We start from the raw sequence: 48,875 nt of genomic DNA, 5'->3' as shown, positions 1-48,875 counted from the left end.
CGGCGCGGGCACGGGCACGGGCTGGGGCGCCGCCGACCAGCAGCCCGCCCCCAAGCCGGGCCGCAAGCGCGGAGGTCTCCTCGCCGCGGTGCTCGTGGCCGCCCTCGTCGCGGGCGGTGTCGGCGGCGGCATCGGCTACACCCTGGCCGAACGCAACGACGGTGCCGGCGGCTCCACCACCGTCTCCGCCTCCGAGAGCGGCGGCGACCTCGAGCGCGACTCCGGCACGGTCGCGGCCGTGGCCGCCAAGGCGTTGCCCAGCACGGTCACCATCGAGGCCGCGAGCAGCAGCGGCGAGGGCGGCACCGGCACCGGCTTCGTCTTCGACAAGCAGGGCCACATCGTCACCAACAACCACGTGGTGGCGGGCGCCGTCGACGGCGGCAAGGTCACGGCCACCTTCCCCGACGGTGAGAAGTACGACGCCGAGGTCGTCGGCAACGCCCAGGGTTACGACGTGGCGGTCATCAAGCTGGAGAAGGCCACGTCGGACCTGCAGCCGCTGACCCTCGGCAACTCCGACGAGGTGGCCGTCGGCGACTCGACCATCGCGATCGGAGCCCCCTTCGGTCTGTCGAACACGGTGACCACGGGCATCATCAGCGCCAAGAACCGCCCCGTGGCCTCCAGCGACGGCAGTTCCAGCAGCAAGGCCTCGTACATGAGCGCCCTGCAGACGGACGCCTCGATCAACCCGGGCAACTCCGGCGGGCCGCTCCTGGACGCGCAGGGCAACGTGATCGGCATCAACTCCGCGATCCAGTCCGCGAGCAACGGCCTCGGCGGCGCCGGTCAGGCCGGCTCGATCGGCCTGGGCTTCGCGATCCCGATCAACCAGGCGAAGAACGTCGCCCAGCAGCTGATCAGGACGGGCCAGCCGGTCTACCCCGTGATCGGTGCCTCGGTCTCCCTGGAGGAAGGCACAGGCGGCGCCAAGCTCGTCGAAGGCGGCGCGGACTCGATCACCCCGGGCGGCCCCGCCGACAAGGCGGGCCTGCGGCCGGGCGACGTCATCACCAAGCTCGACGACACCCCGATCGACAGCGGCCCCACCCTCATCGGCGCGATCTGGACCCACGAGCCCGGCGACAAGGTGACCCTCACCTACACCCGTGACGGCAACACCCGAACGGCCGAGGTGACCCTGGGCCAGCGCGAGGGCGACAGCTAACGGTTAGTCTTGTCCCGCGCGCCCCACGATCGCGGGGCGCGCGGGGTGGGTTGCCCGAGCGGCCTAAGGGAACGGTCTTGAAAACCGTCGTGGCGCGAGTCACCGTGGGTTCAAATCCCACACCCACCGCGCAGGTTGACGGCCCCTGACCAGGTACGACGGTCAGGGGCCGTCGTGCTGCGTGCTGTCCGTGAGCGCCCGTCGTTCCCCGGTGTTCCCCGCCCGATCGGGCACGGTTGGGGCACGGCTGTTCCTACGACAGGTCGGAAGCCATCGGCCTTCGGAGAGTGTCAGTGGCTGGTGGCAGACTCCGGTGGCATGAGTGATCAGGTGCGTTTAAGGGACGTTGTACCGGCTGATCTGGAGGAGTTCTTCGCACAGGAGCATGATCCTGAGGCCGTGCAGCGGTCGAAGTTCCCGCCGCGGGAACGGGAAGCCTTCATGACTCACTGGGCGACGAAGGTTCTTGGAGACCCTACTGTCTTCGTGCAGGCCATTACTGTCGATGGGGAGCTGGCGGGTAATGCGGTGGCCTGGTGGGACGAGGGGCGGCGCTTCATCGGGTACTGGCTCGGCAGGCAGCACTGGGGGCGGGGAATCGGTACTCGGGCGCTGGCGCTGTTCCTGGAGCGGGAGCAGGCCCGTCCCCTGCATGCCGATCCCTTTGTCGGGAACACCGGTTCGGTCCGCCTGCTAGAGAAGCACGGCTTCCGGCGTACCGAGACGGTCCGGCATGGAGAGCATGAGCACATCATGTTGGTGCTCGACAAGGACCCCACCTAGCCTCGGGCTGGTGCGGCTGCTCAGGGCTGCTGTCGCGTCATCCGCGCGGCCGAGGCGATCGTCGCGCGGGCCTCGCGTTCCGTCAGGCCGGTGCGGACGGCGGCGTCGACGAGGGCGGGGGTGAGTTCGGGGCCGATGCCGTTCTCGTGGGCGCGGCAGGCGGCCCAGAACAGGCGGGTGTTGCGCTGGCCCTCGTGCGCGGCGAGGACGAACTGGACGAGGCCCTGGCCGTGGTGGCCCCCGGGCGGTGCGTGGGCGGGGCGCGTACGCGGGGGAGGCAGCAGCAGGCGCAGGAGCGCGGGCGGGCAGGCAGCGGGCGCGAGGTGGGACGTGCCCGGCGCGGTGCTGTAGATGCCGTGGTCGGTGCGTGAGCCGGGGCCGACCAGGTAGCCGCCGGCGCCCCTGATGTCGATGCCCGGGGCCAGGCGGCCCGCCGAGTTGGGGACGGCCACGTCCGGTGGTCCGGTCAGCCAGAGGTGACGGCCGCCGCTGGGCGTCAGGACGACGACGGTGTCGGGGATCGTGAAGAGGTGGCGCAGCGCCAGTTCGCGCAGGGCCGCCGACGCGTCCGTACCGGACTTGGTGTCGAGGTCGACGCCGATCAGGTGGTGCGGAGGCAGACCGCAGGCGATGCCGTAACCGGTCGCGCGGCGAGCGGCGGCGAACAGTGCCCTGATGCGCTGCGGGTCGGTGGAAGCGTCGTACACGCCGTGTCCGAAGCGCCCGCACTCGCCGTGGCACGGGGCGGGTGCCGGATCGTCGCGGTGCGGGGAGCGCAGGGCCGGGAGCTTCGTCGGGGACAGCGGAAGCACCGCCAGTCCGCGTTCTGCCGCGGACAGGGCGTGGGCCAGCGCCAGGGTCGTGGCCTGCCGATCGGAGGTGGCCATGGCCTCATTTTCGTACGCGTGTTCGAGTATGGGAAGGGGTGTGTCGGGGGTGGTTCGGCCGTCCGGGTGGCGCGGCGCTCGGGGCGTGCGCCGGGCCGGAACGATTCGCCTGGTGTGGCGCCCGGGTGTGAGTCCGGCGGCAGGTGTTGACGAGTGCTGAGAGCTGGGGTTGGCGGGGCGGGAGGGGTTTATCGACATGGATGTCACACTTCAGTGCGAATGCGCCATCGAAGGGTGGTTCGGTGTAAATCGGTAGGTGATTCTGAAGGCGCGACGTCGAGCTGGTCTCCGCGGTGGTGGGCCAACCGCCGTGACAGTACGTGCACTTCACGCAGGCGCCGTCCCTCGGGTCGGCGCGTACGCAAGCTGGAGGATCACCATGGCAAGCATCCGTACGGCCCGTGCCCTCGCCGCGGTAGCGGCTCTGCCCCTCGCCGCCGCCCTCTTCTCGGGAGTCGCCGTGGCGGGAGACGGTGCCCCCGCGCACGACGGGAAGAACGGGGCGAACGTGGGCGTGGCCGACGCCGTCGGCGCGGTCGGCATGCACAACGACGGCAACTTCTCCACGGTGCTGCAGCAGGCGGTGGGATGCGGTGCCTCGAACCAGAACTTCACCACCCAGTTCAAGGAGTCGAAGCTCACGTTCATCGACCAGTCGAAGGGCAATGTCGTCGTCAACCTCGCCCCGAGTGGGGAACCGCAGCACCATCACCACCATCGACCTTGAGTTCCGGCGGCGGTGGCCCGGTGGCCGGGGAGCCCCATGAGGCCCGGTGAGAGCCCGTAAGGGGTGAGTCGTGGGTTCCATGGGGTGGGCACGGGTGTGCGGCGGCGGGTCCGGCGCCGTCGCGCAACCGTCGGTGGACCGAGGGTGCCCCTGAGGGTCTCACCCTCAGCGTCTGGGGGGCGCTCGTCCACCTTCAGGAGGTGGCATCGAAACCCCGCCTACAACCTGAGGGGGACTCGCCTTCGCGACCTGCGGCCGATCCGCCGGACAGGCGTCGCTCATAGCGTGGAGCCATGACCACACCCGTCTGCACCAGCGCTTCGAACGCCGCGACGGCAGGGCGGCAGACCCTTGCGTACCCGTCGTTCTCGTCGTACGTGAAGGCCCGCCAGCCGGTGCTGCTGCGTACCGCCCGGTCGCTGACCGCGAACCCGAGCGACGCGGAGGACCTGCTGCAGACGGCCCTCACCAAGACGTACGTCGCCTGGGAGCGGATCGAGGACCACCGGGCCCTCGACGGTTATGTGCGCCGCGCCCTGCTGAACACGCGGACCTCCCAGTGGCGCAAGCGCCGGGTGGACGAGTTCGCCTGCGACGAACTGCCCGAGCCGGAGACCGTGCCGGCCGGGGACCCCGCCGAGCAACAGGCGCTGCACGACGCGATGTGGCGGGCGATCATGCGGCTGCCGGTCCGGCAGCGGGCGATGGTCGTCCTCAGGTACTACGAGGACCTGAGCGAGGTGCAGACGGCCGAGGTGCTCGGAGTGTCGGTCGGCACGGTGAAATCGGCGGTGTCCCGTGCGCTGGGCAAGCTGAGGGAGGACCCCGAGCTCGGGCCCGTGCGCTAGGAGCCCCGTGCTGACGCGCACGCGGGGCGAGGCTTCTCCGACATGGACCTCGGCGTGGACTCCCGCTGATCGATCATCTCGGTAACTAGTGACATACCAAGCGGTATGTGCGCAGAATCAGCGCACCCCTTACCACCGCGTAGGCAGAGTCGCCCCGGGAGGACGCCGTGCTGAGCACCATGCAGGACGTACCGCTGCTGATCTCCAAGATCCTGACCCACGGGTCGTCCATCCACGGCACGTCACAGGTGACCACATGGACCGGTGACGGCGAGCCGGCCCGCCGCTCCTACGCCGAGATCGGCGCCCGGGCCGCACAACTGGCGCACGCCCTGCGGGAGGACCTGGGGGTCGAGGGGGACGACCGGGTCGCCACCCTCATGTGGAACAACGCCGAGCACGTCGAGGCGTACTTCGCCATCCCCTCCATGGGCGCCGTGCTGCACACACTGAACCTGCGCCTGCCCGCCGAGCAGCTCGTGTGGATCACCCACCACGCCGCCGACCGGGTCGTCCTCGTCGACGGCTCGCTGCTCCCCCTCCTCGCGCCCCTGCTCCCCCACCTGGGAACGGTCGAGCACGTCGTCGTCTCGGGACCGGGCGACCGGGCGCTGCTCGACGGGGCGAGAGCGCGGGTGCACGAGTACGAGGAGCTCCTCGACGGCAAGCCGACCACGTACGAGTGGCCGGAGCTGGACGAGCGGTCGGCCGCGGCCATGTGCTACACGTCCGGCACCACCGGCGACCCCAAGGGCGTCGTCTACTCCCACCGCTCGATCTACCTGCACTCCATGCAGGTCAACATGACCGAGTCCATGGGCCTCACCGACCAGGACACCACCCTCGTCGTGGTGCCCCAGTTCCACGTCAACGCCTGGGGCCTGCCGCACGCCACCTTCATGACCGGCGTGAACATGCTGATGCCGGACCGGTTCCTGCAGCCCGCGCCGCTCGCCCAGATGATCGAGCAGGAGCGGCCCACGCACGCGGCAGCCGTCCCGACCATCTGGCAGGGGCTGCTCGCCGAGCTGGGCGCCCACTCCCGGGACGTCAGCTCGCTCACCCAGGTCACCATCGGCGGCTCGGCCTGTCCGCCCTCGCTGATGGAGGCGTTCGACAAGCTCGGCATGCGGGTGTGCCACGCCTGGGGCATGACCGAGACCTCCCCGCTCGGCACGGTCGCCCGGCCGCCCGCCCACGCCGTGGGCAGCGAGGAGGAGTTCGCGTACCGGCTCACACAGGGCCGCTTCCCCGCCGGTGTGGAGGCGCGACTCACCGGCCCCGGCGGCGAACGGCTGCCCTGGGACGGCGAGTCGGCGGGCGAGCTGGAAGTACGTGGCTCATGGATCGCGGGCGCGTACTACGGCGGAGAAGGCGCCGAGGCGCTGCGCCCGGCCGACAAGTTCAGCGAGGACGGCTGGCTCAAGACCGGTGACGTGGGCACCATCAGTGCCGACGGCTATCTGACCCTCACCGACCGGGCCAAGGACGTCATCAAGTCGGGCGGCGAATGGATCTCGTCCGTCGAGCTGGAGAACGCCCTGATGGCCCACCCGGACGTCGCCGAGGCCGCCGTCGTCGCCGTACCGGACGACAAGTGGGGCGAGCGGCCGCTCGCCACGGTCGTGCTGAAGGAGGGCTCCACCGCCGACTTCGCCACCCTCCGGACCTACTTGGCCGAGGAGGGCGGGGTGGCCAAGTGGCAGCTTCCCGAGCGATGGACGGTGATCGAGTCGGTGCCCAAGACGAGTGTGGGCAAGTTCGACAAGAAGGTGCTGCGCAGGCAGTACGCCGAGGGCGGGCTGGACGTCACGCGGCTCTGACGCTTCAGGGCAGCCGCACGACGGACAGCATGCGGGGCACTGTTTCACGTGAAACAGTGCCCCGCATCGCATGTCTACCGCCGTTGTGCCGCTACCGCGATCAGTTCGTGCCGATGCGTGCCAGCAGGTCCACGATCCGGGCCTGGACCTCCGCGCTCGTCGAGCGCTCCGCGAGGAACAGGACCGTCTCCCCGGAGGCCAGTCGCGGGAGTTCGGTCTGGTCGACGGCGGCTGTGTAGACGACCAGAGGGGTGCGGTTCAGCTGGCCGTTGGCACGCAGCCAGTCGACGATCCCGGCCCGGCGGCGGCGCACCTGGAGCAGGTCCATCACCACCAGGTTGGGCCGCATCTGCGCGGCGAGCGTGACCGCGTCCGCGTCGGAGGCCGCCCGCGCCACCTGCATGCCCCGCCGCTCCAGCGTCGCGGTCAGGGCCAGCGCGATCTCCGCGTGCTCCTCGATGAGCAGGACGCGCGGCGGATGCTGCTCGGAGTCACGCGGTGCCAGCGCCTTCAGCAGCACGGCGGGATCGGCCCCGTAGGCCGCGTCCCGAGAGGCCTGGCCGAGGCCGGCCGTGACGAGCACCGGAACCTCCGCGGCGACGGCCGCCTGGCGCAGGGACTGCAGGGCCGTGCGCGTGATCGGGCCGGTCAGCGGGTCGACGAACAGCGCGGCCGGGAAGGCGGCGATCTGCGCGTCGACCTCCTCGCGCGAGTTGACGATGACGGGACGGTAGCCCCGGTCGCTCAGCGCCTGCTGGGTGGTGACGTCGGGCGCGGGCCAGACGAGCAGGCGCCGTGGATTGTCCAGGGGCTCGGGGGGCAGCTCGTCGTCCAGCGGCTGGGGCTGCGGCTGGTCGGAGACCTCCACCGCGCCACCGGGGCCGTCGAGCGGCTCGGGGCCTTCGTCGGCGTTCTCGTCGGGGGCCCCTATGGCGTACGAGCGTCCGACCCCCTCGGAGGCCCCGCCCGGGTGCGCCTGCCCCGGTACGGGCGTGGCGCTGGGTGTCTGCGGGACAGGCTGGGCCTGACCGGGCTGGGGGTGCGGACGCGCTGCCGTCTCCGGGCGCGCTGCCGTCTCCGGACGCTCTGCGGGCTCGGGCGGCGTACCCAGCTTGCGGCGCCGGCCGGAGCCGCCGGACTGCTGCGGGGGCGGCGTGGCCCCCGGCTGTGGCTGGCGCGCGAACGGCACTCCCTGGCCGAGCGTCCGCACGCTGATCGCACGACCCTGGGTCGAGTTGGGGTCGACGGGAGCGGTGGCCTCGGCGGGCAGCGGCTGCGCTACCCGCGCCTGTGCGGCCTGCTGGAGCTGCTGGGGTTGCTGGAGTTGTTGTGGTTGCTCGGGCGGGAGCGGGGTGCCGGAGCCCGACGTGTCGTGCGCACCCGGCCACGGCTGCGGTGCGGGCGGGGTGACGGTCTGTTGCCGGCCGGCCGGATCCGGGGCGACGGCCCCGGGGGCGGGCGGCTGGGCCGCCACGACCTCGTCCGAGGTCTGGGCGTCACCCGCGGGAGCGACCGGTGCGGGCGGGGGCTGCTGCCCCGGGACCGCCACCTGCCCCTGGCCGGCCACATGGGGCACACCCTCGGCGGCCACGGGCACGGCTGCGGGCACCGGCTGGGCGAGCGAGGCGGGAGCGGGCACTCCCCGGTCGGGGACCTGTGGGGCAGCCGGAGCACCGGCGACACCCTGAGCGGGTACGGGCTGGGGAGCGACCGGGTTGCCCTGGGCGGGCCCGGTCTGCTGCGCCGGGACGGGTTGTGCGGTACCCGGGACGCCCTGGCCCTGGGGCGGCACGGCGTGGGGTGCGCCAGGGAGTCCCTGAGCGGGACCCGGCTGCTGCGCCGGCACGGGCTGCTGACCAGGGCCCGGCGTCCCCTGAGGGGCGCCTGCCTGTGCTGCCGTGGCGACGACCGCCTGCGGGGACATGACCGGTGCGGGTGCGGGTTGTCCGGGTGCGGGCTGTGCGGGTGGTACGGCCCGCACGGGGACTGGCTGCTCGGAGACGGGCTGCTCGGACGTGGGCTGCCCGGGAGCCGCCTGCGCCGGAACCGGGTGTCCGGTGCCGACCTGATGCGGAACTGCCTGGCCCGGCGCCGCCTGGGCGGGTGCCACCGGCGCATCGCCCTGCTCCGGCACCGGGCGGGCCCGACGGCGACCTGTGGGAGCGGTCACGGGATGGGGCTGCGGCGGCGTGTGGCTGTCCGCCGGGTCCTGCAGCGCCGGATCATGACGCCCGTCGTCGGTTGCCTGGCCCGGAGTCACAGGCACCGGACCGGGCCCGGGGGCCGTGGCGGCACCCGGGGTCATGGCCGCCGCGTTCACCGGAACCGTTCCCGGAGGCATGCCGGAGCCGCCGGCCGCCGGAACCGCGACCGCACCAGGGGCTGCATGCCCGGCGACCACTCCGACGGCCTGCTCCACGACCTGCCCTGAGGTCTGCTGCGCGGCCTGCCCCGCTGTCGGTCCGGCCGTCGGAGCCGCCGGTGTACCGGCGTCTACGTCGGGACCCGTACCCGTACCAGCACTCGCACCCGGACCTGCGCCCGGGGCTTCGTACCCGGCGGACTGGGCCGTTCGATCGGCCGCCGCGGGCGGCAGCGCGAAGACGGCGCGTCCGGATCCGCCCGTCTGCTGTGCGGCGGCACGCTCCTCGGCGTTGGCCAGGGCGCGACGACGCCGTCCGGTCGGCTGGGACTGTGCCGTGCCGTCCGCTGTGGGGGCGTCCGGCCCGTTCTGGGGCGCGGGCAGGGCCGGCGGCAGCGCGTGCTGTTCGGTACCGTGCAGCGCTTGCCGTCCACCGGGCGTGGGCACACCCTGCGGCGGCACCGTCTCTCCCAGCCCCATGGCCGGGGCCCCCGCCGCGTGCTCGGCGGCGGTGACGACCGCGCCCTCGGAGACACCCTGCGCGCCGCTCTCCACCGGGCTGGGCCGCCCCCGGCGTCGGCCCGGGCCACCCGGACCCCCGGCGGCGGCACCGTCGCCCCCCTCACCGTCCTCGGCGCGGAAGGGACCCGCACCGGCCGCACCGGTCTCACCGAGCTCACTGAGCGCACCAGCATCAGTTCCGCTCCCCCCGGGGACCGTGCCGCTCCCGCCCTGCGCCGGAGCCGGCAGGGACTCGCCGTCCGCGGCCTCCGCACGTCGCCTGCGCCGCCCGGTGGGCGCGACAGCCGTCGCGGCCTCCGGCGGGGCGCCCTCGGCGCTCTCCAGGAACGCGTCCACCGACGACCGCCGGGCCCGCCGCCGTCCGCCGGGGGCCTGCGCGGATGTCTGCGCGGGCGCCTGCTCGGTGGCCTGCCCGGGGGCCTGTCCGGACAACGCGACCTCAGCGCCGATGCCCGCACCGACCCCGATGCCCGCACCGACCCCGACCTCGGCCGCCCCGGTCCCGGCACCGGCGCCCGCGTCGGCCTCCGTGCCGCCGGGAGCCGCACCGCCCGCCTCGGCGCCCGCGACGGCACCTGCCGCGACCTGCTGCTCCGTGACCGCACCGGCACCGCCCCCGATCGGCACCTCCAGCACGTACGCGCTGCCGCTCATCCCCGGCACCTCGTGTGTCTGCAGCACACCGCCGTGCGCCCGCACGATCCCGCGCACGATCGGCTGGTGCACCAGGTCTCCACCGGTGTACGGGCCGCGTACCTCGATGCGGACGACCTCGCCGCGCTGTGCGGCCGCCACGACGACCGTGTTGTCCATGTAGCCGCCGGCCGAGACGGGCGAGTTGCCCGTGGCATCGACCCCGGCCACGTCCGCGATGAGGTGGGCGAGCGCGGCCGAGAGGCGCGGCTGGTCCACCTCCGCCTCGATGGGCGGCGCGTGCACGGCGAACTGCACCCGCCCCGGCCCGATCAGCTCGACGGCCCCGTCGACACCGGCCGTCACGACCGCGTCGAGCATGACCGCCGTCCGTACGAGGGTGTCGTCACCGGCGTCGAGGCGCTGGTAGCCGAGGACGTTGTCGACGAGTGTGGTGATGCGCGAGTAGCCGGCGGCCAGATGGTGCAGGACCTGGTTGGCCTCGGGCCACAGCTGGCCGGCGTCGTCGGCGGCGAGCTTGCCGAGCTCGCCGCGGAGCTGGTCGAGCGGGCCGCGCAGGGAGTGCCCGAGCACGGCGAAGAGCTGCTCGTGCCGTGCGGCGAGGGCCTCGTAGCGGTCCTTCTCCCGCTCGCCGAGCGCCGCGTACCGCTCGTCGCCCGCCGCGAGCTCCTCCGCGTGCCGCTCGCGCAGGTCGTCGAGGTCCGCGGCGTGCCGCTCGTGCAGCTTCTCGAGCTCCTCGGCGTGCTCCCGCCGGGCCCGCTCGAGTTCCTCGGCGTGCTGGGTGGCCTCGGCCTGCTTCTCCTCGATGAGCGTGTCGAACGGCCGCCGGTCGGTGAAGGTCATCACGGCGCCGACGAGCTGGTCGCCGTCGCGCACGGGCGCGGTGGTCAGGTCGACCGGCACCTTGTCGCCGGCCTTTGACCACAGCACCTGCCCGCGCACCCGGTGCTTGCGTCCGGAGCGCAGGGTGTCCGCCAGGGGCGACTCCGCGTAGGGGAACGGCGCGCCGTCGTCCCGGGAGTGCAGGACGAGGGTGTGCAGTTCCCGTCCGCCGAGGTCGCTGGCGCGGTAGCCCAGTATCTGGGCGGCCGCCGGGTTGACGAGGACGATGCGTCCGTCGGTGTCCGTGCCCACCACCCCCTCGGAGGCGGCGCGCAGGATCATCTCCGTCTGCCGCTGCGAACGCGCCAGCTCGGCCTCGGTGTCGACGGTGCCCGACAGGTCGCGTACGACCAGCATGAGCAGCTCGTCACCGGTGTAGCCGTAACTGTCGTAGGCCTGCTGGCTGTTCTCCAGGTTCGCGCTGGTGACCTCGACCGGGAACTCACTGCCGTCGGTGCGCCGGGCCGTCATGCGGGTCGGCTTGGTCCGTCCGCGGGGGTCGATGGAGTCCGGTCGCCGCATGGAACCGGGGATGAGCCGCGAGTCGAACTCGGGCAGCAGATCGAGCAGCCCGCGCCCCACCAAGGCGGTCCCCGGGGCCTCGAAGGCCTCCAGCGCGATGGTGTTCGCGTTGACGACGGTCCCGTTGGCGTTGACCAGGACCAACGCGTCGGGGAGCGCGTCGAGTATGGCTGCGAGGCGAGCAGCGCCTCGGGATGGCCTGCTGCTCACGAGACGCTTCCCTCCTGTTACCGCACCTTGCCTACCGCGGGGCCATCTTGCCAACCGGTCCGCAGCGTGTCACGCGAGGGAGTCTACGGGCAGTGGTTGTGCTCGCGGTGCCGGATGAGAGGCAGGTCGCACGTGGATCTCGCCATGCGTGTGACCGGTGTGCGACGGCCCTGTGACGGTGAATCGACGGTTCCGCCCACGTCGGCGGTCTTCACGCGGACACCGTCCCCCGCTCCCCGCCCCCCTCGGCCGGCCGTCTCACCGCCATCGCCTCGCTCCTCACCCGTGGAAAGGGGGCAGCACCGGCACGAGCGCGTCCCAACGGGCGATCTCGCAACCGTCCCTCCGGTCGAAGCGGGCGTCCACGGCGCGGCCGGCCCAGGTGCCGGTGATGCGCGCGGTGGCCGGCCCGCCGTACTGCATCGTGCACATCGTGCCGGGGGCCACGGGGCTGAAGGGGCTGCTGCCCCAGGTGGTGCTCCGGCCGAGCCGGTCGCACGCGCCTTGCACGTCCGGGTGGTTGCCGCCGTCGGGGTGGCACTCCAGCTCGTACGTACCGTCGGCGCCACCGGCCTTCTCGACGGTGATCGTCAGCCGGTCCTCGGTGACGGGCGTGGGCAGGGGCATCGCCCCGCGGTCCGCGGCGTACGCCGCCCGGGGGTCCGAGGCGAGCGCGGTCACCGCGGTGAGCGCGGCGACGGCACCGATGAGGAGCTGCCGGAGCGCGGCGAGGGGACGATGCCCGCGAGGCCGGTGCTGCGAGGCGACGGTGGCCGGAACGACCTGTGCGGCGGACGAGGGAGGGACCGGCGGCGGGGAAAGGGCCTTCAACATGACCTGACTAACGTGGGGGCGTCCCAGCGGTTGCGCCTCCGCGCCGCACGGGTCCCGCCGCACGGGTTCCGCCGCATGGGTCCTGCCGCACGGGTGCCGCCGCACGGTGATCCACGTGATCCAGGTGTGATCCAAAAGCCCGGTCCGGGTGGCTCCGCCCCGGGACGCTTTCCCCGGCAATACGGCTTTGCCCTGCGGGCTCTCCGCCTAGTACCGTGGGAGGCGATTGGTGACACCGCGCTCGACTGTGTCATCATCTGCACGCACCATTCGCGCTTGCGCGGGCGGTTGTGCTGGAGGCGTCGCCTAGTCCGGTCTATGGCGCCGCACTGCTAATGCGGTTTGGGTCTTAAAGCCCATCGAGGGTTCAAATCCCTCCGCCTCCGCATCGAGTCCGAAGCCCCGGTCGTCCAGACCGGGGCTTCGGTCATTCCTGGCCATGACCAGGGCTGCACGGGTTGCGATCGCTCGTGGTCCGAACCGAGGCCGTTCCGGCCGTTCCCGATCCCGCCATCACGCCGACGACTGCCACCCGCTCCGGCCGGGGCTTCCCCGCTCACATCTGCCGGTCAGCGTGTTTTCGCAGGTCAGAGCGGGTGTGGGAATCGGATTTCGCCTCACGGCGACAGTCATGTAATGTTGTTCCCGCAACGCCGACCGGGCCGAAAAGACCGGAAGGAAGAGCAACTACAACAGAACACACGAGCACTCGTAGCTTAACGGATAGAGCATCTGACTACGGATCAGAAGGTTGCAGGTTCGAATCCTGCCGAGTGCACACAGGTGAGAGGCCCCGGAGTGATCCGGGGCCTCTCGCGTTTCAGGGGCGTACAGCAGCGAAGTACAGCAACCGCATCAGCCGGTACCGCCCATCGCGCCCGACAGCTTGCCGATCGCGGACCGCACCTCTTCCTCGCTCGCCTCGGCGTAGACCTCCATCGTCATGGCGATCTGCGAGTGCCGCAGAATGCGCTGTGCCACCTTCGGATGCACCTTCAAGGCCACCAGGAGCGAGCTGCACGTGTGCCGGGTGTTCCGGAGCGGGATCACCCGGAGACCGGCGCGACGAGCGCGCAGGGCGAACATGCGGGTCATGTTGCCCGGCTCGATCGGCGTGCCGTACTTCGTGGTGAACACCAGGTCGTGAGTGTTCTGCCAGAGCTCCCCGGCGGCCTTCCGGTCCCCGATCTGCTGAGCACGGCGCATCCGCAGCGCCTTGAGGCAGAGTGCCGGCAGGGGGAGGAAGTCGTCGGACTCCTCGGTCTTGGTCTCCCGGTGCAGGATCTGACGCCCGGCGCGCTGGATCTGGTGATCCACGTACAGCTCGCCCCGCTCGAAGTCGACCGACTTCCACGTCAGACCCAGGACCTCACCGCGACGCAGGCCGAGGGTGAGCACCAGGACCCAGGCGGCGAACAGGTGGTCATCCCGCGCGGCGGCATCGGTGAGGAACTGGCCCGCCTCCGCCACCGACCACGGCTTGATCCGACGACGCCGAGGCTTGGGCACCTTCACCAGTGAGGCGACGTTCTTACTGACCAGCTCCTCGGAGACCGCGTGCGTCAGGGCAGCCCGCAGGGAATCGCGCGCGGCCTGGATCACGCGGCGGGACGGATAGGACTCGCAGCACTCACCGATCGCGCAGCACTTCCGGCGGGATGACTCCCGCTTCGCATCCTTGCCCTGGGCACAGCACTGGCAGACAGCAGCCAGCTTGGTCAGCCACTCGCGGACGTCCCGGACCGTCAGCCGGTCGAGCCGCTTCAAGCCCAGGTGCGGAACGATGTAGAGCCGGACCGAACCCTCGTACGAGACGTACGACAGGGGAGCCAGGTTCGGCTTCACCACCGAGCCGAGCCAGTAGGCGAGGAACGCGCCCACGGTTGGATGCCGGGTAGCCACAGGACCCTTCTTCGCCTCCGCATGGAGGTTGAGCCACTTCTCGTGGACCTCCTCCCGGGTCTTGCCGTAGGCGTACTTCCGAGCCCGCTTGCCGTCCGGCTTGGTCACCCAAACGTAGGCCGCGTAACCGTTCTTGTACGGGTAGATCGAGCCCTCACCGTTGCCACGCTTGCCGCTCACGCCGCCTCCCCAGCCTCAGAGACGACGCGCTCCACGTACTCGTCCACCCATTGCGAAAGGATGCGCCGGTTGCGGCCGACCTTGACCGAGCGGATCTCTCCGGTCAGCACAAGCATCTTGGTCTTGGACAAGCCGAACTCGAGCATCTCGGCAACCTCCGCCGTGGTGTACCACTTGCGCTCGATGACAGCCGTGGTCATGCGGTGGCTCCTTCCTGGGCCAGCAGGCCGGGTAGTTCCTCGCGGGCGATCTCGCGGTTGTGCTGGATGTCGCGGCGGATGTTGGCTGCGAGCCAGCTTTCGCCAGGGGTGTGGCCGTGGCCGGCATAGGCCCAGTGGGCGAGGGTGAGCGTGGTGGCCTCCGGGGAGTCGTCGAGGTCGGGCAGGCCGAGGGCTTCGCGTTGCTGGGCGGCGCGGTAATCGGCGCGGACCTGGCGCAGGGCGCCGAGGGTGGTGGAGTAGCGGCGGGACTTGGTGGAGAAGTGGCCGCGGAAGCCGAGCATGTGGGCCCAGTCGCGGAGCTTGCGGTCCGGGTAGAGCGCGTGGAGGTCGAGGCAGGCGGCGATGAGCCGGGCGGGATGATCCGGGACGCCGAGCAGGACCAGGGCTTCCTTGTTGCCGATGCGGCGGTCGACGGTGCCGGTGGTCTCGGCGGCCTTGGTGGCGTACTTGGCGACGTAGGCGGCCACGGCCTGTTCGGTGATGTCCTCGCCGTTGCCGAAGGCGCCGATGGGCTGCACGTCGAGCTGGGTGCCCCAGCGCAGCGTGCGGGCGGGCTGGTCCCCGGCGGGTGGGACGTCGACCGCGACTCGGGCGGCTGCGGCGTGGATGGCGTCGGTGAGCAGGTCGAGGGTGGCCCAGGCCGGGGGCGGGGAGTCGGGGCCTTCGGGGCCGTCGAAGCGGATCACGGCGTGGAAGTGGACGGCGCCGCGTTTCTGGTACTCGGCGACCTTGCCGAAGGCGACCCGGGACTGTTCGTGAGCTGCCTTCTGCGTGAGTCCGGCGCGGCGGGCGATCTCGCGGCGGAGGTAGATCGTGAAGTAGCGCCACAGGTCGGAGGCGTGGTTGTTCCACAGCACCGCGCCCGCGTAGTCGTACGTGGCCGGGTCCAGGGCGGTGCCGAGTTCGGGCGCGTCCTCCTGGTGGCGGGTGCCGCAGGCGCATGGCCGGTTGCCGGGCCGGTTGTGCACGCGGCCGAACGACGGCGCGGTCAGGGTGGCGAAGACGCGCGGGTGGTCGCGGATAGTGTCCGGGGTGCCCTTGGCCGGGTCGCCGACCAGCCCGGCGCGGATGAGGTGGTAGGTGTCGCCCGCGTAGGTCCAGGCGCAGGAGGGGCAGCGGGAGGCCCGACGGTTGCCGCAAGCCACGCGGAGCCGTCCGCCGGGCTCGGTGTCGGTGGCGTAGGAGTGCAGGACCTGCCCGGTGGCCTTGTCGCGGGTGACGGTCGAGCCTTGCAGGTGGATGGGGTCGGTGCAGCCGCCGGTGCGGCGGATCTGGTCCTGGATGCGGTCGAAGCCGGTGGACCCGGCCAGCCTCAGCACGTCGGCGAGGGTGGCCGGGTCCAGGCCCGCCATGGTGGCGGTATCGCTCATGTGTGGGTCACCGTCCGGCGCGCTGGAGCGCGGGGGTGGTGCGGCGGGTACGGCCGGTGCCCTTGCAGGCCGGGCAGACGATCTGCAGGGTGGCCCGGGTGCCGTCGGGGCGGCGGGTGCCGGTGGTGATCGTGGCGGTGGCGAAGCCGTCGCATTCGCGGCAGACGCGCGTGTTCGGGGCGGGCTGGGGCATCATGGGGCTTCCCTTTCGGGTCCGTTGGATCGGAATGGGTCCAGGCGCCCGGAGCGGCGGATACTTGGCGGTAGAGGCCGCTCCGGGGGCCGTCAGCGTCGGCGGTTGCGCCCCCGGCTCGGGCGCGGGACGGGCGGGATGTCCTCGTAGGCCCGCTGGCCCTGCTGGAAGGCCGCGGTGTCGGCGTCCGTGGTGGCGGTGGCGCCCAGTTCTCGGGTGATGCGGCGCATGGCCTTGCGGTCGCCGTGGCGTTTGGCGATGCCGTACTCGCGGCCCAGTTCGACCATGGCCGGGTCGGCCGGGACCTCGTCGTTGCTCCTGCGGCTGAAGAAGCCCATGTCAGTGCTTCCTTTCCTGGTTGATCAGGGAGCGGAGGACGACGGCGCAGACGGCGACCGAGGCGGCGGTGATGGCGACCGCCAAGAGCATGGAGACCAGGACCGCGCCGACGACCAGGACCACGGCGCCACCGCCCGCGGCGAGGGCGAGCGCGCTGCCCGGGGTGAGCTGCACGGTCGGTCGGCTCGACACCGGAGCAACCGGAGCCGGGACCGGGGCGGGGGTGGCGGGTGCCGGCACATCGGCGACGGCCGGGGCCGGGATGGCGGAGACCGGGGCGGTGGCCGGGGGCGGGTACTTCGGGGTGAGCACGGGCGGTGTCCCTTCGGTGGTTACTTGACGACCGCGCCGACGGCGGGGCCGAGGAAGCTGTCTGCGACGAGGTAGCCGCCCAGGAGGAGCACGGCGACCAGCCACCAGGGCGGGCGGATGAGCTTGATGCCGAGGAAGCCGACGACGAGGAGAGCCAGCCAGAGCGGAACGTCCACGGAAATCTCCTCAGGCCTTGCAGCGGTGCGTGCGGGCGGCCAGCTCGGCGGCAGCGCGGTCGCGGTAGTCGGTGGAGAAGCCGCAGCCGGGGGCGGTACAGGCGGCGGTGTGCATCTCGCGGCCCCGGCCGTCGTAGTAGGTGGCGACCTGGACGGGGCCGACGCGGATGCGGTTGCGGAAGCGGCGGTAGACGGTCATGAGGTCAGCCCTCCTGGCGGAGGCTGCGGCCGGGGAACTCGGCGAGGATGCGGGCCTTGTCGTCCGGGTTCGCGGTGCGGTCGGCGGCCTCCTCGGCGAGCAGGCGGGCCAGGGTCGGGTGGCCGGTAGCGGCCATCTCGCGGGCCGCGTCCACGTAGTCGGACGGGCGGTTGAAGGTCTGCACGGTCGTTCCTCCCGTGGTCTCAGGTGAGCTGGAGTTCGGTGGCGATTGCGTTGGTCACCGGGGCGGGCAGGCCGAGCCGGGCGGACAGGTCAGCCGCAGGCATCGGCGTACCGGTGGAGGCGTGGTGAGCGTCGGCGAGCTTGCGGGCGTGATCGAGCAGCGCGGCAGGCACGGCCGGGGCCTTGGCCGCAGGCTCGGACACGGCCGGAGGTTCCGGCGCGGCCGGGGCCAGTTCCGGCACGGCCGAGGGCGGCTCGGGTGCGGGCATGGGGTCGTCGGTGCGGTGCATCTCGACTTCCGGCGCGGCCGGTTCCTCCTCGGGGACGTCGACCGGCGGTGCGGGCGGCGTGGCCGACTCGGTGGGCGAGTGGACCAGGAGGGTGCCGCCGAGGAAGGCCAGAGCAGGCCATCCGGCGACGAGGATGCACAGCCAGTCGGGCACCGCGTTGAGGTCGAGGAGCCCGGCGGTGGCGACGTTCGCGCCGAGCGAGGCGAACAGCGCAATGATGAACCAGGTCCAGGCGGAGCGGTCCCGGCGGGCCGTACGTAGCCGACGCCAGGCGGCAACCAGCAGCAGATCCACGGAGACCGGATAGGCCCAGGCCTTCCAACCGGTCTGCCCAGCCGCTTCGGCCAGGTCGTGCAGGTGGGCGAAGGACAGCGCGCCCGCGATGACGGCCTGGACCAAGACGGCGTCCGGGCGGATGGAGCGAAGCATGGGAGACACCTCCCTTCGGGGGTTCAGTCGGTGACGGGCTGGGGCTTGACCAGCGAGGGCCCAGCGGCCAGCACGTCCTTGGCGGCGGGCACGAAGGGGCGGAAGGGGTCGAGGGTCGGGAGCTCCGGCACGAGGTGGGCGTGGGCCCGGCAGACGGCCGCCACCTCGTCCCGCGAGGTCTGCGGGGTGCGGATTTTTGACCAGCCGCCGGAGGAGTCCGCCGCCACCGCAGTGCCGGGGCGTTCCATCGGGATGAGGGAGGCGACCTGGACGGCGTCGGGGGCGATGTCGGCCAGGCCCATTTCGGCGGTCTGTTTGTCGTTGACTCGGTGCACCACCCGGCCGGTGAGCTGGGCGCGGAGCATGGTGGCGCCCTTGCCCAGGTCGGAGCCGAAGCGCTGCCCGCAGATCTCCAAGTAGATGCCGACCGCGCGGGCCATCTGTGCCAGCCGGATCAGCCCGGTCACGATCCGTTCCCGGCGTTCCTCGTCCTTCTTGGAGGAGATCAGGAACAGTTCGGCGACCTCGTCCACCAGGACCACGACCGGCACCGGCCGCTCAGCCACCGGCAGCTCCCACACATCGGAGACGCCGTGCCGCTTCAGCAGGTCGAACCGGTCCTCCATCTCCGCGACCAGGACCGCGAGGAGGGAGGCGGAGTCGTCCGGGGTGGTGGCCAGCGCCGACAGCCGCGAGGCGTAGGCGGCCTGTTCCACCCCGCGTTTGCAGTCGATGCCGACCAGCGCCACCGGCAGTTGCGCGAGCCCCTTGATCAGGTTCCGCTGATACATGGACTTGCCCGAGTGGTTCGCCCCGAGGGTGAGCGCCATCGGGGCCTTGCGGTAGTCCCGCTCCCAGGCGGTGCCGTCCTCCCGCAGCGCCACCGGGACGATCAGGTCGTGCGGGTGGGCCTTGCGCGGCATCCGCACCCGGCGCAGCACGTCATAGCCGGTCATCCGCAGTTCCACGTAGCCGGGCTTGGTCTCCGCGACGGTGACCGAGTGCACGCCCCAGGCGTGGCGCAGCCGTTCCGAGGTGGCGATCACGTCGTGGGGTTCGAGTCCGGCCGGGAGCCGCAGGGTGACCCGCAGGCCGGTCGAGGTGCCCCGCACCCGGCGGATCTTCGGCGGCACCGGCTGCACCTCCCGCCGGGCCACGTTGCGGGTCATGAACGCCCGCAGTCCGGACGGCTGCACGGTCAGCCCGCACACGTCCATCGTGGAGCGGTAGGACAGGGCAAACCGGCCCCAGGTGACCGGCATCCCCACCAGCGACCAGTACACCCGCGGGGCCCGCACCTTGGCGTAGCCGAGGCCACCGGCCCCCGCGAGCGCTCCCGTGGCCTCAAGCCACAGCGACCAGTCCGTCACGGTCAGACCGCCGAAGTGATGGCGACCGCGCGGAACGAGATGCCGTGCCGCTTCTGGCCGTTGAACTCGTTCTCCCAGTCCCGCGCCTTCAGGCCGATCACCTTCACCGGCGTGCCCGGCTGGAGCCCTTCGTCGTAGCCGGTCTCCGGGATGGTGACCTGGTAGAGGTTGCCCTCTCCCTCGTCCGACACCAGCAGGCCCACGGTGGACAGGCCCGCACCGGTCTCCCGGTCCACGGCCCGCTCCCCGGTCTTCTGGTTGACGAGCTTCGGCGTCGGCGCGGTCGCCACGAACACCACAGCAGTCGACGTGTCGATCTTGAAAGACGGCATTTGCACTCCTTGTGTAGATGTCGGAGCAGCCCAAAGAGGAGCCTTGACTCCCGCTGTCCTAGGACTGTGGGCCGCTGAAGAGACAGTGCCACGCTGTCCTAGGACTGTCAACTAGTCCTAGGACTGTGTTTGACTTGCCTTGACGAGAGGAGTGCGACATGGCACCCAAATGGCGCGAGCTGGCGGACAGGCTGGCCGAGGAGATCAAGAGGGGTGAGTACGCACCTGGCGATCGACTGCCGCACATCCGTGAGCTCGTCGAAAACGGCGAGGGATCCAAGGCCACGGTCCACGCCGCCTACAAGGCGCTGGAAGCGGAAGGTCTGGTCACCTCGACGCGAGGTCACGGCACCGTCGTGCGTCAGCAAGTGCCGCTCAAGCGACTTGGCATCGCCCGGTACGACAAGGCCAAGTGGCGAGATGGCGACGAGGTGGCCTTCATCGCGGACCGCGTGGCCTCCGGCCGTTCCTACCGCCGGAATGACCAGACCCAGACGGTCAGCCTCGTGGAGGCGCCACCCGAGGTAGCCGCCGCACACGGCCTGCCGGCAGGCGCGGAGGTGTACGCGCGGGCGCGACTCGTCAAGGAAGGCGAACAGCCCACGCACACACTGACCAGCTACTACCGACCCGAGCACGTTGAGGGCACGCGCATAGTGGACCCGACGCCGGGACCGGCCGGACGCGGTGGCGGCTTCCGGGTGCTGTACGACGCGGGTTACGAGATCGACCACATGAAGGAAGCACTTTTCGCCCGTGCCGCCACGCCAGATGAGGTGAAGCTCCTCCAGCTGCCGCCCGGTGAGCCTGTCGTCGAGCTACACCGAACGACCTACACGGCCTCGGGCACAGTGGTCGAGTTCGCCATCGGCGTGCACGCGGCCTCACGCTTTGCCTGGGAGTACGACTTCAAGGTGCCGGACTCGGCGGCGGCAGAGGGCGGGGAGGAGCAGGAGTGATTTCAGCTCAGGACTGGGAGGACACAGAGCGCCTGTGGCAGTACCACCAGTTGCACCACTCGCCTCGGCCTTGCTCGGTCGCGGTCGGGCTCGGCAGTCACGACCTGGGAGTGGCTGACACGGCGGTTGACCTGTACAAGCGCGGCATGGCCCCCCTGCTGGTGTTCACCGGGGCGACGAGCCCGACTACGCGGGACCGCATGCCCCGCGGTGAAGCCGTCCACTACCGGGAACGAGCACTGGAGCTGGGCGTACCCGACTCCGCCGTACTCGTTGAGCCGCAGGCCCGGAACACCGGCGAGAACATCCGCTTCACCAGGGAGCTGCTGGAGGAGGCCGGGGTCGAGGTGTCCTCCGTTCTCCTGATCAGCAAGCCGTACGAGGAGAGGCGGGCGTACGCCACAGCACGCAAGCTCTGGCCCGAGGTGCAGGTCGTCAGCGCTTCCACCCCGATGACGCTCGGCGAGTACGTCGAATCCATCCAGGACGCGCGCTTGGTAATCGACATGCTCGTGGGCGCGCTACAGCGCCTGCTGGTCTACCCGGAGCAAGGCTTCATGATCAGCCAGCAGGTACCGGACGGTGTGCTCAGCGCGTACGAGCGACTGTGCCGCAATGGCTTCACCAGCCGACTCCTCACCACCGAGCAGCCTTCGGCCTGACCCGCATCGGAGCAGCAGCACCGACCCACGAGAAGCGATCTGTTACAGGTTTCTCTACCTCATCAAGCCCGGCTGCGCTCCGCTCCGCCGGGCGCGCTCCCGGCTCCGCTGCGGGCGCCGCTCCTGCCTTCGGCCCGCTCCGCCCGCGCTGCGCCGACGCGCGCCCACGAGTGGGAAGAGGCCGGGCTGTGAGTGGCGAGCACTGCACGATCGCGGCCTCGGTCAAGGACGGTGCCTCCGGCGGGGGATCGGCCGGCACCGGGATGGAGGGGGCGCCGTTGCCGAGTGCGGGCACGTTGGGGCGTGCGCGGGGAGCTCCCATCCCGTCCACCGTCGACCCAGGCAGAGCCGAGCAGACGCGGCCCATGGCGTCCAGGTCGTTCGTACAGTGGCGCGCTCCACCTGGACGCCATGGACCACGCCCGCTCCACGGTGTGTGGGTCGACGGCGGACGGGATGGGAGCTGGGGTGAGTGGTGGGCTGAGGTTGCGCGGTCACCGAGCCAGCAACCTTGCCATTCGGAGGAGATCGGCACCTTGCAGTAAAGAGCGCGCGAATAACCCTTCAGGATAAGGGGTGCTACTGACAGTCGGGGGCGTTCGTTGTTTCCGCTCTGAGTCGCCAGGGAGGAAACCCTCTAGGATAAGGGGTCGCACCGACAATGCAAGGTGTTCATCAAACCCAGGGAGAAACACTCCCAGCGATGTGAGATGGGTCACCTGATCGATAATGAGAAACAGCAGGTCAACGCTTTGTGGCGTGATCGACCTGGGTGTTTAGGCGTTCAAATTCGCCCGGTCGGCACTTGGGAATCGTGTGCCGCTGTGGATAGTGGTGGGGCGACGCCGGTGACGGTCTGTCATGCTGCTGGGGCAACTCCCGCCCAGCGCTTGGTTGTCAGTGCCGACTGCTAGCGTTGCTGCCACGCAAAAAGGACTGGGGTGCCCGCCTCTGCCAAGAAGTTCGGGCACCCCATTAATGAACAAGGAGAACTATGGCGTCACCCCAGGTTCGTAATGCGCTCCGCCTAAGCGGAGGCATGCTGTCTCGTACTGTCGCACACGGCACCGACAGTCGCAACCGATATTTGATCTTGCTCGGGGTAATTCTGAGCTGTGTGATCAATGGAGATACCGTGTCTGCGATCTTGCGGCAAGCGACATGGCTGGTGGTAGCCGTGATCGTCCTCGTCGTTATCCGAAGGCTGGATGAGTGGCTGAGGATTCGCTTCAGTGGCGCGCGTCATCAGCTGTGGCTGTGCAGCAGTCCAACGTTGCCGCGACTGCTTTGACGCTGGCCAACCGGGCAGGACCCGTGAGGGCGTGCAGGCGCCTTCACGGCCGGTGCGGTACAGCAGCGAAGTACAGCAACCACAGCAACCGTTCACGTCCGGTGGCGTCTCTGCGGGGCCGTAGATCGGCCGGTACGACCGTTCGCGACCGATCCACATAGAGCTACGGATCAGAAGGTTGCAGGTTCGAATCCTGCCGAGTGCACAACAGGCCAGAGGCCCTGCGGAGCGATCCGCAGGGCCTCTGGCTTTTGGTCCGATGTGTCGGCCGGTGCCTCAGTAGGGTTCCGGATCATGGACAGCGGGGGCGGGAAACCCCCACACCAGGACATGGAGCGCGGCTCGGTCGTCGAGGGTACGGCCGTCGAGTTCGTCTACCGGCCGACGGTCGCGGACTTCGAGGAGGCGCTCCGGGGGCGGGCCAGACGGTCCCCGGCGGGTCTGGTCCAGGTTTTCTTGGCACCGCTGGTGGCGGCAACGGCCGTGCTCGTCTTCTCCGTCCTCCGCGATGACGCGCTGCCCGTGTTCCGGGACTACCTGGAGACGCCCGGACTCTTCGTGCTGCTGGGCGGCGACCGCGCGGCCGGAGTCGCGGTCCTGCCCAAGCGGGGCGCCCGGGACACCGCGGACGTGGATCGGCTCCGGGCGATCCTGAACCGGAACCTGAAGCGGCTCCAGACGACTCCTGAGCCCGGGCACCGGCCGGGTTCCGAAGCGTGATCGGACGCGCGTTGTCAGTGGTGGGGCCTAATCTCGTGGTGATGGGACGGACGGCGTGGAGATGTACGGGGCTGCGGTGGGGTGACGCGGGGCCCTCGCTGGTCTGGGAGGGAGGACGGGGGAGCGCTCTGCCACGGGGGAAGAGGGTCGCCTTCGGGGTGGTGCCGGAGGGGGTGCGGACGTGTGTCGGTGCGCGGGGGAACGCCTGCCCGATGCGGGTCGGGGTCTCGGGGCGGAGCACCGGCGCGCGATGTGAAGCGTGCGCGCGGCTGGAGCGGGCGCACTCCGTTGCGGCCGACACCATCGCGGACGATCCGCGGCCGTACCACGTGTACCTGGCGTGGTTCGGGCCCGGGATGGTGAAGGTGGGGATCACCGTGGTCGAGCGCGGGTCGGCCCGGTTGCTGGAGCAGGGAGCCGTCTGTTTCAGCTGGCTGGGGCGTGGGCCGCTGATGGCCGCGCGGCGGACCGAGGAGGTCCTGCGGGCCGCGCTGGGGGTGCCGGACCGGATCCCGTACGCCGACAAGCGGGCCGTACGGGCGGCCCTGCCGGGGGCCGGCGAGCGGGGGGCCGAGCTGGTGGAACTGCATGGGCGGGCGGTGGCGCTCGACGGCTGGCCGGAGTCGTTGGAGCGGTTGCCGTGCCGTCCGGTGGATCACACCGAGGTGTTCGGGCTGGACGCCCTGCCGGGCGTCGACGGGGTGGTGAACGAGCTGGTCGCGGGCGGGGTCGTGGGCGGTGAGGTGGTCGCGGTCGCCGGGCCCGACCTCCACCTGGCCACCGGGCGCGGCACGGTCGTCCTCGACACACGGCTGATGACCGGGTGGGAGCTGACCGCGGCCGTCGAGGGTGGTGGGGACGTACTCACGGTTCCCGTACGCGAGTTGAGGTCGAGAGGGAGCGGGGATGTTCAGGAAGGGCTCTTCTGAGTGAGTCGAGCTGAGCTGAGTTGAGCTGTGGGAGCGGGCATGGACATGAACGCGGGCACAGGCACAGGCACAGGCACGGGCACGGAGGGCGTGGGGCGGTTTCGGCGGGATGCCGAGGACGTGCGGAAGTTCTGGCGGCGGCTCGGGCTGCCCGGACTCGTCGACGCGCACACGCACTTCATGCCCGAGCGGGTGCTGCGCAAGGTGTGGGGCTACTTCGACGGGCTGGGGCCGCTGACCGGTGGGGTCGAGTGGCCGATCACCTACCGGGTGGAGGAGCGGGAACGGCTGGCGGTCGTCCGGGAGTTCGGGGTGCGGGCCTTCACCACGATGCTCTATCCGCACAAGGCGGGCATGGCGCGCTGGCTGAACGGGTGGGCCGTGGAGTTCGCGCGGCGGACGCCGGACTGCCTGCACACCGCGACGTTCTTCCCCGAGCCGGGGGCCGTGGAGTATGTGCGGGAGGCCGTCGAGCAGGGGGCACGGGTCTTCAAGGCGCATGTGCAGGTCGGGGCGTACGACCCGGGCGACGAGCTGCTCGACCCCGTGTGGGGGCTGCTCGCCGAGGCCGGGGTTCCGGTCGTCGTGCACTGTGGATCCGGGCCGGCGCCGGGGAAGCACACCGGGCCCGGGCCGATACGGCGGGTGCTCGGCCGGCACCCGCGGCTGCGGCTGGTCGTGGCGCACATGGGGATGCCCGAGTACGAGGACTTCCTGACACTCGCCGAGCGGTACGCGGAGGTGCGGCTGGACACGACGATGGCGTTCACCGACTTCGGTGAGCGGTTCGGACCGTACCCCGAGCGGCTCCTGCCCCGGCTCGCCGGCCTGGAGGACCGGGTGCTGCTCGGCAGCGACTTCCCGAACATCCCCTATCCGTACGTTCACCAGCTCCATTCCCTGGAGCGGCTGGGGCTGGGGGACGCATGGCTGCGGGCGGTCTGCCACGACAACGGAGCACGGCTCTGGATCGAAGGCCCTGGAGGCATCTGAGGGCCCAGGAGGCGCCTGAGGGCCCAGGAGGCGCCTGAGAGCTTCCTGTGCGTTTCTCAGGGAAATCACAGGTCGCCGAAAGGACGCTCTCAGAGGTGGGCGCCAGGGTGTGGAGCATGACCACGACCTCGCCCCAGGGGCGCACCGAACTGCTGAGGCCGGACGGGAGCCCCGTCCGCGTGCTGGTGGTGGACGACGAGCTGTCGATCACCGAGCTGCTGTCCATGGCCCTGCGTTACGAGGGCTGGCAGATCCGCACCGCCGGGGACGGGCAGGGTGCGCTCCGGACGGCGCGTGAGCTGCGGCCCGATGCCATCGTGCTCGACATGATGCTGCCGGACATGGACGGGCTGACGGTGCTCGGCCGGCTGCGGCGCGAGCTGCCCGACGTGCCGGTGCTGTTCCTGACCGCCAAGGACGCGGTCGAGGACCGTATCGCGGGCCTGACGGCCGGCGGCGACGACTACGTCACCAAGCCGTTCAGCCTGGAGGAGGTCGTCGCGCGGCTGCGCGGGCTGATCCGGCGGTCCGGTGCCGCGGACCGGCGCTCGGACTCCGTGCTGGTCGTCGGGGACCTGATGCTCGACGAGGACAGTCACGAGGTGTCGCGGGGCGGGGACAACATCCACCTCACCGCGACCGAGTTCGAACTGCTGCGCTTCCTGATGCGCAATCCGCGGCGCGTGCTCAGCAAGGCGCAGATCCTCGACCGCGTGTGGTCGTACGACTTCGGCGGGCAGGCGAACGTGGTCGAGCTCTACATCTCGTACCTGCGGCGGAAGATCGACGCGGGGCGGGAGCCGATGATCCACACCCGGCGCGGCGCCGGTTACCTGATCAAGCCCGCGGTGGCCACCGTCTCATGAGCGGACGGCGACGGCCGCGGACGCGCGGGCGGGCGCGGGCAGGACGGCGACCGCGCACGCTGCGGACCCGGCTCGTCGTTGCCTCCGTGGCGCTGATCGCCGTGGTGTGCGCGGTGATCGGCACGGTGACCACCCTCGCGCTGCGGTCGCACCTGTACGAGGAGCTGGACGGGAAGCTCAAGGAGATCGCGGTGCGTGCTTCGGGCCCGCCGGGCCAGCTCCGGGACGGGCGTCCGGGCCCCGGCACGCAGCCGCTCCAGCTCGGCACGTTCGTCACCGAGGGCCCGGTGCCCGGCTACACCATTGCTGCGCGGGTGGAGGACGGCACCATCACCGACGCCCAGTACGGCGACAAGTCCGACGCCTACGAGATGAACCCCGAGGAGCTCGACGACGCCCAGGTCTCCCTGCTCGGCGCCGTCGCCCGGGACGAGGACGCGCACACCGTCGACCTGCCCGGTCTCGGCACGTACCGCGCCATGTACACGAGCAGCCCCACCGGCTCCTACTACGTCGCCGTTCCGACCACGGACGTCGACAACACCGTCAACACCCTGATCCTCGTCGAGGCCAGCGTCACCGCGGCCGGCCTCATCGCCGCCGGCCTCGCGAGCTCCGTCCTCGTCGGCGTCGCCACGCGTCCCCTGCGCAGGGTCGCCGCCACCGCCACCCGCGTCTCCGAGCTGCCGCTGCACTGCGGCGAGGTCACCCTCAACGAGCGCGTCCCCGAGTCCCAGACCGATCCGCACACCGAGGTCGGGCAGGTCGGTGCGGCGCTCAACCGCCTGCTCGACCATGTGCACGGCGCCCTGCACGCGCGGCAGGCAAGCGAGACGCGGGTACGGCAGTTCGTCGCGGACGCGAGCCATGAGCTGCGTACCCCGCTGGCCTCGATCCGCGGGTACGCCGAGCTCACCCGGCGCGGCCGGGAGCAGATCGGGCCCGACACGCGGCACGCGCTCACCCGCATCGAGTCCGAGTCCGGACGGATGACGTTGCTGGTGGAGGACCTGCTGCTGCTCGCACGGCTCGACGCGGGACGGCCCCTGCAGTTCGAGCACACGGACCTCGTGCCGCTCGTCGTGGACACCGTCAGCGACGCCCGGGCGGCCGGCCGCGACCACAACTGGCGGCTGGACCTGCCCGACGAGCCGGCCCTGGTCGCGGCGGACGCGGCCCGTCTGCAACAGGTCCTCGTCAACCTGCTCGCCAACGCCCGTACGCACACCCCGCCCGGTACGACGGTCACCGCGCGCGTGCGGCGCGGCGGGCCGTGGCTGTGCGTGGACGTCGAGGACGACGGGCAGGGCATCCCGCCCGAGCTGCTCCCGCACGTCTTCGAACGGTTCGCGCGCGGGGACTCCGCGCGCACCCGTGCCACCGGCTCGACCGGCCTCGGACTCGCCATCGTGCAGGCCGTCGCCGCCGCGCACGGCGGGGCCGTGACCGTCGACAGCGTGCCCGGGCGGACCGTGTTCACCGTGCACCTGCCGGCCGTCGCCCCAACGTCCTCCGCGCGTCTCGCGTCCGACCTCGAAATGAAGCGGCAACCGGACTCACAGGCACAGCACAGCGCCACCACATGGGCACAACAGGGGTCCTGACGACTGTCGTTCCCATGCGAACCGACTCTTCTCCCGGCTCCCTGCCGGCGCGGGAGCACCTCCCGGCCGGACTCGCCGCGACGCCTGTCCTGGACGTAGTGATCCCCGTCTACAACGAGGAGAAGGACCTCCGGCCGTGCGTCCTGCGACTGCACGAACACCTGGCGCGCACCTTCCCGTACGCGTTCCGCATCACGGTCGCGGACAACGCGTCCACGGACGCCACCCCGCAGGTGGCGGCGCGGCTGGAGGCGGAGCTCGCGGAGGTCACCTCCTTCCGGCTGGACCAGAAGGGGCGCGGGCGGGCGCTCAGGGCGGTGTGGTCCGCCTCCGACGCGCCCGTCCTCGCCTACATGGACGTGGACCTGTCCACCGACCTCAACGCGCTGCTGCCGCTGGTGGCCCCCCTCATCTCCGCCCACTCCGACCTGGCGATCGGCTCCCGGCTCACCCGGGCCTCCCGTGTGGTGCGCGGCCCCAAGCGGGAGTTCATCAGCCGCGCGTACAACCTGATCCTGCGGGGCTCGCTGCAAGCCCGTTTCTCCGATGCGCAGTGCGGCTTCAAGGCGATCCGCCGTGACGTGGCCCAGGTGCTGCTGCCGCTGGTGGAGGACACCGGCTGGTTCTTCGACACGGAGCTGCTGGTGCTCGCCGAACGTGCGGGCCTGCGCATCCACGAGGTGCCGGTGGACTGGGTCGACGACCCCGACTCGACGGTGCACATCGTGAAGACGGCGACCGACGACCTCAAGGGCGTGTGGCGGGTCGGCAGGGCGCTGGCCACCGGTTCGCTGCCGCTGGACCGGCTCGCCCGGCCGTTCGGGGACGACCCGCGCGACCGCGAGATCAAGGACGTACCGCGCGGCCTCGCCCGGCAGCTCGTCGGGTTCGGTGTCGTGGGCGTCCTGTCGACACTGTTCTACCTGCTGCTCTACAGCGGCTTCCGGACGTTCACGGGCTCACAGGTGGCCAACGCGCTCGCCCTGCTCGTCTCGGCGGTCGCCAACACGGCGGCCAACCGGCGCCTCACCTTCGGGGTCCGCGGCCGGCAGGGTGCCGTCCGGCACCAGGCGCAGGGGCTGGTGGTGTTCGGCATCGGGCTCGTCCTGACCAGCGGTTCGCTCGCCGCGCTGAACGCGGCGACGAGCGAGCCCGCGCACTCCACGGAGCTGGCGGTGCTCATCGCCGCCAACCTCGCGGCGACGGTGCTGCGGTTCCTGCTCTTCCGCGCCTGGGTGTTCCCGGACCGGCGCGAGGACGCGCCGGCCGCGCCTGCCGCCCCCGCCGCGCCGTACGGCACGTATCCGCACACCGCACATCCGTACAGCACGAACCCGTACAGCACGAACCCGTACAGCACGGACCCGTACAGCACGGACCCGTACACCACGAACCCGTACAGCACGAGCCAGTACGGCACGACCGAGTTCCGCGTCGGCGACGCCGCGGACGGCACCAGGGGGGACGCGACCGAACGGCTGCAGCCGGTGCGTCCGCACGACGATCACGATGCGAGGAACACCCGATGACGACCCACCACGATGCGACACACCAGGAGGGGACGGGCCCGGCCTGGGGCCCACCGCCGGCTCCGACCGCTCCACCCGCTCCCTCCACCCCACCCGCCCCCTCTACCCCACCCGTACCGCGCGCCGGTGAGCCGAAGCAGCCCTTCACGCGCCGGCTGTGGAGCGGCCGACCCGAGGACCCGCGCTGGGTGCGCCCCGCGTTCCTCCTCGCCCTGCTGGTGATCGGCGGCCTCTACAGCTGGAACCTGTCGGCCTCCGGGTACGCCAACTCCTTCTACTCCGCGGCCGTGCAGGCCGGCAGCCAGTCCTGGAAGGCGTTCTTCTTCGGCTCGCTGGACTCGGCCAACGCCATCACCGTCGACAAGCCGCCGGCCTCGCTGTGGCCGATGGCGCTGTCGGTGAGGCTCCTCGGCCTGAACTCCTTCGCGATCCTGTTCCCGCAGGTCCTGATGGCCGTCGCCACGGCCGGCGTGCTGTACGCCTCCGTACGCCGCCGGTTCAGCGCCACGGCCGGGTTCCTCACCCTGGCGGCCTTCGCGCTGACCCCGGTCGCCGCGCTGATGTTCCGCTTCAACAACCCGGACGCGGCCCTCGCGCTCCTGATGGCCACCGCGGTGTACTGCACGCTGCGGGCGCTGGAGAAGGCGCAGACGAAGTGGCTGGTGTGGGCGGGCGCCGCGATCGGCCTCGCCTTCCTGGTGAAGACGCTCCAGGCCTTCCTGATCCTGCCGGTGCTCGCGCTGGTGTACGTCCTGCTCGCGCCGACGGGTCTGAGGAAGCGGATCGGCCAGGTGCTGCTCGCCGGGCTGGCGATGGTCGTCGCGGGCGGCTGGTGGGTCGCGCTCGTGGAACTGTGGCCGGCGTCCTCCCGCCCGTACATCGGCGGCTCGCAGAACAACTCCTTCCTCGAGCTGACCTTCGGCTACAACGGTCTCGGCCGCATCAACGGCGAGGAGACCGGCAGCGTCGGCGGCGGCGGTGGCGGCAACGGCGGTGGCGGCTGGGGCGAGACCGGCTGGGACCGTATGTTCGGCTCCAGCATCGGCGGCCAGATCTCCTGGCTGATCCCGGCGGCGCTGATCCTGCTCGTGGCGGCGCTGGTGCTGCTGCGGAGGTCCGGGCGGACCGACACCGCCCGCGCCGCGTTCCTGGCCTGGGGAGGCTCGCTGCTGATCACCATGGTGATCTTCAGCTTCATGCAGGGCATCTTCCACGAGTACTACACCGTGGCCCTCGCCCCCTACATCGCGCCGTTGATCGGCATGGGCACCGCCCTGCTGTGGCGGGAGCGCGGCAGGACCTGGGTGGCGCTGACGCTGGCGGGTGCCATGACGGCGACCGCGGCCTGGGGGTACGTCCTGCTCAACCGGTCCTCCGACTACCTGCCCTGGGTGAAGTGGCTGGTGCTGGTCGGCGGTCTCGTCGCCGCGCTGGGCCTCGTCTTCGTCGCCAGGGTGGGCCGGCGACTGGCGCTCGCCGTCGTGGGACTGGGCGTCGTCGCCGCGCTCGCCGGCCCGACGGCGTACACCCTCACCACCCTGAACGAGGGACACAGCGGCTCGATCGTGACGGCCGGCCCGGCCGTCTCGGGCGGGCGCGGCGGACCGGGTGGCGGCGGCGGTCCGGGCGGTGGCGGCCCCGGCGGCGGCGGTTTCCCGGGCGGCGGCCAGAACCAGCAGGGCCAGGGCCAGGGCCAGGGAGGTCAGCAGAACGGTCAGGACGGTCAGAACGGTCAGCCCCCGACGGGCGGCTTCGGCGGCGACGGCGGCGGCGGCCTTCCCGGCCAGAACCAGCAAGGCCAGCAGGGTCAACAGGGCCAGCAAGGCCAGCAAGGCCAGCAAGGCGGTCCCGGCGGCCAGGCCGGTGAAGGCGCTGCGGGTGACGGTACGGGCGGCGGCGGCATGGGCGGTCTGCTGAACGGTGCCGAGGTCAGCGACGAGGCCAAGGAACTGCTGGAGGAGGACGCGAGCCACTACACCTGGGCGGCCGCGGCCATCGGCTCCCAGAACGCCGCGAGCTACCAGCTCTCCACCGGTGAGCCCGTGATGGCGATCGGCGGCTTCAACGGCACCGACCCCTCGCCGACGCTGGCCCAGTTCAAGGAGTACGTGGAGGAAGGCCGGATCCACTACTTCATCGCCGGTGGCATGGGCGGGGGAGGCATGGGCGGCGACAGCGGTACGTCCTCCCAGATCAGCGAGTGGGTCCAGGAGAACTTCGAGGAGGTCACGGTGGGCAGCGCCACCTTCTACGACCTGACCGAGCCGACGAGCTAAGCCGGTTCCCTTCGCGGGGCGGTGGCCCGGGCACCCTGCCCGGGCCACCGCCCTCTCCTCTTGTACGGCGTACAAGAGCTGCTCTACGGTGTACGACGACTCGCTCCCTTACACCGTAGAAGCCGTAGAAGCCGTAGAAGGAGAAGGGCAGGTCCCATGCCGGCGCCGACGACCGCCGCCCCCTCGAACGTCCCGCAGGAACAGCAGGAACAGCAGGAACAGCAGGGGCACCCGCAGCGCTGGATCATCCTCGGCGTCATCTGTCTCGCCCAGCTCACCGTGCTCCTCGACAACACCGTGCTGAACGTGGCGATCCCCTCCCTGACCCAGGAGCTGGACGCCGCCACCTCCGACATCCAGTGGATGATCAACGCGTACTCGCTCGTGCTGTCGGGCCTGCTGCTCACCGCGGGCTCGGCCGCCGACCGCTACGGCCGCAGGAAGATGCTGATCGCGGGCCTGGCCCTGTTCGGTGTCGGCTCCCTGGGCGCCGGACTCGCCGACTCCACCGGCCAGTTGATCGCCGCACGGGCCGGCATGGGCGTCGGCGGCGCGCTGCTGCTCACCACCACCCTCGCCGTGGTGATGCAGGTCTTCGCCCCCGACGAGCACCCCAGGGCCATCGGTATCTGGGCCGCCGTCAACGCCCTCGGCTTCGCCACCGGCCCGCTGGTCGGCGGTGTCGTGCTCGAGCACTTCTGGTGGGGCGCGATCTTCCTGATCAATCTGCCGGTGGTGGCACTGGGCCTGGTCGCCGTGGTCGCGCTGGTGCCCGAGTCGAAAAATATCCATGGCGAGCGGCCCGACCTGCCGGGCGCACTGCTGTCGACCGTCGGCATGGCCTCACTCGTCTTCGCGATCATCTCCGGGCCCGAGCACGGATGGACGTCCGGGCCGGTCCTGGTGACCGCGGTTGCGGCCGTCCTGGTGCTGACGGCCTTCGCGTACTGGGAGCGCCGCGTCCCGTACCCCATGCTCGACCTCGGCTTCTTCAGGAACCGGAGGTTCACGGGCGCGGTCGCGGGCGTGGTGCTGATCACCTTCGGCATGGGGGGCGCGCTGTTCCTGCTGACGCAGCACCTGCAGTTCGTGCTCGGGTACGACGCGCTGGAGGCCGGGCTGCGCACGGCGCCGCTCGCGCTCACGGTGGTCGTGCTCAACTTCTCGGGGCTGTCGGCGAAGGGGGCGGCCAGACTGGGGCTGCCCCGCTCCATCGCGCTGGGCATGGTGCTGATGTCGGGCGGGCTAGTGGCGATCGCGACGCTGACGGAGCACGGCTACGGCGGCACGCTGCTCGGTCTGCTGCTCATCGGCGGGGGTTGCGCGATCGCCAACCCGGTGATGACGCACGCCGTCATGAGCGCGATCCCGCGGGAGAAGGCGGGCGCGGGCGCCGGGATCAACGGCACCCTCGGCGAGTTCGGCACCGGGCTCGGCGTGGCTGTGCTCGGGGCGGTCCTCACCTCCCGTTTCGCCGCGCTGGTCCCGATGGCGGCGGGCTCCCTGCCGACGGCGCTGGCGACGGCCGGCTCGGCCGGGGAGCGGGAGCGGATCACGGACGCGTACTCCTCCGGACTGCAGACGAGCCAGCTGGTGGGCGCGGTGGCCGTGTTGCTGGGCGGCCTGCTGGCGGCGACGCTGCTGCGACGGGCGGAGCAGGCGGAGCAGCCAATTCCCCAGGCGGAGCAGCCGACTCCGCAGGCGGCGCAGCCGACGCCCCCGACTGACCGGCCCGCTCCCGATTCTCCGGCGGGCGTTTCGGGGTAGGGGCCCGCATAGCATCGACGGGGGCGGGCCACGGAGTCGCGCGGGCCGTCCCCGTCAGGGCCGTAGGGGTCGTGGTTCCCAGGAGGGTGCGCCATGGTGAGGGCAGCCGACCGGACGAAACGTCCGGCGCGGACCAGCGTCTGGCTGGAGGACAAGGCGCGGGCCGAGCGGGGCGGGCAGCCGTCGGGGCTCGACCGGGCGCGGATCACCGCGACGGCGGTGCGGCTGCTCGACGCGGAGGGGCTGGCGAAGTTCTCCATGCGGAGACTGGCCGCCGAGCTGAACGTGACCGCGATGTCCGTGTACTGGTACGTCGACACCAAGGACGACCTGCTGGAACTGGCCCTCGACCAGGTCTTCGGCGAGCTGCGCCTGCCGACGGAGGACGCCGACGAGGAGTCCGACGACGGCCCCGGCGAGCATCCCGATGAGGACTGGCGGGTCCAACTGCGCGCCCTCGCCGCGGAGTACCGGGGCCTCCTGGTGCGGCACCCCTGGGTGACGCCGATCTTCGGCACGTACCTCAACATCGGCCCGCACGCGCTCGGCTTCTCGCGCGCCGTGCAGCGGGTGATCCGGCGGACCGGCCTGCCGGTGCGCGGTCAGGCCGGGGCGCTCGCGGCGGTCTTCCAGTTCGTGTACGGGTTCGGCACGATCGAGGGCCACTTCATGGAGCGGTCAGCGGCCGCCGGGATGGGCCCCGACGCCTACTTCACCGAGGCCATGGCGGCGGTGACGCGGGCACCGCGGACCGGTGCCGACGAGGTGATCGAGAGGTCGCGGACGCTCATGGACGCCCGTGGGGGCGACACGGTGACGGAGATGTACGAGCGCGACTTCACCATGGCGCTGGACATCGTGATCGCCGGGATCGAGGCGATGGTGGCGCGCCCGGAGTGAGCGCGCCCCGCTCAGAGCCTCGTTCACAGGCTCTGCCTTGCCCACAGGCTTCGCCTCGTTCACAGGCTCTGCCTTGCCCACAGGCTCTGCCTCGTTCACAAACTTTCAGCCGTCCGACGCGGCCAGCCGCGCCGGGAAGCCGCCGGTGGCCACCGGGCCCCACCGGGTGGGCGTGACACGGATGATCGACTTGCCCTGCTTGATCATGGCCTCGCGGTACTCGTCCCAGTCCGGGTGCTCGCCGGCGATGTTGCGGTAGTACTCGACGAGCGGCTCGACCGAGTCGGGGGAGTCGATGACCTCCGCCGTGCCGTCGATCTGGACCCAGGGGCCGTTCCACTCGTCGCTGAGGACGATGAGACTGACGCGGTCGTCGCGCTTGGCGTTGCGGGTCTTGGCGCGCTCCGGGTAGGTGGAGACGACGATACGGCCCGAGTCGTCGACGCCGCAGGTCAGGGGCGAGCCCTGGGCGCTGCCGTCGGCACGTCGGGTGAGGAGCACGGCGCGGTGTCGGGGACGTACGAAGTCCAGCAGCTCCGGCAGGGACACAGCGGTGTTGGTCGCGATCTGGGGTGCCATGGCGGCAGCGTACGGGGTGCCGCGGCGATGAGGGTGTCCCTGCGGGGGTCAGGCCGGCGGAGTGTCCTCACCGGGCCGGGCGGGCCGACCGGAGTGTCCCGCCGTGTGGGGCCGGCGGGAGCGCTCTGTGCGTATGGGGGGTGTGTACGGGGTGTGTATGGGGGGGGGCTGGCGCCGTCAGGCGTCGTACGGGAGGCCGTCGCCCTGGACCGCCTGGATGTCCAGCTCGATCTTCAGGGTCGCACCGACGGCGGCGATGCCCGCCTGCAGGATCTCGCTGTACTTGATGGCGAAGTCGTCGCGGCGCAGCTCGGCGGTGGCGCGGAAGGCGGCCCGGGTGGCGCCCGCGGAGTCGGGGCCGGTGCCGAGGTAGTTCAGGTCCAGGTCGACCGGGCGGACGTAACCGTTCAGGGTCAGCTCGCCGTGGACGAGCCAGCGGTCGGTGCCGATCGCGGTGAGGCCCGAGGACACGTAGGTGATCTGCGGGTGGTTCTCGGCGTCGAGGAAGTCGGGCGACTTGAGGTGGCCGTCGCGCATGCGGTTGCCGGTGTCGATGGAGGCCGAGGTGATGACCGCCTCGACGCGGGACCTGGCCACGTCGTCGGGGGCGATCTCGATCCGGCCCGCGAACTCGTCGAACCGGCCGCGGATGCTCGCGAAGCCGAGGTGCTGGGCGACCGCCGTGACGGTGGAGTGGACCGGGTCGATGGTCCAGAAGCCGGGCGGGGGCAGTTCCGTGCCGCCCTGGCGGGTCAGGGTCACGGCGCCGACCTCGGCGCGGCCGCTCGCCGTGACGAAGGCGGTCGCGGCGGTGGGGGCGTACCCGACCGCGGTCACGATCGCGGTGTAGGCGCCGGGGGCCAGGGCCGTCCCGTCCTGGACGACGCCGTCGTCGTTCGCCTCGGCGCGCAGGACCTGGGTGCCGGTCATGTCGGTCAGGGTGACGACCGCGTGCGACACGGCCCAGCCGTCACGGGTACGGATCTTCGCGGACAGTGGCATGGTGGCGCAGCTCCTTGAGAGTGGTGCCCGGGGAGGAGGGAGGAAGGGAACGGGAGGGGGAGGGGGCCGTCGGTGGGGCCGGAAGTGGAACCGGCCCGTGGAGCGCGCGTCCGCTCTGCGCGCGCTCCACGGGCCGGGGCTCGGTCACTCGCCGGGGTGGGCGAGTTCGATGTCGTGGTCGTCGACACCGCGGTCGGTGACCGTCAGTGCCGTCGCCACCGGCGGGTAGCCCGTCGCGATGACGGTGTACTCGCCGCCGTCCAGGTCGGAGAAGGCGTACGCGCCGTCCGTGCCGGTCGTGGCCGTGCCGACCACGTTGCCCGCCGCGTCGACCAGGGTGACCCGGGCGTCGCCGAGGGGACCGCCGGAGGCCCGTACGACACCCTGGAGCAGGGCGCCGGACCGCAGGTCGATCTCGATGCGGGTGACACCGGTGACGCCGACCTCGACCGGGAGGGCCTGGGGGCGGTGGCCCGGCGCGTTGACCGCGATGGTGACCGTGCCCGGGACCAGCTCCGCGAAGTGGAACTCGCCCTGCTCACCGGTGGTCCCGGTGGCGAGCACGTCGCCGCGCACATCGGTGACGACGACCATCGCGTCCTTGACCGGCGTACCGGCCTCGGCGTCCCGGACCAGGCCGTTCAGCCCGCTCGTGCCGCTGAGGAGGACGTCGTACGCGACCGGCCCGTCGCCGTTCACGACGATCGTGGACGCCTGCGGCTGGAAGCCGTCGGCGGCGGCGATCAGGACGTACGACCCGGCGCTGGGCGCGTGCACCGTGTAGGCGCCGTCGCCCTGGGCCACCGAGCGGCCCAGCTGGCGTCCGCCGAGGGAGATCAGCGTGACGGCGGCCTGCGGCACGGGTGCCTGCTCGGCGCCGCGGACGAAGCCGTGCACCGGGATGCCGCCGGAGGCGGGCTGCTCGGACGCGGGCGCCGCCGCGGAGGCGACCGGGGTCAGCCGCTGGGTGGCCTCGGGGCCGGGCGCCGAGACGGAGGACGCCATGGCCGGCACCTTCTCCTCGGTCCGGTCCGCACCCTGGGTCTGACCCGGAGTGCGCGACGCGGCCGGGGCCTCGGCGGGGGAGGACGCCTGGCCGTCGGCCTCGGCGGCCTGGGCCAGGGCGCCGCTGCTGCGCAGCGGGATCTCCTTGATGAACAGCGTCACGATGAAGGCGAGGAGGGCGATCGGCGCGACGTACAGGAAGATGTCGGCGATGCCGTGCCCGTAGGCGCTCTCCAGCCACTCGCGGATGCCCGGGGGCAGCGCGTCCATGTCGGGGATGCCGCCGCTGCCGGAGGCCTGCGCGGCCGCCTGCTGCTGCTCGGGGCTGAGCGAGCCGATGGTGTCGGAGGCGTAGTGGCTGATCCGGGTCGACATCACGGAGCCGAGCACCGAGACGCCCACCGCGCCGCCGAGGGACCGGAAGAAGACCACGACGGAGGACGCGGCACCCAGGTCGCTGGGGGCCACCTGGTTCTGCGTGCAGAGCACCAGGTTCTGCATCATCATGCCGACGCCGAGGCCCATCAGCGCCATGAAGATCGCGATGTGCCAGTAGGCGGTGTCGTAGCGCATGGTCGACAGCAGGCCCAGGCCGGCCGTCAGCAGCACGCCGCCGGCCAGCAGCCACGCCTTCCACTTGCCGGTCTTGGTGATGATCAGGCCGGAGACCGTGGACGAGATGAACAGGCCGCCGATCATCGGGATCGTCATGACGCCCGACATGGTCGGGGACTTGTCCCGGGCCAGCTGGAAGTACTGGCTGAAGTAGACGGTGCCCGCGAACATCGCGATACCGACGAACAGCGAGGCGACCGAGGCCAGCGTGATGGTGCGGTTCCTGAACAGGCGCAGCGGGATGATCGGCTCGCTGGCCTTGGACTCGACGAGGACGAAGACGAGCGCGAGGACGATCGAGCCACCGACCATCAGGGCCGTCTGCCACGACAGCCAGTCGTACTTGTCGTCGGCGAAGGTGACCCAGACCAGCAGCAGGCAGACGGCGGCGGTGATGAAGAAGGCACCGGCCCAGTCGACCTTGACCTTGCGCTTGACCACCGGCAGCTTCAGCGTCTTCTGCAGCACGACCAGGGCGATCAGTGCGAACGGCACGCCGACGTAGAGGCACCAGCGCCAGCCGAGCCAGCTGGTGTCGGTGATGACACCGCCGAGCAGCGGACCGCCGACGGTCGCGACCGCGAAGGTCGCACCCAGGTAACCGGAGTACCGGCCGCGCTCACGCGGGGAGATCATCGCGGCCATGATGATCTGCGCGAGGGCGGACAGACCGCCGGCGCCCAGACCCTGGATGACACGCGCGCTGATCAGCATCGCGGGGTTCTGCGACAGACCCGCGACGACGGAACCTATGACGTAGATGACGAGGCCCAGCTGGACCAGGATCTTCTTGTCGACCAGGTCCGCGAGCTTGCCCCACAGGGGGGTCGAGGCGGTCATCGCCAGCAGCGAGGCGGTGACCACCCACGTGTAGGCGCTCTGTCCGCCGCCGAGGTCGTTGACGATCTCGGGCAGGGCGTTGGTGACGATCGTCGAGGACAGGATGGCGGCGAACATGCCGAGCAAGAGCCCGGAGAGCGCCTCCATGATCTGCCGGTGTGTCATCGGAGCGCCGCTGTCGGGGGTGGCGCCCCCGTGCTTCGCGTGGGCCCGCACACCGGCTGGTGTGGTTGTTGCCATGGGCTTCCTTCTCTTCATTACTGCTTATGCGGGTGTACGGGTCGTGTCGTCGTCCGCAGCCACGGATGCCGTCTGGTGTGCCCGCGGACCGGCCCGGCAGTCGCCGAAGCTCTCCCGCAGCCGGGCCATGAGCTGGATCAGCTGCCGGACCTCGTCCTCCGTCCAGTCGCTCAGCCGGTCGGCGAGCAACTGGGTGGTGCACGCGTTGAGCTCGTCGAGCTGGGCCCAGCCCGCGGGGGTCAGGCTCAGGGTGCGCGAACGCTTGTCGGCGGGGTCGGGCAGCCGCTCGATCCAGCCGCGCTCGGCGACGTGGGCGACATGGCGGCTGGTGACCGACATGTCCACGGCGAGCAGCTCCGCGAGCCGGCTCATCCGCATGTCGCCGTGGCGGCCGAGGAGAGTCAGCACGCCGGCCGAGCCGGCGGGACAGTCGGACGGCAGTGTCCGGCTCATCTCGCGCTTCACGACCCCGATGGCACTGAGCTGGCGGGCCAGCTCCTCATACCGAGCCTCTTCCGCCATCGCGCCTCCAGCATTCGTTGCTTAGGGCAACCATAGGTATGGATGGTTGCTGCAGGCAAACGAAAACAGGCATTCGAGAATAAAACCTTGGCAAAGGCAAGCATTGGCTAACGTAAACCCGCAGGTGAAGGCCCGGAAGGCGCAGGTCGGAGCCGGGCGGCCGACGGGTCGGCGGTCGCTCGGGCGAAGATCACCCTCCGAGCGGTGCGGAGGTCCGCCCAGGAGGGGCCCCGCACTTGGGCGGTTCCCCGGTGATTCGCTAGGGTCCGGGGGCATGGCTAACACCCAGGGCCCCCAGGGCAACTACGACCCCGCCGGCAGCACTCAGATGTTCCGTGCCTTCGTCGACGACGAAACGCCCCAGGGACGTCAGCAGGCGGCACCCGCACAGGCGGGTCCGCGTATCGGTCTCATCGTCGGCGTCATCGTGGCCGTGGTGGTCGTCGCCGCCGTCGCCTGGCTGGCGCTGGCGTAACACCGCGCGCTGGTGTGACACCGCACCGGCGTAACGCCGCACCGGCGTAACGCCGCACTGACGTAACACCGCACTGACGTAACACCGAAACCGCCGAGGTGCTGAACGCAGCGCCCCGGCGGCTCTCTTCTCTCGCACGACGTCCGTCGTGTTCTTCTGGCGGCTTCTGTCTACTTCTTCTGGCGGCCTCGTGCCGGCGTGGGAGCCGGCGTCTCGTGTCGGCGTGGGGAGTCGGCCCGGCCGGTCGCCCGTCGGACAGTCCGCGTGCCGCGGGCGGTGCCGTGACCGGGGCGACGGCGAGCCCCGCCGCTCCGGCGCCCCGCTCAGTCCGAGATCAGTCCCTCCCGCAGCTGGGCCAGCGTCCTGGTCAGCAGGCGGGACACGTGCATCTGGGAGATGCCGACCTCCTCGCCGATCTGCGACTGCGTCATGTTCGCGAAGAAGCGGAGCATGATGATCCGGCGCTCGCGCGGCGGCAGCTTGGCCAGCAGGGGCTTCAGGGACTCCCGGTACTCCACGCCCTCCAGCGCGGTGTCCTCGTAGCCCAGGCGGTCGGCCAGGGAGCCCTCGCCGCCGTCGTCCTCGGGGGCCGGGGAGTCGAGCGAGGAGGCCGTGTAGGCGTTGCCGACGGCCAGGCCGTCGACCACGTCGTCCTCCGACACGCCCAGCACGGAGGCGAGCTCGGTGACCGTCGGAGACCGGTCGAGTTTCTGGGAGAGCTCGTCGCTCGCCTTCGTCAGGGCCAGGCGCAGCTCCTGGAGCCGGCGCGGCACCCGGACCGACCACGACGTGTCGCGGAAGAAGCGCTTGATCTCCCCCACGACCGTGGGCATCGCGAACGTCGGGAACTCCACGCCGCGTTCGCAGTCGAAACGGTCGATCGCCTTGATCAGGCCGATCGTCCCGACCTGGACGATGTCCTCCATGGGTTCGTTGCGCGACCGGAAACGAGCGGCGGCGTAGCGCACCAGCGGGAGGTTGAGTTCAATGAGGGTGTCCCGGACGTAGGCGCGCTCGGGGCTGTTCTCGTCCAGGGCGGCGAGCCGCAGGAACAGGGAGCGGGACAGGGTGCGGGTGTCGAGGGACTCCGAGGCCGGAAGGGCCAGCTCGGGACCGGGCAGGTCCTGAGGGGCCTGAAGGTCCTGAGAGGCCTGGAGAGCTTCGGTCGCGGGCTCACTCTTCACGAGCGTGAGCACCTTCGAGCTGCCCTGGTCTACGGACATGCCACCCCCTTTGGGTCGCGGACGGTCGCGGCGCTCCCGTCGTGAGGAACGCAGCCTCCACCTGCATACCGGAGGCGAGGCCGCGGCAAACGCGCTTCCCGCAGAATGTCACATGTCGGCAACACGCTGTAGTGACATGTCGACATGGTGAAGGTGAATCGGCCCAGGAAAGAGGGGTTCTGGCGGAATTTCGGCGCAGAACTGTCGGAAAGGACGCCGATAGTCGATTCGCTCCCGCCGGTGATGCGTCGAGCTCCTATTCGGTCGCACGCCGTGGCCTGCGAAGCTCCCCCGAGGCCCCCATCCGTGCGCCCCACCTGCCTTCGTGCGCCCCGCGTGCCCCACCCACGAGACGCATGAACCTCCGCGCACCCGGCTGCACGAGCCGCTGCGGGCCCGGATGCACGAACTGCTCACGGTGGATTGCCGCTGGATCGGTGACGCATTACCGAAGGGCGGCGGTGGGCGGCGGTGGGCGGCGGTGGGTCGGCGAAATGTCCGCCGAGTGAGCTGGTGAATACCGCTCGGGGTGGGTGGAGGAGGAATGCCGGTGGACTCAGGCTTCGATCCGGTTCGCCGAGCGCAATCGGGCGAAACTGCGGGCGAGCAGCCGGGACACGTGCATCTGGGAGACGCCGAGTTCCGCGCTGATCTGCGACTGGGTGAGGTTGCTGTAATAGCGCAGGAGCAGGATGCGCTGCTCGCGTTCCGGGAGCTGGACGAGCAGGTGGCGTACGAGGTCCCGGTGCTCCACGCCGTCCAGGGCCGGGTCCTCGTAGCCGAGCCGGTCCAGCAGCCCCGGCATGCCGTCGCCCTCCTGGGCCGCCTCGAGCGAGGTCGCGTGGTACGAGCGGCCGGCCTCGATGCAGGAGAGGACCTCGTCCTCGGTGATGCGCAGCCGACCGGCGATCTCGGCGGTCGAGGGCGAGCGGCCCAGCGTGGTCGTGAGGTCCTCGGTCGCGCTGTTCACCTGCACCCACAGCTCGTGCAGCCGGCGCGGTACGTGGACGGTGCGGACGTTGTCGCGGAAGTACCGCTTGATCTCGCCCACCACGGTCGGCATCGCGAAGGTCGGGAACTGCACCCCGCGGTCCGGGTCGAACCGGTCGATGGCGTTGATCAGCCCGATCGTGCCGACCTGGACCACGTCCTCCATCGGCTCGTTGCGGCTGCGGAAACGGGCGGCGGCGTACCGGACGAGGGGGAGGTTGGCCTCGATGAGCGCCCCGCGCACCCGGTCGTGCTCGGCCGTGCCGGGCTCCAGCTGTGTCAGCTCTGCGAAGAGGAGCTGGGTCAGCGCCCGGGTGTCCGCGCCGCGGCGCCTGTCGGGCGAGGGTGCGAACGGGGGGTCGGGTGTGGGTGCGGATACGGGCTCGGGGCCGGGGCCGGGGCCGGTGCCAGGTCCGGGGACGTGGGCCTCGTCGGCGGAGGCGGGGGCGGGGGCGGGTGGGGAGGCCGAGGTGGGGGCGGGCCCGAGGGCCGGGGGTCTGGGCTCCCGCGGTGGTTCGGCCTCCACGCGGGGTGGGGCCTGAGGCGCAGTACTGGCCGGCACGGTCAACTCCACCTCTTGCTCTGTCAACTCGCTCCGTCAACGCATCCGTAACTCATCCCTCAAAAGCGGTCATAGCATCACAAGACATCCGCACTGTGCGCAAGCACCGCATCACTCCGTGTTGAGGGACGTGAAGGGCGCGGGGGCGGGGGAACGCAGAAGCCCCCCGCCGTTCGGCAGGGGGCTCAGTACTGCGGTTCCGCTCCGGACGAGCACAAGACGAGCGCAAGACGAGTAGAAAACGAGCGGAATCCGGCTCAGAACGCGTAGTCGGCGATCACCCAGGTGGAGAACTCCCGCCACAGGGCGACACCCGCCTGGTGCGCCGGATGCTCCAGGTACCGCTGCAGGGCGTCCAGGTCGTCGACCGCCGAGTTGATCGCGAAGTCGTACGCGATGGGCCGGTCGGTGATGTTCCAGTCGCACTCCCAGGAGCGCAGCTCGTCGATCCGGCCGCCGAGGGCGCGGAAGGCCTCGACGCCCTCCACCACGCGCGGGTCGTCGCGCTCGACGCCCTCATTGAGCTTGAAGAGGACCAAGTGGCGGATCATCGGGCGCTCCCATGGGTCACGGCGGTGTGCCGACGGCGCCCGGGGTCACTCACCCCCGTTGGCGACCCAGGTCATGAAGTCACCGACGGACCCGGCGGCACTCGAGATGCCCTCGAACCCTATCTGGACGTACTCGGCCGCCGTCTCCGGGTCGGTGATGACCACATAGAGGATGAAGACCACGACCACGTACAGTGCGATCTTCTTGGCGTGCACCACCACCGCGCCTCCCCGTCTCCTGCGCCCCGTGGGCCCCCTGTTGCCGGCGGTGAGTGTATCTCGACCACGTGTTCGCGTGAATGGAACGATCATGTACGCCCAGGATGTCCTCACCGGGACGACGAGGAGTACACGATGACCACCCGTCCGGGTTCGGCGAACGAGTCATGGCCGGACCGGTTCTGCTGGATGGACCTGAAGACCCACGACACGGCCGGCACCGCGGCGTTCCTGTCGGACGTGCTGGGCTGGCGCTTCGCGGTGGACGAGGAGGACTGGCGCAAGGCCGTCAAGATCTCCGCCGGGGGCCGCCGGATCGGCGGCGTCAGCGATCTCGCGTCTCCGGTCTACCCGCCGGGGATCCCCGCCCACATCGCGTACTACCTGGCCACCGACGACGTGGACCGTCGCACGCAGACGGCGACGGCGAACGGCGCGCGCGTGCTCGTGCCGCCCTTCGACGTGGGCGACCAGGGCCGCATCGCGACGTTGGCAGACCCGACGGGCGCCGCGTTCTCGCTGTGGCGGCGACCCGGCCGTTCCCTCGGGTGGCACCTTCCGTCGCGTACGCCCGCCGGTCCGCGGCGCATGGTCCTGGCCTGTGAGCATCCCGGCCGGGCCCGGGACTTCTACCGGAGGGTGACGGGCGCACCGCTCCCGTACGCCGACTTCGTCACCGTAAGCGGCACCGGCACGGGCACGGCCTCCGGCACGGCCGCCCCGCAGTGGGAACTGGCTGTCGGCGTCGACGACCTCGAGGACATCGCCGCCCGCGTACGCGCACACGGCCGGGGCAGCGTCACCCGGCTCGACGGAACGGGCGTCGGCGGGACGGCCGCCGGCATCACCACCGACACCACCACCCGTCCTCGTCCCACCGCTCTACGGCTGAGCAGCCCCGAGGGGCTGACGTTACGGGTGGAGCTGCTGGAGGGTGGCCGGTGACGCATCCTCGAAGGGCGCGTCCGTAACGGGTGATCACAGGCGATCGTCGTGGTCACAGGCGATCGTCGTGATCGCCGGCGGTCCGGGTGTCGTCGCTCCGCTCGCCCTCCGCCTGCGAGGGCTGGGTCCTGGGGACCTGCGGGTGCTGCGGCGCCGCCGTGCGCTCGCCCGCCTCGTCGCGCTCGCCCTCGGCCTGCGAGGGCGTCTCCGCGTACCAGGTGTCGTCTTCCGAGGCTCCCGATGCCATGACGGGCCTCCTTCGTCGCTCACCCTCCATGCTCCACCCGCACCGGCGCCACGGCACCTTCTGCGGGCCTGACCGGCTCGGGGGCGGCTGCGCCGCGCACGCCACGCGGTCGTGGCACGGACAGAGCGAAGGGCCCGGTCCATCGGACCGGGCCCTTCGCCCATCTGCGGTAGCGGAGGGATTTGAACCCTCGGTGACTTGCGCCACACTCGCTTTCGAGGCGAGCTCCTTCGGCCGCTCGGACACGCTACCGAGGAAGACACTACCCCAAGGTGTGCCGTGGTTTGAAATCCATATACGAGGACGGGGACGAGGCCAGGGCCGCGCGGGCCGGACAGGGGGTCGGAGCGGGTCAGCGGGTGCGGAAGAAGCCGGTGAGGAGCCGGGCGCACGCGTCGGCGAGCACGCCCTCGATCACCTCGGGCCGGTGGTTGAGGCGCCGGTCGCGTACGACGTCCCACAGGGAACCCGCCGCGCCGGCCTTCTCGTCGCGGGCGCCGTAGACGACCCGGTCGACCCGGGACTGCACGAGGGCGCCCGCGCACATCGTGCACGGTTCCAGGGTGACGACGAGCGTGCAGCCGGTGAGCCGCCACTCGCCCAGTTCCGCGGCGGCCCGGCGGATCGCCAGCACCTCCGCGTGGGCCGTCGGGTCACCGGTCGCCTCACGCTCGTTGTGCCCCGCGGACAGCACGGTGGTGCCGTCCGCGGCGAGGACGACGGCGCCGACCGGGACGTCCCCGCCCGCGGCCGCGCGCCCGGCCTCCTCCAGGGCGAGCCGCATCGCGGCCCGCCAGCGGTCCCGCACCGGGTCCGGGGGCGGCTCGTCGCCCACCCGGTGGACCCGGCGGAAACCGTTCTGTGGATGGGGTGCCCCAGGCGTACCGGAACTCAGCGGACCGTCTCCAGGACCTCCGAGGCGCCCACCGCCTCGGCGATCGTGCTGAGCGCGTCGTCGGCGTCGAGGGAGCGCAGCTCCTTCTCGCCGACGCCCAGGTCGTCGAGGACCTCGCTGTCCCCGACCGGGCCGTGGGGCACCGAGGAGTCGGCGGGCGCGCCGTCGTCATCGTCGTCGCCGTCGGGCTCGCCGTCCTCCGTTCCGTCGAGGTCGAGGGAGTCCAGGTCGGCGCTGTCGTCGCCGGGCTCCCTCCCGAGCAGTTCGTCGGTGAGCAGGATCTCGCCGTACGAGCTGCGGGCTGCCGCGGCGGCGTCCGAGACGTAGATACGAGGGTCGTCCTCGCCGTCCACGCGGACGACGCCGAACCACGCGTCCTCCTGCTCGATCAGTACGAGCACCGTGTCCTCGTCGACCGAGGCGTCGCGGGCCAGGTCGGTCAGATCCGACAGGGTCTCCACATCGTCGAGCTCTGTGTCGCTCGCTTTCCACCCGTCTTCGGTGCGCGCGAGCAGTGCGGCGAAGTACACCGTGACTCTCCCACTGGTCATAGGTGTGCCGGTTGGGAATCCCCCCGGCGGAGGTTGCGGACGGGGAGTGCTGCTCCGAGCCCCGCCCACTCGGAATCGTGGCAGAAACAAGGCGCTCAGGGGACGTCTTCGCCGCCCTGTGTCCCTTCCCCTTTCGGGATCGCTCGTTCGTCTCCGGGGCGCGGGAACCCGTACCGGGAGGCCGGTCGTGCCCGCCCCGAATGCGTGGGACGCGTGCGCTCCGGCTTCCGGCACGGACGCGCCCCTTCGGCCCACTCGCCCCGTGAGGGATCGGGTCAGCCGCGCGCTTGGTGCCGCCAGATGGTGATCGTACGCGGCTCGGGCGCCGCTTCCGTACGCGGTCGGCCCGTGGCGGTGCGTTGCCGCCGGATGCCGTAGCGGGACGGCGGCGGCCTCGTGGTGCGGGAGGGAGGGAACGCGCGGAAGAGGCGGGCGGGACCGCGGCTACCAGCGGAAGGTGCGCATGCGCATCGCGCGGCGCAGCCGGGCCGTCTTGGCGCGCCGTGGCTGGACCCGGGCGCGCAGCTCGCGGGCCTCCGCCAGGTCGCGCAGGAACTGGGCCCGGCGCCTCCTGCGCTCGGCCTCGGTCTCCGGCTCCTCCGGTTCCTCTTGCACGTCCGCCATCGGCACACCACCCCAGCTAGGTTTCTCCCACTTTCCCCCCGACGGGCGGTTTGATGCCAGCAGGCGGGTGATCTTCCGGATGGTGCCGTGCCCGGCGCGGCGGTGGTGGGCCCCGGCACCCCGGATACCCTGGTGGACATGCGTCTCCACGTCGTCGACCACCCCTTGGTCGCCCATAAGCTCACCACGCTGCGCGACCAGCGCACCGACTCCCCGACCTTCCGCCGGCTGGCCGACGAGCTCGTCACCCTCCTCGCCTACGAGGCCACCCGTGACGTGCGTACCGAGCAGGTCGACATCGAGACGCCGGTGTCCCGCACGACCGGCGTCAAGCTGTCCCACCCGCGCCCGCTCGTGGTGCCGATCCTCCGCGCCGGCCTCGGCATGCTGGACGGCATGGTCCGGCTGCTGCCGACCGCCGAGGTGGGCTTCCTGGGCATGGTGCGCAACGAGGAGACGCTGCAGGCCTCCACGTACGCCACCCGGATGCCGGACGACCTCTCCGGCCGTCAGGTGTACGTCCTGGACCCGATGCTCGCCACCGGCGGCACCCTGGTCGCGGCGATCAAGGAACTGATCGAGCGCGGCGCCGACGACGTGACGGCCGTGGTGCTGCTCGCCGCGCCCGAGGGCGTCGAGGTCATGGAGCGCGACCTGGCGGGCACCCCGGTGACCGTCGTGACGGCGTCCGTGGACGAGCGCCTCAACGAGCACGGGTACATCGTGCCGGGCCTGGGCGACGCCGGGGACCGGATGTACGGGGCGGCCGAGTAGCCGAGCGGGAGCGGACCGAGCGGCGGGCCGGCGCGGGCGGGCCGGGGCCGCGGCGGCCCCGCGGTCAGCAGGAGCGCGTCGCGGTCGGCGTCGGCTGCGGTGCGGTCAGCCGCTTCAGGGCCTGGTCGGCGTCCGGCTGCTTGGCCAGGGCCTTGAAGCCGTCACCGATGATGAAGTCGACCTCGGTGGGCTTCGCGCGGGCGTCGGTCCTCAGTTCGGCGCCCGGCAGCTGGGTGCCGAGGACGGGCAGCGCCGCGTCGGTGGCGGACTTCGCGCCCAGCAGGAGCGCGGTGCCGGGGACCTTCTTGTCGAACTTCTCGGAGGCGTTGGCCACTTCGCCGATGCGGAAGCCGCGCTTCTCCAGCGCCTCCGCGGTGGACTTGGCGAGGCCGCTGCGCGGGGTCGCGTTGAACACGTTGACCGTGATCCGGTCCGGCTTCGGCAGGGGCTTCGCCTCGGCCGCGGGGGAGGGGCTTGCCGTGGGCCCCGGTGTGCAGGCCGGGTCGGCGCTCGCCGCCGTGGCCTTGTCGCCGCCGCCGGAGAAGACGTCGATGAGCTGCAGGGTCCCCCAGCCGATCAGGCCGACCACCAGCGCGGACGCCACTATGGCGAGCACGAACCTGGGGCGCCTCGGGGGCCGGCGCATCCGTGGGTACTTGTCCCCCGTGATCCGGTACTCGCCGCCCATGCCGGGAGGGGTCAGCATGCTCATGGGCGCAGCGTAGTGCGCCGGGGCGGGGATGCCTACTAGATGATCATTGGCGCGTGTGCACGCCAACCCGAAAGGGCCAACGGGACGGGCGGGTGCCTCAGTCGAGTTCGAGGACGCGCGCGTGCAGCACCTGGCGCTGCTGGAGCGCGGCGCGTACGGCGCGGTGGAGGCCGTCCTCCAGGTAGAGATCGCCCTGCCACTTCACGACGTGGGCGAACAGGTCGCCGTAGAACGTCGAGTCCTCGGCCAGGAGGGTCTCCAGGTCGAGCTGCTGCTTGGTGGTCACCAGCTGATCGAGGCGGACCGGGCGCGGCGCGACGTCCGCCCACTGCCGGGTGCTTTCCCGGCCGTGGTCGGGGTACGGCCGGCCGTTTCCGATGCGCTTGAAGATCACACGGAAAGCCTACCGGTCCAGACGTTCCGGGCGCAGCCATGGCGACGGAGTGCGACGTCGGAAAAGCCGCAACAAAAAGGGCTGAAGCGGTGCTATTCGGCTGGGACGGGCGGAGGCGTCCGGGGTGCCTGGACCGCGAAACGTGCGCCGGGGTGCGCGAGTGGGTGCCGCCGGGCGGCCGGCGCGGCCTCGATCCGTGGAGCGGAGCGTGCGGGTGATTCGCCCGAAAGGCGCCCGGAAGCCACCCGAAAGGCGCCATGGAGGGACGAGCATGCGGCGAATGACTTCTCCGCGGTGTGCGCGGCCGGGCGCGCGAGGGTCTGGCCTCCGCCCGCCCGGCCGCGGTCGTGGCGTCAGCCGCGTTCGGTGTCGGTGCCGGTGGTCCTGCGGGGGCGTTCCGCCTCCGTGCGGGCGGGGGCCGGGGAGGGTTTCGGCGCACTGCGTGCCGCCTCCGCCCGGAGGAGGGCGCGCAGGACGGCGTAGGGGTCCTTCGGCATGGCTCAGTCCCTGTGTGCTCTGGGTGTGCGTGCTCTGGGTGTGGTGTGCGGGTGCTTGCTGCCGGCGGGCCGGGCCGGCCGTCAGCAGCGCAGGACCACCGAGCGTCGGGTGAGCGGAGGGAGCGGGAGGAGCGGCGGATGCGGGGGCACCGCGGAGGGTGCGGCCTCGGCGCGGGGGCGCGGGCGGGGCGGGGGC

At 71.4% G+C, this 48,875-nt stretch carries 49 protein-coding genes and 4 tRNA genes; 22 read left to right on the top strand and 31 right to left on the bottom strand.

Going from position 1 to position 48,875, the window contains the following annotated elements; all coding sequences use genetic code 11:
* From UW392_RS28065 to UW392_RS28055, 3 genes are all read left to right on the top strand, one after another.
* On the top strand, positions 1-1,171 hold a 1,171-nt coding region (locus tag UW392_RS28065; protein WP_320777915.1), incomplete at its 5' end, for a S1C family serine protease.
* 44 nt (positions 1,172-1,215) lie between these two features.
* Positions 1,216-1,300: transfer RNA gene (locus tag UW392_RS28060), tRNA-Ser, on the top strand.
* A 189-nt stretch (positions 1,301-1,489) separates the two neighbouring features.
* The gene (locus UW392_RS28055) at positions 1,490-1,954 is read left to right on the top strand and encodes a GNAT family protein (protein ID WP_320777914.1); all 465 of its coding nucleotides are present in this window, start codon (positions 1,490-1,492) and stop codon (positions 1,952-1,954) included.
* A 20-nt stretch (positions 1,955-1,974) separates the two neighbouring features.
* Here UW392_RS28055 and UW392_RS28050 read toward each other — a convergent pair whose 3' ends face one another.
* Positions 1,975-2,841 (bottom strand): bifunctional DNA primase/polymerase, encoded by an 867-nt coding sequence (locus tag UW392_RS28050; protein ID WP_320777913.1) that lies wholly within the window; start codon positions 2,839-2,841, stop codon positions 1,975-1,977.
* Between the two features lie 379 nt (positions 2,842-3,220).
* Between UW392_RS28050 and UW392_RS28045 the strand changes: the two genes are divergently transcribed.
* The 3 genes from UW392_RS28045 (at position 3,221) to UW392_RS28035 (ending at position 6,239) form a co-directional block, all read left to right on the top strand.
* On the top strand, positions 3,221-3,568 hold the full coding sequence (locus UW392_RS28045) for a hypothetical protein (RefSeq protein WP_320777912.1): 348 nt from the start codon (positions 3,221-3,223) through the stop codon (positions 3,566-3,568).
* Between the two features lie 293 nt (positions 3,569-3,861).
* Positions 3,862-4,416, top strand: coding sequence for a SigE family RNA polymerase sigma factor (locus UW392_RS28040; RefSeq protein ID WP_320777911.1), 555 nt, complete (start codon positions 3,862-3,864; stop codon positions 4,414-4,416).
* Positions 4,417-4,595: 179 nt separating this feature from the next.
* Complete coding sequence (locus UW392_RS28035) at positions 4,596-6,239, top strand: long-chain fatty acid--CoA ligase (protein ID WP_320777921.1); 1,644 nt, start codon at positions 4,596-4,598, stop codon at positions 6,237-6,239.
* A gap of 100 nt (positions 6,240-6,339) precedes the next feature.
* Here UW392_RS28035 and UW392_RS28030 read toward each other — a convergent pair whose 3' ends face one another.
* Both UW392_RS28030 and UW392_RS28025 read right to left on the bottom strand, forming a co-directional pair.
* Positions 6,340-11,391 (bottom strand): PAS domain-containing protein, encoded by a 5,052-nt coding sequence (locus tag UW392_RS28030; protein WP_320777910.1) that lies wholly within the window; start codon positions 11,389-11,391, stop codon positions 6,340-6,342.
* Between the two features lie 279 nt (positions 11,392-11,670).
* Entirely contained in the window at positions 11,671-12,225 is a 555-nt protein-coding gene (locus UW392_RS28025) for an SSI family serine proteinase inhibitor (protein ID WP_320777909.1), read from the bottom strand.
* Positions 12,226-12,520: 295 nt separating this feature from the next.
* On the opposite strand from UW392_RS28025, the gene UW392_RS28020 reads away from it, so the two are divergent.
* Positions 12,521-12,611: transfer RNA gene (locus tag UW392_RS28020), tRNA-Ser, on the top strand.
* A 319-nt stretch (positions 12,612-12,930) separates the two neighbouring features.
* A tRNA-Arg gene (locus UW392_RS28015) sits at positions 12,931-13,003 on the top strand.
* A 77-nt stretch (positions 13,004-13,080) separates the two neighbouring features.
* Here UW392_RS28015 and UW392_RS28010 read toward each other — a convergent pair.
* The 12 genes from UW392_RS28010 to UW392_RS27955 all read right to left on the bottom strand — a co-directional run bounded on the left by UW392_RS28010 (position 13,081) and on the right by UW392_RS27955 (position 19,721).
* Complete coding sequence (locus tag UW392_RS28010) at positions 13,081-14,307, bottom strand: site-specific integrase (protein WP_320777908.1); 1,227 nt, start codon at positions 14,305-14,307, stop codon at positions 13,081-13,083.
* The gene (locus tag UW392_RS28005; protein WP_320777907.1) at positions 14,304-14,507 is read right to left on the bottom strand and encodes an excisionase family DNA-binding protein; all 204 of its coding nucleotides are present in this window, start codon (positions 14,505-14,507) and stop codon (positions 14,304-14,306) included. The genes UW392_RS28010 and UW392_RS28005 overlap by 4 nt, the downstream gene beginning before the upstream one ends.
* A complete protein-coding gene (gene repSA / locus UW392_RS28000) occupies positions 14,504-15,898 on the bottom strand; it encodes a replication initiator protein RepSA (RefSeq protein WP_320777906.1) in 1,395 nt (464 codons plus the stop codon). Before repSA ends, UW392_RS28005 begins: the two co-directional genes overlap by 4 nt.
* A 7-nt stretch (positions 15,899-15,905) precedes the next feature.
* Positions 15,906-16,091 carry a hypothetical protein gene (locus tag UW392_RS27995; protein WP_320777920.1) on the bottom strand — a complete coding sequence of 62 codons (186 nt, stop codon included), beginning with the start codon at positions 16,089-16,091 and terminating at the stop codon, positions 15,906-15,908.
* Between the two features lie 92 nt (positions 16,092-16,183).
* Entirely contained in the window at positions 16,184-16,429 is a 246-nt protein-coding gene (locus tag UW392_RS27990) for a hypothetical protein (RefSeq protein ID WP_320777905.1), read from the bottom strand.
* A gap of 1 nt (position 16,430) precedes the next feature.
* Positions 16,431-16,742, bottom strand: a complete 312-nt coding sequence (locus UW392_RS27985) for a SpdD protein (RefSeq protein WP_320777904.1) — start codon at positions 16,740-16,742, stop codon at positions 16,431-16,433.
* 20 nt (positions 16,743-16,762) lie between these two features.
* Positions 16,763-16,918: a hypothetical protein gene (locus UW392_RS27980; protein WP_189219086.1), complete on the bottom strand. Its 156-nt coding sequence runs from the start codon at positions 16,916-16,918 to the stop codon at positions 16,763-16,765.
* A 10-nt stretch (positions 16,919-16,928) separates the two neighbouring features.
* Positions 16,929-17,117 (bottom strand): mobile element transfer protein, encoded by a 189-nt coding sequence (locus UW392_RS27975; RefSeq protein WP_320777903.1) that lies wholly within the window; start codon positions 17,115-17,117, stop codon positions 16,929-16,931.
* A 4-nt stretch (positions 17,118-17,121) separates the two neighbouring features.
* A complete protein-coding gene (locus tag UW392_RS27970; protein WP_320777902.1) occupies positions 17,122-17,301 on the bottom strand; it encodes a hypothetical protein in 180 nt (59 codons plus the stop codon).
* A gap of 19 nt (positions 17,302-17,320) precedes the next feature.
* The gene (locus UW392_RS27965) at positions 17,321-18,019 is read right to left on the bottom strand and encodes a DUF2637 domain-containing protein (protein WP_320777901.1); all 699 of its coding nucleotides are present in this window, start codon (positions 18,017-18,019) and stop codon (positions 17,321-17,323) included.
* A gap of 23 nt (positions 18,020-18,042) precedes the next feature.
* Positions 18,043-19,389 (bottom strand): FtsK/SpoIIIE domain-containing protein, encoded by a 1,347-nt coding sequence (locus UW392_RS27960; protein ID WP_320777900.1) that lies wholly within the window; start codon positions 19,387-19,389, stop codon positions 18,043-18,045.
* Positions 19,390-19,391: 2 nt separating this feature from the next.
* The gene (locus tag UW392_RS27955; RefSeq protein WP_320777899.1) at positions 19,392-19,721 is read right to left on the bottom strand and encodes a hypothetical protein; all 330 of its coding nucleotides are present in this window, start codon (positions 19,719-19,721) and stop codon (positions 19,392-19,394) included.
* A 158-nt stretch (positions 19,722-19,879) separates the two neighbouring features.
* On the opposite strand from UW392_RS27955, the gene UW392_RS27950 reads away from it, so the two are divergent.
* The 11 genes from UW392_RS27950 (at position 19,880) to UW392_RS27900 (ending at position 34,217) form a co-directional block, all read left to right on the top strand.
* Positions 19,880-20,680, top strand: a complete 801-nt coding sequence (locus UW392_RS27950) for a GntR family transcriptional regulator (RefSeq protein ID WP_320777898.1) — start codon at positions 19,880-19,882, stop codon at positions 20,678-20,680.
* On the top strand, positions 20,677-21,342 hold the full coding sequence (locus tag UW392_RS27945; protein WP_320777897.1) for a YdcF family protein: 666 nt from the start codon (positions 20,677-20,679) through the stop codon (positions 21,340-21,342). The genes UW392_RS27950 and UW392_RS27945 overlap by 4 nt, the downstream gene beginning before the upstream one ends.
* Before the next feature lie 1,585 nt (positions 21,343-22,927).
* Entirely contained in the window at positions 22,928-23,353 is a 426-nt protein-coding gene (locus tag UW392_RS27940) for a hypothetical protein (protein WP_320777896.1), read from the top strand.
* A gap of 41 nt (positions 23,354-23,394) precedes the next feature.
* Complete coding sequence (locus tag UW392_RS27935) at positions 23,395-24,282, top strand: DUF2797 domain-containing protein (protein WP_320777895.1); 888 nt, start codon at positions 23,395-23,397, stop codon at positions 24,280-24,282.
* A gap of 45 nt (positions 24,283-24,327) precedes the next feature.
* Positions 24,328-25,275, top strand: a complete 948-nt coding sequence (locus UW392_RS27930) for an amidohydrolase family protein (RefSeq protein WP_320777894.1) — start codon at positions 24,328-24,330, stop codon at positions 25,273-25,275.
* 116 nt (positions 25,276-25,391) lie between these two features.
* Entirely contained in the window at positions 25,392-26,141 is a 750-nt protein-coding gene (locus tag UW392_RS27925; protein ID WP_320777893.1) for a response regulator transcription factor, read from the top strand.
* The gene (locus UW392_RS27920; protein ID WP_320777892.1) at positions 26,138-27,745 is read left to right on the top strand and encodes a HAMP domain-containing sensor histidine kinase; all 1,608 of its coding nucleotides are present in this window, start codon (positions 26,138-26,140) and stop codon (positions 27,743-27,745) included. Before UW392_RS27925 ends, UW392_RS27920 begins: the two co-directional genes overlap by 4 nt.
* A gap of 14 nt (positions 27,746-27,759) precedes the next feature.
* Positions 27,760-29,274, top strand: a complete 1,515-nt coding sequence (locus UW392_RS27915; protein ID WP_320777891.1) for a glycosyltransferase — start codon at positions 27,760-27,762, stop codon at positions 29,272-29,274.
* Entirely contained in the window at positions 29,271-31,550 is a 2,280-nt protein-coding gene (locus UW392_RS27910; RefSeq protein WP_320777890.1) for an ArnT family glycosyltransferase, read from the top strand. Before UW392_RS27915 ends, UW392_RS27910 begins: the two co-directional genes overlap by 4 nt.
* Before the next feature lie 156 nt (positions 31,551-31,706).
* Entirely contained in the window at positions 31,707-33,317 is a 1,611-nt protein-coding gene (locus tag UW392_RS27905) for an MFS transporter (protein ID WP_320777889.1), read from the top strand.
* 93 nt (positions 33,318-33,410) lie between these two features.
* Positions 33,411-34,217 carry a TetR/AcrR family transcriptional regulator gene (locus UW392_RS27900; protein ID WP_320777888.1) on the top strand — a complete coding sequence of 269 codons (807 nt, stop codon included), beginning with the start codon at positions 33,411-33,413 and terminating at the stop codon, positions 34,215-34,217.
* Positions 34,218-34,322: 105 nt separating this feature from the next.
* Here UW392_RS27900 and UW392_RS27895 read toward each other — a convergent pair whose 3' ends face one another.
* The 4 genes from UW392_RS27895 to UW392_RS27880 form a co-directional block, all read right to left on the bottom strand.
* A complete protein-coding gene (locus UW392_RS27895; protein ID WP_320777887.1) occupies positions 34,323-34,796 on the bottom strand; it encodes a PPOX class F420-dependent oxidoreductase in 474 nt (157 codons plus the stop codon).
* 177 nt (positions 34,797-34,973) lie between these two features.
* Entirely contained in the window at positions 34,974-35,798 is an 825-nt protein-coding gene (locus UW392_RS27890) for a YceI family protein (RefSeq protein WP_320777886.1), read from the bottom strand.
* A gap of 144 nt (positions 35,799-35,942) precedes the next feature.
* A complete protein-coding gene (locus UW392_RS27885; RefSeq protein ID WP_320777885.1) occupies positions 35,943-38,498 on the bottom strand; it encodes an MFS transporter in 2,556 nt (851 codons plus the stop codon).
* 24 nt (positions 38,499-38,522) lie between these two features.
* The gene (locus UW392_RS27880; RefSeq protein WP_320777884.1) at positions 38,523-39,020 is read right to left on the bottom strand and encodes a MarR family winged helix-turn-helix transcriptional regulator; all 498 of its coding nucleotides are present in this window, start codon (positions 39,018-39,020) and stop codon (positions 38,523-38,525) included.
* Positions 39,021-39,294: 274 nt separating this feature from the next.
* On the opposite strand from UW392_RS27880, the gene UW392_RS27875 reads away from it, so the two are divergent.
* A complete protein-coding gene (locus tag UW392_RS27875; protein ID WP_320777883.1) occupies positions 39,295-39,495 on the top strand; it encodes a hypothetical protein in 201 nt (66 codons plus the stop codon).
* Between the two features lie 323 nt (positions 39,496-39,818).
* On the opposite strand, the gene UW392_RS27870 is transcribed toward UW392_RS27875, so the two are convergent.
* The 4 genes from UW392_RS27870 to UW392_RS27855 all read right to left on the bottom strand — a co-directional run bounded on the left by UW392_RS27870 (position 39,819) and on the right by UW392_RS27855 (position 43,043).
* Positions 39,819-40,718: an RNA polymerase sigma factor SigF gene (locus tag UW392_RS27870; protein WP_320777882.1), complete on the bottom strand. Its 900-nt coding sequence runs from the start codon at positions 40,716-40,718 to the stop codon at positions 39,819-39,821.
* A gap of 556 nt (positions 40,719-41,274) precedes the next feature.
* Positions 41,275-42,270 carry an RNA polymerase sigma factor SigF gene (locus UW392_RS27865; RefSeq protein ID WP_414496708.1) on the bottom strand — a complete coding sequence of 332 codons (996 nt, stop codon included), beginning with the start codon at positions 42,268-42,270 and terminating at the stop codon, positions 41,275-41,277.
* A gap of 257 nt (positions 42,271-42,527) precedes the next feature.
* Positions 42,528-42,821 (bottom strand): Dabb family protein, encoded by a 294-nt coding sequence (locus tag UW392_RS27860; RefSeq protein ID WP_320777881.1) that lies wholly within the window; start codon positions 42,819-42,821, stop codon positions 42,528-42,530.
* 45 nt (positions 42,822-42,866) lie between these two features.
* Positions 42,867-43,043 (bottom strand): hypothetical protein, encoded by a 177-nt coding sequence (locus tag UW392_RS27855; protein WP_320777880.1) that lies wholly within the window; start codon positions 43,041-43,043, stop codon positions 42,867-42,869.
* Positions 43,044-43,175: 132 nt separating this feature from the next.
* On the opposite strand from UW392_RS27855, the gene UW392_RS27850 reads away from it, so the two are divergent.
* Positions 43,176-43,985, top strand: a complete 810-nt coding sequence (locus tag UW392_RS27850; protein WP_320777879.1) for a VOC family protein — start codon at positions 43,176-43,178, stop codon at positions 43,983-43,985.
* A gap of 52 nt (positions 43,986-44,037) precedes the next feature.
* Here UW392_RS27850 and UW392_RS27845 read toward each other — a convergent pair whose 3' ends face one another.
* The 5 genes from UW392_RS27845 to UW392_RS27825 form a co-directional block, all read right to left on the bottom strand.
* Positions 44,038-44,232, bottom strand: a complete 195-nt coding sequence (locus UW392_RS27845) for a hypothetical protein (RefSeq protein WP_320777878.1) — start codon at positions 44,230-44,232, stop codon at positions 44,038-44,040.
* Between the two features lie 167 nt (positions 44,233-44,399).
* Positions 44,400-44,484: transfer RNA gene (locus UW392_RS27840), tRNA-Ser, on the bottom strand.
* A 100-nt stretch (positions 44,485-44,584) separates the two neighbouring features.
* Positions 44,585-45,016, bottom strand: a complete 432-nt coding sequence (tadA, locus tag UW392_RS27835; RefSeq protein WP_320777918.1) for a tRNA adenosine(34) deaminase TadA — start codon at positions 45,014-45,016, stop codon at positions 44,585-44,587.
* A 107-nt stretch (positions 45,017-45,123) separates the two neighbouring features.
* Positions 45,124-45,657, bottom strand: a complete 534-nt coding sequence (locus tag UW392_RS27830) for a hypothetical protein (RefSeq protein WP_320777917.1) — start codon at positions 45,655-45,657, stop codon at positions 45,124-45,126.
* Positions 45,658-46,122: 465 nt separating this feature from the next.
* Positions 46,123-46,302, bottom strand: a complete 180-nt coding sequence (locus tag UW392_RS27825) for a hypothetical protein (RefSeq protein WP_320777877.1) — start codon at positions 46,300-46,302, stop codon at positions 46,123-46,125.
* A gap of 138 nt (positions 46,303-46,440) precedes the next feature.
* On the opposite strand from UW392_RS27825, the gene upp reads away from it, so the two are divergent.
* On the top strand, positions 46,441-47,076 hold the full coding sequence (gene upp, locus UW392_RS27820; RefSeq protein ID WP_320777876.1) for a uracil phosphoribosyltransferase: 636 nt from the start codon (positions 46,441-46,443) through the stop codon (positions 47,074-47,076).
* 64 nt (positions 47,077-47,140) lie between these two features.
* On the opposite strand, the gene UW392_RS27815 is transcribed toward upp, so the two are convergent.
* From UW392_RS27815 to UW392_RS27805, 3 genes are all read right to left on the bottom strand, one after another.
* On the bottom strand, positions 47,141-47,764 hold the full coding sequence (locus UW392_RS27815; RefSeq protein WP_320777916.1) for a LytR C-terminal domain-containing protein: 624 nt from the start codon (positions 47,762-47,764) through the stop codon (positions 47,141-47,143).
* A gap of 121 nt (positions 47,765-47,885) precedes the next feature.
* The gene (locus UW392_RS27810; protein ID WP_004943146.1) at positions 47,886-48,182 is read right to left on the bottom strand and encodes a type II toxin-antitoxin system VapB family antitoxin; all 297 of its coding nucleotides are present in this window, start codon (positions 48,180-48,182) and stop codon (positions 47,886-47,888) included.
* Positions 48,183-48,535: 353 nt separating this feature from the next.
* Entirely contained in the window at positions 48,536-48,679 is a 144-nt protein-coding gene (locus UW392_RS27805) for a hypothetical protein (protein ID WP_320777875.1), read from the bottom strand.
* Positions 48,680-48,875 lie beyond the last annotated feature (196 nt).

It is taken from the genome of Streptomyces sp. CRN 30, from assembly GCF_034105845.1.
The sequence above is the reverse complement of the archived record's forward strand: the minus strand, read 5'-3'. Positions and strand labels throughout refer to the sequence as shown.

Coding starts and splice junctions, on each gene's coding strand:
- UW392_RS28050 (WP_320777913.1), bottom strand. CDS start 2,841: ATGGCCACCTCCGATCGGCAGGCCACGACCCTGGCGCTGGCCCACGCC.
- repSA (WP_320777906.1), bottom strand. CDS start 15,898: ATGAGCGATACCGCCACCATGGCGGGCCTGGACCCGGCCACCCTCGCC.
- UW392_RS27870 (WP_320777882.1), bottom strand. CDS start 40,718: ATGTCCGTAGACCAGGGCAGCTCGAAGGTGCTCACGCTCGTGAAGAGT.
- UW392_RS27825 (WP_320777877.1), bottom strand. CDS start 46,302: ATGGCGGACGTGCAAGAGGAACCGGAGGAGCCGGAGACCGAGGCCGAG.
- UW392_RS28045 (WP_320777912.1), top strand. CDS start 3,221: ATGGCAAGCATCCGTACGGCCCGTGCCCTCGCCGCGGTAGCGGCTCTG.
- UW392_RS27805 (WP_320777875.1), bottom strand. CDS start 48,679: ATGCCGAAGGACCCCTACGCCGTCCTGCGCGCCCTCCTCCGGGCGGAG.
- UW392_RS27850 (WP_320777879.1), top strand. CDS start 43,176: ATGACCACCCGTCCGGGTTCGGCGAACGAGTCATGGCCGGACCGGTTC.
- UW392_RS28005 (WP_320777907.1), bottom strand. CDS start 14,507: ATGACCACGGCTGTCATCGAGCGCAAGTGGTACACCACGGCGGAGGTT.
- UW392_RS28040 (WP_320777911.1), top strand. CDS start 3,862: ATGACCACACCCGTCTGCACCAGCGCTTCGAACGCCGCGACGGCAGGG.
- UW392_RS27975 (WP_320777903.1), bottom strand. CDS start 17,117: ATGACCGTCTACCGCCGCTTCCGCAACCGCATCCGCGTCGGCCCCGTC.
- UW392_RS27845 (WP_320777878.1), bottom strand. CDS start 44,232: ATGGCATCGGGAGCCTCGGAAGACGACACCTGGTACGCGGAGACGCCC.
- upp (WP_320777876.1), top strand. CDS start 46,441: ATGCGTCTCCACGTCGTCGACCACCCCTTGGTCGCCCATAAGCTCACC.
- UW392_RS27815 (WP_320777916.1), bottom strand. CDS start 47,764: ATGGGCGGCGAGTACCGGATCACGGGGGACAAGTACCCACGGATGCGC.
- UW392_RS28035 (WP_320777921.1), top strand. CDS start 4,596: ATGCAGGACGTACCGCTGCTGATCTCCAAGATCCTGACCCACGGGTCG.
- UW392_RS27990 (WP_320777905.1), bottom strand. CDS start 16,429: ATGGGCTTCTTCAGCCGCAGGAGCAACGACGAGGTCCCGGCCGACCCG.
- UW392_RS27915 (WP_320777891.1), top strand. CDS start 27,760: ATGCGAACCGACTCTTCTCCCGGCTCCCTGCCGGCGCGGGAGCACCTC.
- tadA (WP_320777918.1), bottom strand. CDS start 45,016: ATGCGGCTCGCCCTGGAGGAGGCCGGGCGCGCGGCCGCGGGCGGGGAC.
- UW392_RS28055 (WP_320777914.1), top strand. CDS start 1,490: ATGAGTGATCAGGTGCGTTTAAGGGACGTTGTACCGGCTGATCTGGAG.
- UW392_RS27885 (WP_320777885.1), bottom strand. CDS start 38,498: ATGGCAACAACCACACCAGCCGGTGTGCGGGCCCACGCGAAGCACGGG.
- UW392_RS27900 (WP_320777888.1), top strand. CDS start 33,411: ATGGTGAGGGCAGCCGACCGGACGAAACGTCCGGCGCGGACCAGCGTC.
- UW392_RS27890 (WP_320777886.1), bottom strand. CDS start 35,798: ATGCCACTGTCCGCGAAGATCCGTACCCGTGACGGCTGGGCCGTGTCG.
- UW392_RS27955 (WP_320777899.1), bottom strand. CDS start 19,721: ATGCCGTCTTTCAAGATCGACACGTCGACTGCTGTGGTGTTCGTGGCG.
- UW392_RS27905 (WP_320777889.1), top strand. CDS start 31,707: ATGCCGGCGCCGACGACCGCCGCCCCCTCGAACGTCCCGCAGGAACAG.
- UW392_RS28025 (WP_320777909.1), bottom strand. CDS start 12,225: ATGTTGAAGGCCCTTTCCCCGCCGCCGGTCCCTCCCTCGTCCGCCGCA.
- UW392_RS27920 (WP_320777892.1), top strand. CDS start 26,138: ATGAGCGGACGGCGACGGCCGCGGACGCGCGGGCGGGCGCGGGCAGGA.
- UW392_RS27995 (WP_320777920.1), bottom strand. CDS start 16,091: ATGCCCCAGCCCGCCCCGAACACGCGCGTCTGCCGCGAATGCGACGGC.
- UW392_RS27895 (WP_320777887.1), bottom strand. CDS start 34,796: ATGGCACCCCAGATCGCGACCAACACCGCTGTGTCCCTGCCGGAGCTG.
- UW392_RS27950 (WP_320777898.1), top strand. CDS start 19,880: ATGGCACCCAAATGGCGCGAGCTGGCGGACAGGCTGGCCGAGGAGATC.
- UW392_RS27935 (WP_320777895.1), top strand. CDS start 23,395: ATGGGACGGACGGCGTGGAGATGTACGGGGCTGCGGTGGGGTGACGCG.
- UW392_RS27860 (WP_320777881.1), bottom strand. CDS start 42,821: ATGATCCGCCACTTGGTCCTCTTCAAGCTCAATGAGGGCGTCGAGCGC.
- UW392_RS27875 (WP_320777883.1), top strand. CDS start 39,295: ATGGCTAACACCCAGGGCCCCCAGGGCAACTACGACCCCGCCGGCAGC.
- UW392_RS27880 (WP_320777884.1), bottom strand. CDS start 39,020: ATGGCGGAAGAGGCTCGGTATGAGGAGCTGGCCCGCCAGCTCAGTGCC.
- UW392_RS27925 (WP_320777893.1), top strand. CDS start 25,392: ATGACCACGACCTCGCCCCAGGGGCGCACCGAACTGCTGAGGCCGGAC.
- UW392_RS27965 (WP_320777901.1), bottom strand. CDS start 18,019: ATGCTTCGCTCCATCCGCCCGGACGCCGTCTTGGTCCAGGCCGTCATC.
- UW392_RS27930 (WP_320777894.1), top strand. CDS start 24,328: ATGAACGCGGGCACAGGCACAGGCACAGGCACGGGCACGGAGGGCGTG.
- UW392_RS27910 (WP_320777890.1), top strand. CDS start 29,271: ATGACGACCCACCACGATGCGACACACCAGGAGGGGACGGGCCCGGCC.
- UW392_RS27940 (WP_320777896.1), top strand. CDS start 22,928: ATGGACAGCGGGGGCGGGAAACCCCCACACCAGGACATGGAGCGCGGC.